General features: G+C 68.2%; 46 protein-coding genes (1 of these 46 only partly in view). 20 read left to right on the top strand and 26 right to left on the bottom strand.

Translation table 11 applies throughout. The annotated features are described in order from the left end of the window. Positions 1–35: 35 nt before the first annotated feature. From FHS98_RS04285 to FHS98_RS04305, 5 genes are all read right to left on the bottom strand, one after another. Positions 36–782, bottom strand: a complete 747-nt coding sequence (locus FHS98_RS04285) for an HvfC/BufC N-terminal domain-containing protein (protein WP_167100538.1) — start codon at positions 780–782, stop codon at positions 36–38. Next, positions 779–1,612, bottom strand: coding sequence for an MNIO family bufferin maturase (gene bufB / locus FHS98_RS04290; RefSeq protein ID WP_167100541.1), 834 nt, complete (start codon positions 1,610–1,612; stop codon positions 779–781). The genes FHS98_RS04285 and bufB overlap by 4 nt, the downstream gene beginning before the upstream one ends. A 50-nt stretch (positions 1,613–1,662) precedes the next feature. After that, the gene (bufA2, locus tag FHS98_RS04295) at positions 1,663–1,929 is read right to left on the bottom strand and encodes a BufA2 family periplasmic bufferin-type metallophore (RefSeq protein ID WP_167100545.1); all 267 of its coding nucleotides are present in this window, start codon (positions 1,927–1,929) and stop codon (positions 1,663–1,665) included. 72 nt (positions 1,930–2,001) lie between these two features. Further along, a complete protein-coding gene (locus tag FHS98_RS04300) occupies positions 2,002–2,643 on the bottom strand; it encodes a DUF1109 domain-containing protein (RefSeq protein ID WP_167100549.1) in 642 nt (213 codons plus the stop codon). After that, entirely contained in the window at positions 2,640–3,182 is a 543-nt protein-coding gene (locus FHS98_RS04305) for a sigma-70 family RNA polymerase sigma factor (protein ID WP_167100552.1), read from the bottom strand. The genes FHS98_RS04300 and FHS98_RS04305 overlap by 4 nt, the downstream gene beginning before the upstream one ends. Before the next feature lie 214 nt (positions 3,183–3,396). Between FHS98_RS04305 and FHS98_RS04310 the strand changes: the two genes are divergently transcribed. Further along, positions 3,397–3,669: a BufA1 family periplasmic bufferin-type metallophore gene (locus tag FHS98_RS04310; RefSeq protein ID WP_167100555.1), complete on the top strand. Its 273-nt coding sequence runs from the start codon at positions 3,397–3,399 to the stop codon at positions 3,667–3,669. A 72-nt stretch (positions 3,670–3,741) separates the two neighbouring features. After that, complete coding sequence (locus FHS98_RS04315) at positions 3,742–4,197, top strand: DoxX family protein (RefSeq protein WP_167100559.1); 456 nt, start codon at positions 3,742–3,744, stop codon at positions 4,195–4,197. Between the two features lie 51 nt (positions 4,198–4,248). Here FHS98_RS04315 and FHS98_RS04320 read toward each other — a convergent pair whose 3' ends face one another. Continuing rightward, a complete protein-coding gene (locus FHS98_RS04320) occupies positions 4,249–5,154 on the bottom strand; it encodes a YeeE/YedE thiosulfate transporter family protein (protein WP_208402013.1) in 906 nt (301 codons plus the stop codon). A gap of 203 nt (positions 5,155–5,357) precedes the next feature. Here FHS98_RS04320 and FHS98_RS04325 point away from each other — a divergent pair, with 203 nt between their 5' ends. The 3 genes from FHS98_RS04325 (at position 5,358) to FHS98_RS04335 (ending at position 8,298) form a co-directional block, all read left to right on the top strand. Continuing rightward, positions 5,358–6,671: a M20/M25/M40 family metallo-hydrolase gene (locus FHS98_RS04325; protein ID WP_167100569.1), complete on the top strand. Its 1,314-nt coding sequence runs from the start codon at positions 5,358–5,360 to the stop codon at positions 6,669–6,671. Beyond that, on the top strand, positions 6,668–7,687 hold the full coding sequence (locus tag FHS98_RS04330; RefSeq protein WP_167100573.1) for an acetamidase/formamidase family protein: 1,020 nt from the start codon (positions 6,668–6,670) through the stop codon (positions 7,685–7,687). Before FHS98_RS04325 ends, FHS98_RS04330 begins: the two co-directional genes overlap by 4 nt. 71 nt (positions 7,688–7,758) lie before the next feature. Further along, positions 7,759–8,298 (top strand): hypothetical protein, encoded by a 540-nt coding sequence (locus tag FHS98_RS04335; RefSeq protein ID WP_167100577.1) that lies wholly within the window; start codon positions 7,759–7,761, stop codon positions 8,296–8,298. Here the strand turns inward: FHS98_RS04335 and FHS98_RS04340 are convergent. The 5 genes from FHS98_RS04340 to FHS98_RS04360 all read right to left on the bottom strand — a co-directional run bounded on the left by FHS98_RS04340 (position 8,266) and on the right by FHS98_RS04360 (position 11,741). Further along, positions 8,266–8,925, bottom strand: coding sequence for a glutathione S-transferase family protein (locus FHS98_RS04340; RefSeq protein WP_167100580.1), 660 nt, complete (start codon positions 8,923–8,925; stop codon positions 8,266–8,268). The two genes, FHS98_RS04335 and FHS98_RS04340, sit on opposite strands and share 33 nt — an antisense overlap. 2 nt (positions 8,926–8,927) lie before the next feature. After that, entirely contained in the window at positions 8,928–9,590 is a 663-nt protein-coding gene (locus FHS98_RS04345; protein ID WP_167100583.1) for a dihydrofolate reductase family protein, read from the bottom strand. After that, entirely contained in the window at positions 9,583–10,080 is a 498-nt protein-coding gene (locus FHS98_RS04350; RefSeq protein WP_208402015.1) for a VOC family protein, read from the bottom strand. The genes FHS98_RS04345 and FHS98_RS04350 overlap by 8 nt, the downstream gene beginning before the upstream one ends. A gap of 252 nt (positions 10,081–10,332) precedes the next feature. Then, a complete protein-coding gene (locus tag FHS98_RS04355; RefSeq protein WP_243847859.1) occupies positions 10,333–10,851 on the bottom strand; it encodes a DoxX family protein in 519 nt (172 codons plus the stop codon). A 122-nt stretch (positions 10,852–10,973) separates the two neighbouring features. Further along, a complete protein-coding gene (locus FHS98_RS04360; RefSeq protein WP_167100586.1) occupies positions 10,974–11,741 on the bottom strand; it encodes a ThuA domain-containing protein in 768 nt (255 codons plus the stop codon). Positions 11,742–12,062: 321 nt separating this feature from the next. On the opposite strand from FHS98_RS04360, the gene FHS98_RS04365 reads away from it, so the two are divergent. Both FHS98_RS04365 and FHS98_RS04370 read left to right on the top strand, forming a co-directional pair. Next, positions 12,063–14,906 carry a TonB-dependent receptor plug domain-containing protein gene (locus FHS98_RS04365; RefSeq protein WP_167100589.1) on the top strand — a complete coding sequence of 948 codons (2,844 nt, stop codon included), beginning with the start codon at positions 12,063–12,065 and terminating at the stop codon, positions 14,904–14,906. A 77-nt stretch (positions 14,907–14,983) separates the two neighbouring features. Then, entirely contained in the window at positions 14,984–16,657 is a 1,674-nt protein-coding gene (locus FHS98_RS04370) for a tetratricopeptide repeat-containing sulfotransferase family protein (protein ID WP_167100592.1), read from the top strand. On the opposite strand, the gene FHS98_RS04375 is transcribed toward FHS98_RS04370, so the two are convergent. The 5 genes from FHS98_RS04375 to FHS98_RS04395 form a co-directional block, all read right to left on the bottom strand. Beyond that, complete coding sequence (locus tag FHS98_RS04375; protein WP_167100595.1) at positions 16,654–17,781, bottom strand: acyltransferase family protein; 1,128 nt, start codon at positions 17,779–17,781, stop codon at positions 16,654–16,656. The genes FHS98_RS04370 and FHS98_RS04375 overlap by 4 nt on opposite strands. Beyond that, positions 17,778–19,490 carry an N-acetylglucosamine-specific PTS transporter subunit IIBC gene (gene nagE, locus FHS98_RS04380; RefSeq protein ID WP_167100598.1) on the bottom strand — a complete coding sequence of 571 codons (1,713 nt, stop codon included), beginning with the start codon at positions 19,488–19,490 and terminating at the stop codon, positions 17,778–17,780. The genes FHS98_RS04375 and nagE overlap by 4 nt, the downstream gene beginning before the upstream one ends. Further along, positions 19,487–21,946 (bottom strand): phosphoenolpyruvate--protein phosphotransferase, encoded by a 2,460-nt coding sequence (gene ptsP / locus FHS98_RS04385; RefSeq protein WP_167100601.1) that lies wholly within the window; start codon positions 21,944–21,946, stop codon positions 19,487–19,489. Before ptsP ends, nagE begins: the two co-directional genes overlap by 4 nt. Then, positions 21,943–24,168 (bottom strand): family 20 glycosylhydrolase, encoded by a 2,226-nt coding sequence (locus FHS98_RS04390; protein ID WP_243847860.1) that lies wholly within the window; start codon positions 24,166–24,168, stop codon positions 21,943–21,945. The genes ptsP and FHS98_RS04390 overlap by 4 nt, the downstream gene beginning before the upstream one ends. A gap of 65 nt (positions 24,169–24,233) precedes the next feature. Then, positions 24,234–26,924 carry a TonB-dependent receptor gene (locus FHS98_RS04395; RefSeq protein ID WP_243847861.1) on the bottom strand — a complete coding sequence of 897 codons (2,691 nt, stop codon included), beginning with the start codon at positions 26,922–26,924 and terminating at the stop codon, positions 24,234–24,236. Between the two features lie 296 nt (positions 26,925–27,220). Here FHS98_RS04395 and FHS98_RS04400 point away from each other — a divergent pair, with 296 nt between their 5' ends. From FHS98_RS04400 to FHS98_RS04420, 5 genes are all read left to right on the top strand, one after another. Continuing rightward, a complete protein-coding gene (locus FHS98_RS04400) occupies positions 27,221–27,952 on the top strand; it encodes a GntR family transcriptional regulator (protein WP_167100607.1) in 732 nt (243 codons plus the stop codon). A 30-nt stretch (positions 27,953–27,982) separates the two neighbouring features. Beyond that, positions 27,983–29,032, top strand: coding sequence for an SIS domain-containing protein (locus tag FHS98_RS04405; protein ID WP_167100610.1), 1,050 nt, complete (start codon positions 27,983–27,985; stop codon positions 29,030–29,032). Beyond that, positions 29,032–30,165: an N-acetylglucosamine-6-phosphate deacetylase gene (gene nagA / locus FHS98_RS04410; protein WP_167100613.1), complete on the top strand. Its 1,134-nt coding sequence runs from the start codon at positions 29,032–29,034 to the stop codon at positions 30,163–30,165. The genes FHS98_RS04405 and nagA overlap by 1 nt, the downstream gene beginning before the upstream one ends. Before the next feature lie 23 nt (positions 30,166–30,188). Continuing rightward, entirely contained in the window at positions 30,189–31,184 is a 996-nt protein-coding gene (locus FHS98_RS04415) for a cupin-like domain-containing protein (protein WP_167100616.1), read from the top strand. 62 nt (positions 31,185–31,246) lie between these two features. Further along, complete coding sequence (locus FHS98_RS04420) at positions 31,247–32,434, top strand: alpha/beta fold hydrolase (RefSeq protein ID WP_167100619.1); 1,188 nt, start codon at positions 31,247–31,249, stop codon at positions 32,432–32,434. Positions 32,435–32,454: 20 nt separating this feature from the next. Here the strand turns inward: FHS98_RS04420 and FHS98_RS04425 are convergent, their stop codons facing one another. Then, positions 32,455–32,676, bottom strand: a complete 222-nt coding sequence (locus FHS98_RS04425; protein WP_019832326.1) for a response regulator transcription factor — start codon at positions 32,674–32,676, stop codon at positions 32,455–32,457. Between the two features lie 504 nt (positions 32,677–33,180). Here FHS98_RS04425 and FHS98_RS04430 point away from each other — a divergent pair. Together FHS98_RS04430 and FHS98_RS04435 are read left to right on the top strand one after the other, a co-directional pair. Beyond that, positions 33,181–33,429 carry a response regulator transcription factor gene (locus FHS98_RS04430; RefSeq protein WP_167100622.1) on the top strand — a complete coding sequence of 83 codons (249 nt, stop codon included), beginning with the start codon at positions 33,181–33,183 and terminating at the stop codon, positions 33,427–33,429. Positions 33,430–33,441: 12 nt separating this feature from the next. Further along, on the top strand, positions 33,442–34,992 hold the full coding sequence (locus FHS98_RS04435) for an undecaprenyl-phosphate glucose phosphotransferase (protein ID WP_167100625.1): 1,551 nt from the start codon (positions 33,442–33,444) through the stop codon (positions 34,990–34,992). 4 nt (positions 34,993–34,996) lie between these two features. Here FHS98_RS04435 and FHS98_RS04440 read toward each other — a convergent pair whose 3' ends face one another. The 7 genes from FHS98_RS04440 to FHS98_RS04470 form a co-directional block, all read right to left on the bottom strand. After that, positions 34,997–35,974, bottom strand: a complete 978-nt coding sequence (locus FHS98_RS04440) for a glycosyltransferase family 2 protein (protein WP_167100628.1) — start codon at positions 35,972–35,974, stop codon at positions 34,997–34,999. Next, a complete protein-coding gene (locus FHS98_RS04445) occupies positions 35,971–41,124 on the bottom strand; it encodes a type I polyketide synthase (RefSeq protein WP_167100632.1) in 5,154 nt (1,717 codons plus the stop codon). Before FHS98_RS04445 ends, FHS98_RS04440 begins: the two co-directional genes overlap by 4 nt. A 4-nt stretch (positions 41,125–41,128) precedes the next feature. Continuing rightward, entirely contained in the window at positions 41,129–44,626 is a 3,498-nt protein-coding gene (locus tag FHS98_RS04450) for an amino acid adenylation domain-containing protein (protein WP_167101703.1), read from the bottom strand. Then, positions 44,626–44,886 (bottom strand): hypothetical protein, encoded by a 261-nt coding sequence (locus FHS98_RS04455; protein WP_167100635.1) that lies wholly within the window; start codon positions 44,884–44,886, stop codon positions 44,626–44,628. Before FHS98_RS04455 ends, FHS98_RS04450 begins: the two co-directional genes overlap by 1 nt. An 81-nt stretch (positions 44,887–44,967) precedes the next feature. Further along, positions 44,968–45,903, bottom strand: coding sequence for a glycosyltransferase family 2 protein (locus FHS98_RS04460; protein ID WP_167100638.1), 936 nt, complete (start codon positions 45,901–45,903; stop codon positions 44,968–44,970). Continuing rightward, positions 45,903–47,069, bottom strand: a complete 1,167-nt coding sequence (locus FHS98_RS04465) for a glycosyltransferase family 2 protein (RefSeq protein ID WP_167100641.1) — start codon at positions 47,067–47,069, stop codon at positions 45,903–45,905. The genes FHS98_RS04460 and FHS98_RS04465 overlap by 1 nt, the downstream gene beginning before the upstream one ends. Beyond that, entirely contained in the window at positions 47,066–48,367 is a 1,302-nt protein-coding gene (locus FHS98_RS04470) for a glycosyltransferase family 4 protein (RefSeq protein WP_208402016.1), read from the bottom strand. Before FHS98_RS04470 ends, FHS98_RS04465 begins: the two co-directional genes overlap by 4 nt. A gap of 181 nt (positions 48,368–48,548) precedes the next feature. Between FHS98_RS04470 and FHS98_RS04475 the strand changes: the two genes are divergently transcribed. From FHS98_RS04475 to FHS98_RS04485, 3 genes are read left to right on the top strand one after another with little or no spacing between them, the layout of a single operon-like run. Continuing rightward, on the top strand, positions 48,549–49,892 hold the full coding sequence (locus tag FHS98_RS04475) for a glycosyltransferase family 4 protein (protein ID WP_167100644.1): 1,344 nt from the start codon (positions 48,549–48,551) through the stop codon (positions 49,890–49,892). Positions 49,893–49,905: 13 nt separating this feature from the next. Continuing rightward, positions 49,906–51,030 carry a glycosyltransferase gene (locus tag FHS98_RS04480; protein ID WP_167100647.1) on the top strand — a complete coding sequence of 375 codons (1,125 nt, stop codon included), beginning with the start codon at positions 49,906–49,908 and terminating at the stop codon, positions 51,028–51,030. Positions 51,031–51,062: 32 nt separating this feature from the next. Further along, the gene (locus FHS98_RS04485) at positions 51,063–52,463 is read left to right on the top strand and encodes an oligosaccharide flippase family protein (RefSeq protein WP_167100650.1); all 1,401 of its coding nucleotides are present in this window, start codon (positions 51,063–51,065) and stop codon (positions 52,461–52,463) included. Between the two features lie 3 nt (positions 52,464–52,466). Here the strand turns inward: FHS98_RS04485 and FHS98_RS04490 are convergent, their stop codons facing one another. After that, positions 52,467–53,987 carry an O-antigen ligase family protein gene (locus FHS98_RS04490; RefSeq protein WP_167100653.1) on the bottom strand — a complete coding sequence of 507 codons (1,521 nt, stop codon included), beginning with the start codon at positions 53,985–53,987 and terminating at the stop codon, positions 52,467–52,469. Positions 53,988–54,209: 222 nt separating this feature from the next. Between FHS98_RS04490 and FHS98_RS04495 the strand changes: the two genes are divergently transcribed. Then, positions 54,210–55,985, top strand: coding sequence for a cellulose-binding protein (locus FHS98_RS04495; protein WP_167100656.1), 1,776 nt, complete (start codon positions 54,210–54,212; stop codon positions 55,983–55,985). Here FHS98_RS04495 and FHS98_RS04500 read toward each other — a convergent pair. Continuing rightward, entirely contained in the window at positions 55,951–56,724 is a 774-nt protein-coding gene (locus FHS98_RS04500; RefSeq protein WP_167100659.1) for a WecB/TagA/CpsF family glycosyltransferase, read from the bottom strand. The genes FHS98_RS04495 and FHS98_RS04500 overlap by 35 nt on opposite strands. 222 nt (positions 56,725–56,946) lie before the next feature. On the opposite strand from FHS98_RS04500, the gene FHS98_RS04505 reads away from it, so the two are divergent. Together FHS98_RS04505 and FHS98_RS04510 are read left to right on the top strand one after the other, a co-directional pair. After that, a complete protein-coding gene (locus FHS98_RS04505) occupies positions 56,947–57,645 on the top strand; it encodes a polysaccharide biosynthesis/export family protein (protein ID WP_167100662.1) in 699 nt (232 codons plus the stop codon). A 15-nt stretch (positions 57,646–57,660) separates the two neighbouring features. Next, positions 57,661–57,671, top strand: partial view of a hypothetical protein gene (locus tag FHS98_RS04510; RefSeq protein WP_167100665.1) — the start only. It continues 1,162 nt past the right edge of the window; 11 of the gene's 1,173 nt are visible here — the first part of the coding sequence; the start codon lies at positions 57,661–57,663; its stop codon lies off the right edge, out of view.

The following is a 57,671-nucleotide window of genomic DNA, read 5'->3' on the forward strand; positions in this document are numbered from 1 at the left end:
GCCCCAACGCTACTGCAACCGGCCCTCGCCCCCTGTCACGAAATGGAGGCGATCAGCCCGTCGGCCAGCCATTGCCCGAGGAAAGCACCCGCCAGAGCCGGCCCCTGCTCCTCGCCGAAGCGCGCGACAAGATCGACACACAGCGCGCCAAAGTTCCGCCCCTCCATCATAAGGGCCAGCGCCTCGGCCTCGGCGGCCTCGAGCGTGCGGAAGGACGGCGCGAACCCGTTGCGCCAGACCATGATCGATGCGGGCTCAGATAGGAAACTGGCGGCCGGTGGCTGATTCCCGCCAGATATGGCCGACCAGATCGCACCGGCATTGGTCGTCACCGGAAAGGATGTGAGGGTCGGCACGAGGTGCAGCACGGCCTCGTCCCAGTCGATCCCGTCGAGGCTCGCGGGGTCGAACGGCGCAGCATCCGGCCCGATAAAGGCCAGCCCCAGCGCGCGCTCCAGCCGACCCAGCTCGCCTATCTCCGGGTCTTCCGGGTGGAGCCGGTCCAGCGTCTCCGGGAAATCGAGCGCGTAAGCGTCGAGCGTCCAGCTATGCGGCGGCAGGCGATCGATATGCTGGGCAGCCGCAGCCTCGAAGGCGGCATCGCCGATCCACGCCCGCACCACCTCGAAGCTCTCCGAGAGGCACGCCATCAACTGCCCGCGATAATTGTTGAGATAGACGGCGAGACCAGCCTCCGCCGGCGCTCCGAAGCGCGCCGCCGTGCCGGCGTCCTCCGTCGTCAGCCAGCCCCGGAAGTCGCGCTGGAGGGCCAGCAGGCTCATGCCGCCGCCCTCCGCAGGCCGGCACCGGCGATGCCGCGCGCGACATCCAGTTCGGCGAGCAGATCGGCCAGCGGCGGAATATCGTCATCCCGCTCGATCATCGTGGCGACCGGCCCCAGCCGATCGAGCGCCGCCGCATAAAGCGACCAGACCGGATGCGGCACCGGCTTGTCATGCGTGTCGATCAGCAGCGTTTCGCCCTGGCTGTGCCCCGCAAGATGGATCTGCCGCACCCGCGCGGCGGGGATGCCATCCAGATAGGCGATCGGATCGAAGCCATGGTTGCTGGCGCTGACGAAGATATTGTTCACGTCGAGCAGCAGCCCGCAGCCGGTCCGGGCGCACAGTGCGTCGAGGAACTCCCACTCGCTCATCTCGCCGGCGAAGGCGATGTAGCTCGACGGGTTCTCGATCAGCATGGCGCGGCCGAGTACCTCCTGCGCATGGGCGACATTGGCGCACACCGTGTCCAGCGCCTCGCCGGTATAGGGCAGCGGCAGCAGGTCATGCGAGTTGAAGCCCTCGATCCGCGACCAGCTCAGATGATCGGAGACGAACAGCGGATCGATCGCATCGGCGAGCGCACGCAAACGCCGGAGATAGTCCGCATCCAGCCCGTCCGCCGAGCCGATCGACATGGAGACGCCATGGAGCGCCACCGGATGCCGCTCCCGCACATGGCCCAGCACGTCGAGCGGGCGGCCGCCCTCGACCATGAAATTCTCGGAGATCACCTCGACGAAATCGACGGGCACCGCCGCGTCTCCATCAAGGAAATCCCCATAATGCGGCTTGCGCAGGCCGAGGCCGAACTGGTGCCGGTCGAACATGCCGGGCCTCCTTGAAGAGGGGCCGGCCGCACCGGGCCGACCCCATGGGATCACTTGGCCGGCGGGGTCAGGCTGCCGCCGTCGACGGCGCAGGCCTTGGCGGTCTCGGCCTTGAAGCCCTGCCCCTTGCAGTCGTTCAGGCCCTTGCAGTCATGGTTGCCCGACTTGCAGTCCGACTGGCCCTTGCAGGCGTTGACGCCGTAGCAGTGGACAAGCTTCGCGCCTTTGGCGAGCGCCGGGCTGGAGATGCTCGCGCCCGACAGCGCGATAAGCGCGGCAGCGGCGGCGAAGCTGACGGCGGTCTTCGAAGGGGTCATCTTGGTCTCTCCCGAAAGGATGTGCCGGAATGGCTCCCCTCCTACGCAGCCCCTTCGAGCCCGGTTACAGCCTCACCAGCGCATCAGCTTCGGGCCGATCAGCGCACCGACGGCCGCCGCCAGCACGATGCCGAGGCTGTACCAGGTGAGCACGAAGATGGCCGACACCTCCGGGCAGTGAAGGCAGTAGATCGTCGCCGCCCATGCGCCCGCCGCGAGGCCGGCCGCCGCGCCCGCCGCACGCAGCCGCGTCGGCGCCATCCGCCGGAACGACCAGAGCAGGCCCACGAAGATCGGCATCGCCAGCGTCAGCACCAGCCACGGGCACACCTTCCAGCTTCCGCCCAGCCACATGGCCAGCCAGTCGCGCGAGGGCGTGTCCACCAGCTCCCCGATGCCGATGCCGGCGAGCAGCAGCACCGGCACCGCCAGCAGCCAGAGCCAGCGCAGCGACACCGGCGTCGGCCGCGCGAGGCGCGAGACGGCGAAGATCGCGCCCACGCCCAGCGAGAGGGTGTAGGTCCACTTCATCCAGAAGGAGAAGCCGTGCATCGCCACGCGCAGATCCGGCCGGATGCCGAGGATGGCGGTGACGAGGATCATGGTGATGATCCCGCCGCCGACCATGCCGATGGCCAGCCGCCGCGCCAGCACACGGTGCGACACGCGAGGCACGTCCCGGCTCAGCGTCTGGATCAGATCGTCGGTGTTCATCGCCGATCCTCCCCGCGCAGGCGGGCGGCGAGCGTCTTCAGTCCGCGATGCACCGAAACCTTCACATCGGACTCGCCGATGCCGGCGCGCACCGCCGCCTCCGAGACGCTGAGCCCGTCGATATGCGTGTGGCGGATCGCCCGCGCCTGCTTGGGCGAGAGCGTCGAGAGCAGGGCATCCACATCCATCCGCGCCGAGGTCGCCTCCTCGAAGCCTTCGGCGACGAGGATCGCCTCGACATCCTCGATGGGCACGACCACCTTCCGGCGGCGATAATGATCGATCAGGCGATAGCGCGCGATCGCGTAGAGCCAGGCCGTGAAGGGGCGATCCCGGTCATAGCTTTCGCGCTTGGTGTGAACCGAGATCAATGTTTCCTGCACCAGATCCTCGACATCATCCTCGGCACCGCGCAACCGGCGCCGATAAAATCCGCGCAGCATCGGAACGAGCGTGCGCAACAGACAGGCATGGCCCGCGGCATCGCCGTCGAGCCCTGCCAACATCCATGCCTTGAGCTGTTCCTCGCTGGCCTGCATTCGCCCTCCGGGAAAGGGCTACGCGCGATGCGGGCGGGCGGTTACACCCTCCCGCCAAACTTTTCCTCGGCCGGCCCATGTAACCGACCTTCGGGTGGCCGCGTAACCTCAGCCGTGACCCGGAACCCCCACGCCTCCCCGTGGTCACCGCGTGGCGGCCGGCCGTTCCCCCACAGGCCGCCGCCGCGCGAGAGGCATTCGACTGAGGAACGCCATGACCAAGACCCACGCGGCTCTCGCCGCCACCCTCGCGCTCAGCTTCGCGGCGGGCGCGGCCCATGCCGCCGACGCCGGCAAGGCTCCGATGGAGAAATGCTTCGGCGTGGCGCTCGCCGGCAAGAACGACTGCAAGGCCGGCGCCGGCACCACCTGTGCGGGCACTTCCAAGGTCAACTATCAGGGCAATGCGTGGAAGCTGGTGAAGGCCGGCACCTGCACCAGCATCAAGACGCCCAAGGGCCTCGGCTCGCTCACCCCCAGGGCTTGAGCCACGCGCACCCGCCGTCGCCCCTGCCCGGCGGCGGCGGGACAGCCCCGCCCTTTCGAAGAAGGAACCGCCATGCTCTCGCCGATCCGCGCCTATCGACTTGCCGGCCACCTCGCCGGGCGCCTGCTGCCGCAAGACCTGCTGCTGCTCGTCGCCCGCTTCGGCATCGCGGCGGTCTTCTTCCAGTCCGGGCGGACCAAGGTGGAGGGGCTCATCACCATCACCGATTCCACCTACGAACTGTTCCGCACCGATTATGCGCTGCCCTTCATGGACCCGATCGTCGCCGCCCATGTCGCGGCCTATTCCGAGCATCTCTTCCCGATCCTGCTGGTGCTCGGCCTGTTCACCCGGCCCGCGGCACTCGCCCTGTTCGGGATGACGAGCGTGATCGAGATCTTCGTCTATCCCGATGCCTGGCCGACGCATCTGAGCTGGGCCGGGCTGCTGCTGCCGCTGATCGCGCTGGGCGGCGGACGATGGTCGCTCGACCGGCTGACGGGACTGGAGCCCCGCGTCACGCAGTGACGGGAATGGCCGCGATCCGCCGATGACGTTTAGGCGCGTTAGGGGGTAACCTCAGGCGCGCGTGAGCCGGATCAAGGCGTAAAGCGTGATGCACATGCTGGCGAACGCCAGCCAGGCATATGCGTGCAACAAGGGCATTCCCATCAGGATCAGGCGGGTATTGCCGCCTGGAATGAGCGTGGCACCGGCCCCCATGATCGTCCCGCCAGCAAGGCAGCGCGCAATTCTCTTCCGGTCGGGCAGAACGAAGCCCAGTCGGTTGGCGGTCCACCCGCCTATGATCGCACCACTCAGCAGGGCGAGATTGAGCGCGAGCTTGAGCTTCAGGTCATGCCAGGAACCACGAGCGAGATCGCCCAGGAAGCTGGTGTAGCTCCACGAGCCGGCGGTCACCAATGCCACCAGGAAGGCGATCCCGATCACGGTCGTCGCGAGGTGCGGTGACCAGACGTGCCGAAGCGCTACCCGGCCGCCCCGCCGCATCCGCCAGCCATGCGTGAAGACCCGCGCCGCCAGCAGTGCCAGAACGAAGATCGCCAACCACACGGGTGTCCCGAGCAGAAGCGAAGCCTGTGTCAGTTGGCCTGGCGCGGGCAAATCATGCGTCGACCATGCGCCGAGATAGAAGCCCACGAGCGTCGCAAGATAGGCCCAATCCCCCGAACCGATGCGAGCGATCGTACCGAGCGAGCAGGCCCTGTTCAAAAACGCGCCGATCCCGAACAGCACCCCTCCGGCGATCGTCGCGCTGCTCGCGGCATAGCCCGGCGACACCGAGGGAGAGTACCCCAGAACCGACAGCAGCAACAATCCGCCCGCGACCCAGATGGACGCTTCCATCATCGCGGCCATCTGCCCGAAGCGACCTTCGGCGACGATCTCGTTCATCGCCGCAACGGTGCAGGTGCCGCCACGCTGATTGGCGAAACCGATGGCGGCCACCGCCAGAAGAGCCACGAGCCAGGACGTGCCCACCATAATCCATGTCGCCCCAATGATTGCGCCGCTCGATTCCTATGGATTTCGGGGGCCGGGGCAAGGCGATGACGTCAGGCTACTGATAAACCGCCGGACGCCGGCACGGGCCTTGGACAAAGGCCCCTTCCCAATCCCGGAGCAACGGGGTTGCGGATACGCCCCGCGTGCAACACACAGGCGTAATGAAACAGCCGCTCCTCGCCCTGCTCGCCGTCGCCGCCGCGCCTGCTCCCGCAACGGACCCCGCTGCGCTCCATGCCACGATCGCCAAGCTGGTGAGCTTCGGCACGCGCCATACGCTCTCCACGACGACGGACCCGGCGCGAGGCATCGGCGCGGCCCGCCGCTGGGTCGCGGGACGGTTCGCGGAGATCGGCCATGGCTGCGGCGACTGCCTCGCGGTCGAGACCATCGGCACCACCACCTCCGGCCCGCGCGCGCCCAATGGCGTTCGCGTGGAGGACGTCATCGCGGTCCAGAAGGGCAACGGCGATCCGGGGCGCGTCATCATCGTGCAGGGGCATATCGACAGCCGTGTCAACGACGTGATGGACGCCACCACCGATGCGCCCGGCGCCAATGACGACGCCTCCGGCGTGGCGCTGGTGATGGAGGCTGCCCGCCTGCTCTCCCGCGAGAAATTCCCCGCGACGATCGTCTACGCCGCGCTTTCGGGCGAGGAACAAGGCCTCTGGGGCGGCAAGCTGCTGGCGGACACCGCGAAGGCGCGCGGCTGGAAGGTCGCGGCGGTGCTCAATAACGATATCGTCGGCAACACCCACGGCATCGGCGGCGAGCATGTCGACGATCGGGTCCGCGTGTTCAGCGAGGGCATCGAGACGGCGGCGGACGCCGCGGGCGTGAAGCAACAGCGGGCGATCGGCGGCGAGGATGATTCCCCCTCCCGCGCGCTGGCGAAGGCGATCGTGCGCGTCGCCAAGGCTGACAAGAGCATCGGCCTCGACGTGATCGCGGTGCGCCGCCCCGATCGCTTCCAGCGCGGCGGCGATCATATCCCCTTCCTGCAGGCCGGCTATCCGGCGGTGCGCTTCAGCGAGGCGACCGAGGATTATGACCGCCAGCACCAGACGATCCGCACCGAGAACGGGCGCCGCTATGGCGACACGATCGAGTTCGTCGACTTCCCCTATCTCGCACGCGTGACGGCGCTCAACGTCGCGGTCATCCGCGAACTGGCGAGCGCGCCGGCGGCGCCCGCCGGGGTGTCGATCGCGGGCGCGCTCAGCGACGATACCCATGTCGCCTGGCAACCTGTGCCCGGCGCCGCCGGCTATCGGGTCCGCTGGCGGCGCGCGGACGGCTTCGTCTGGACCGACCAGCGCGACGTGCCGGCCTCCGCCACCTCGCTCGACCTCGCCCACGTCAACATCGACGATCATTTCTTCGGCGTGTCGGCGCTTGGCGCGACAGGCGCGGAGAGCCTCGTCACCTTCGCCGGCGTGCCGCCGCGCCCGGCTCCGGGGAGCAGCAAATGAAGCAGGCCCTGCTGGCAACGATCCTCGCCCTCGCGCCGATGCCCGCGATCGCCGCGCGCTATGAGCTTGCGGCAACGCCGCAAACGGTCGCCTGGGGGCATTATGACGCCACCTCGAAGCCGGTGCTCACCGTCAAGTCGGGCGACACGGTGACGGTCCACACGCTGCTCACCAACAGCCCGGCCGGCCTCGCCAAGGCCGGCGTGGCGGAGGCCGATATCGAGCCGGCGCTCAAGGCCGTGTTCGACGGCGTGCCGCAATCCGCGCGCGGGCCGGGCGGCCATATCCTCACCGGCCCGATCGCGATCGAGGGCGCGGAGATCGGCGATACGCTGGAAGTCCGCATCCTCAAGATCGATCTGGCGATCCCTTATGCCTACAATGCCTTCCGCTACGGCGCGGGCTTCCTGACCGACGATTTCCCCTATGCGCGGATGAAGATCATCCCGCTCGACCGGCAGGCGATGATGGCCCGGTTCGGGCCGGGCATCGACATACCGCTCCACCCCTTCTTCGGCAGCATGGGCGTGGCCCCGCCCGCCTCCTTCGGCCGCTACGACAGCGCGCCGCCGACGATCAACGGCGGCAACATGGACGACAAGGCGCTCGTCGCCGGAACCACCCTGTTCCTGCCGGTCCATGCGCCGGGCGCGCTGTTCCAGGTCGGCGACGGCCATGCCGGCCAGGGCAATGGCGAGGTCGACATCACCGCGCTCGAAACCTCGCTGACCGGCACCTTCCAGTTCATCCTGCACAAGGGGGAGAAATCCCCCTATCCGCGCGCCGAAACGCCGACCCATTATATCGCGATGGGCTTCGACGACGATCTCAGCAACGCCACCCGCAAGGCGCTGCGGAACATGATCGACTTCCTCGTCACCACCAAGGGCATGACGCGCGACGACGCCTATATGCTCATCAGCGTGGCGGGCGATGTCGAGATCACCGAACTGGTCGACCATAACAAGGGCGTGCATGTGACGCTTGCGAAGGATCTTTTCACGCGCCGCCAGTGATATCGGGCGATCAGCGCATTGCGCCGGATGAAGCGGCATCGGTTTTTGGTCATCGACGAGGAGGGGCTGACATGAATCCGATATCCGAAGCCGGGCTGTCCGTGCCCGGACGCGGCTCGCTCCCCGGCGCGATCGTGGAAGCCACGATCGCGGCCGGCACGCTGGACATCCTTTCGGCCTTCGGTTTCGCGGGTCTGGCCGGCGTGGGTCCGGCCGCCGTCCTGCATTTCGTCGCGAGCGGCCCCTTCGGCGACAAGGCGCTCCAGGGTGGCGGCTGGGCGTTTGCGGGGATCGTCGTCCACTATGCGATCATGGCGTGCATGGTGACCGCCTATGCGCTGTGCGCGCGGCGGGTGCCTGCGCTCGTCCGTCATCCGGTGCGCGCGGGGCTCGGCTACGGCGTCCTGCTGTGGATCGTGATGTATTGGATCGTGAGGCCGCTGCGCTGGCCGGACATGCCGCTTCCGCACACGGCTTATGGCATCGGCAACGCGCTGTTCTCGCACTGCATTCTCGTTGGCCTGCCGATCGCGCTCATCGTCTCGCGCGCGTTGCGCGGCGGCGTGGCCGCCTCGCCTTCAGTCGCGATCGGGCGCGCCGAGCGGGAATAGCGGGCGGTAGGGCCTCGCCTCGTCGACGCAGCGCCTGATGCCCGGCCGCGCCAGCAGCCGCGCGCGATAGGCGGCAATCGCCGGGAATCGATCCCCGATCGGATGCACCCAGTCGGCGTAGAACAGCGACGGTCCGGCGGCGCAATCGGCCAGCGAGAAGGCACCGCCCGCCGCCCAATCGCGCGTCGCCATATGGCGATCACACCATGCATAGGCCGTATCGAGCATCGCCCTCGCCCGGTCGACGCCATAGGCGTCGCGCTGATCGTCGGGACGCAGCGCATCGCCGACGATCGTCTGCATCGGCGTCATCACATAATTGTCGAACAGGCGGTCCAGCATCCGCACCTCGATAGCCGCGATGCGATCGTCGGGCACGAGGCGCACCGCGCCGGGATGGGCCACGTCGAGATATTCGATGATCGCGGTCGCCTCGGCGATAGCGCGATCGCCATCCACCAGCACCGGGAATTTGCCCACGGGCGACAGCGCCGAGAACGCCGCGCCATTTCCCGGATGATCGGGGCCGAGCGTGCGGAAGGCGAACGGCGTGTCATTCTCGTAGAGCGCGATCAGCGCCTTCCAGGTGTAGGACGAGAAGGGATGGCCGAAAAGCTCCAGCGACATCCTCAGCCCTCCATCTTCATACGCTGTTGCCGCGCCTTCTCGCGCTCGCCCGGCTCGATCGTCAGGAAGCTGCCGGTGCGGACCGCGCCATCGGGCTCGTAATGCGCGATGATCGTCCCCTTGGGCGAGACGCTGTGCCGGACGAGCCTGAGCGAACGGGGTGGCGTGCCGGCGCCGAACAACCGCTTGCCGCTGCCCAGCACCAGCGGATAGGTCAGCGTCGTCAGCCGGTCCAGCAGGCCGGCCTCCAGCAGCGCGGGATAGAGCGTGCTGCTGCCCTGTATGATGAGATCGGGGCCGTCGCCCTGCCTGAGCTCGGCGATCGCATCGATGCTGGCGAGCCGGTGGCTGTTCTCCCAGTCGAGCGGGTCTTGTCCGCGCGTCAGCACATATTTGCCGGCGCGGTTGAAGGCGTCGGCGATGGGCGCCTCCTCGCCGGAGACATAGGGCCAATAGGCGGCGAAGATCTCGTAGGTCTTGCGGCCGAGCAGCAGGTCATAGGCGCCGCCGAACAGCTCGCCGATCCACGCGCCGGTCGCTTCGTCGTCGAGCGGCCACAGCCACCCGCCAAGTTCGAAACCGCCGGTCCAGTCCTCCGAAGGCCCGCCGGGCGCCTGCATCACGCCGTCGAGCGACTGGAATACGCTGCCGACGATCCTACGCATCGGCCGCCTCGCCCCGGCGCGCGGCCTCGATCGTGGCGATATCGATCTTGCGCATGGTCATCATCGCCTCCATCGCCCGCCTGGCGGCGGCGCGATCGGGATCGGTGGTCGCTTCGAGCAGCACGCGCGGGGTGATCTGCCAGGAAAAGCCCCAGCGATCCTTGCACCAGCCGCATGCGCTCTCCGTGCCGCCATGGCCGATGATCGCATTCCAATAGCGGTCGGTCTCTTCCTGATCCTCGGTCAGCACCATGAAGCTGACGGCTTCGTTGGGCTTGAAACGCGGCCCGCCATTGAGCCCCACGAACGGGCGGCCGAGCACGGTGAAATCGACCGTCAGCTCCATGCCCCGTTCGCCGCCGGGAAAGTCGGTGGCGGCGGCATGGGCGGCGCCCACATGGCTGTCGGGAAAGACGCTCGCATAGAATTCGGCCGCCCGGCGCGCCTCACCATGATCGAACCACAGGCACGCGATCATCCTGTCCATCATGCCTCTCCCTGCTGGCTGCGCCATCGAGCCCATGATCGAACGACCGATGCGATGGAGTCCACCCACCAAGTATCGCGCGATCCGCCCATCCCGGACGATAGCCGCGGAAACGCTCTTCGCGTGCATGAAGTTCAAAATGGAAGGTTGCCCAACGGCTTCGGCGCGGAACCTCAGCGATAGAGCGCGGCGATCGCCTCCGGGGCTCCGGCATCGAGATCCTTCAGGTGCTTCAACCGCTGCATATCGTGCATGTCATCCTCCATTGTTGACCCGAACAGGCATTGGGCGAGCCCGGTCGATCTTCCGGCGGATAAGCCCGTCAATCGAGAACGGCCCGGCCCCGCCCAGGACGAGCGCCGCAAGGCCGCCGAGGTAAAGCAGGTCGCATTCATAACCCGGCTGGCCGAATTGCGCTCCAGCCGGGCCGAAGGATTGCAGTTTGATCGAACTGAAGCCGTTGGGGAGATGGACGGTGAAGATCGCGACCAGCAGAACGATGGCCATCGGAATGCTGGCCAGCGCAACGAGTCCGCCCAGCAGCACCGCCAGGCCACCGAAAATCTCGATCAGCACCGTGGCCCACGCCAGCACGGACGGCAGGGGCATACCCATGGCCTGGAGGATATGCGCGAACATCTCCACCCCGCGCCCGAGCTTCGCGAAACCATGCTCCATGAAGCCGTAGCCGACGATCAGGCGCAGCGGGATCGGCGCCCAGCGTGCGAAGTGGTTTCTTCCGAAGCCCTGCAATCCCTGCATCACCACCGACATTCTTCGCCCTCATATTCTCCACTCCGACCATACGCAGGGCATGTGGCTGTGGTTACAGGCGAGGCTGCGCGACCGAGGCCATCGATCGCGCACGGCCCGTTCGCCTGCCGGGGGCAGGTCGATCAGCGCGCCTGCCCCAGACCGGTCGCGGTCCAGTAGATTCCGCCCAACAGGTGGGTCAGATATTGCGGATCGCGATAGGCATCGCCTTCATGGCCGAGCGTGGTGACGAACACCCGGCCCTTCTCATAATGATGATACCAGGCGACGGGATGATCCTTGCCCATCGCCTTCGCCACCTGGCCCGGCCAGATTTTCGTCGGATCATAGCTGGTTTCGTCGACGTCCAGCACGGGGTGGATCTGGACGTCATGAGGATTGGTGGTCGGATAGAACTCGTCGCTCCAGATCCAGCGTTCGGGGAGCCCGTAGGTGGCGGGGAACCCCTTGTCCGCCACGGTCACCACCCCGGTCTGCAACATCGGATGGGCGCCGACCGCGCGACCGACGAGCTTTTCGTACCAGACCCAATTGTTCGCCGGGATGATCGCAGCGCGATGCACGACGATCGCATTGCCGCCGGCGCGCATATAGTCCTCGAATTTCCGGCGCTGGGCGGAGTTCAACTCCTCAGCGGGCGTGTTCAGGAACATCACCACCGCATATTGCCGCAAGTCGCCGTCAAATGCCTCCACCTTGCTGGTAAAGGTTACTCCGAAGGAATGCTGTCGGGCCATCTTTTCGAGACTATCCCGAGCAATGGGAATATATTCGTAATGATATTTGCTCGGCACCGCCAGGACCAGCATCTTGAATTGATCCTCGGCCCAACTCTTCGTGGAAACCGTCAGCGCGACAATGGCGGCCAGAACCCGGACAGCGCGTTTCATGAGCATCTCCTCTTCCGAACCGCGCCGCATATGCCAATTTGTGCGACAAAATGAACAGCACATATCCGCCATGCCGCCACAAATGAGGCGACAAGGCGATGCCGCGGCGGGAGGCTGGCGGCGTAAAGACTGCGGGAACTGCTGTCCTGCCGGGTCTTACATTCCCGATTGCAACACATCGCAATGAAATTGCAGCTTGGATACAAACGCCGTTGCAATCTCAACAAGGCTTGCTCACCCTCTCCGCGACGGGGGCGACGACGGGGACAGAGCACCTGATCCGCGCGGCAAAAGCCCCTGCAAGACAAGGGGTGTTTTCTCATGAAACAGGCGTATTTCCTTGGTCACACCGGTTTCGCTGCGCTGAGTCTCGCGCTCGCGGCCGGCCCCGCCCTCGCACAGACGGGCACGCCCGACGCACCGCTGAGCGTGGCGCAAACCGGCACCGACGCTGAATCCTCGAGCGAGATCATCGTCACCGGCTCGCGCATCCGGCACAGCCCGCTGGACCAGCCCTCCCCCGTCACCTTCGTCGACCAGAAAGACATCGCGCGCACCGGCCTGAGTTCGATCGCTGACGTGCTGCAACGCCTGCCGGGGTCCGCCGGCGGCCTCAACACGAAGAGCAACAATTCAGGCAATCTCGGCAATCCGCCGGACGGCGGCGGCGTCGGCGCGGGCGCGTCGGAGATCAATCTGCGCTATCTCGGCTCCAAGCGCACGCTGGTGCTGGTGGACTCGATGCGCTTCGTCAACGGATCGTCGGCGTCGGGCATCCCGGCCTCGGTCGACCTCAACGCCATCCCGCAGGCCGCGATCGAGCGCGTCGAAGTGCTGAACGACGGCGCGTCAGCGATCTACGGTTCGGACGCGATCGGCGGCGTGGTGAACATCATCACCAAGACCAAGCAGGACGGCCTCGAAGCCAGCGCGCAGCATGGCGTCTTCAAGGAAGGTGACGGCTTCACCCAGAATTACGACATCAGCTATGGCTTCGGCATCAAGAGCACCGGCACCGAGATCATCGTCGGCGGCAGCTATGTCAGCCAGAAGCCGGTGTTCGCCGGCGATCGCACCTTCTCGGAATTCCCGGACCCGTTCCTGACCGAATGCAATTCGGGTTGCAGCTCGGCGACGCCGAACGGCCGCTTTCTGGTTCTGGGGCAGAACCTGACGGTCAAGGCTCCGATCACCGGCATCCCCACGCTGGCCGACTATCGCGATTTCACGACGCCGGATCGCTATAATTTCCAGCCGACCAACTATCTGCTGACGCCCTACAAGCGTTATTCGGCCTTCGCGAATGTCGAGCAGCCGCTCGGCGACGACATCAAGTTCAGCGGCAAATTCTTCTTCAACCGCCGCCAGTCCGCCAACCAGGCGGCGCCGCTGCCGCTGTTCATCGGCCCGGATTCGGGCAACGGCAACCTGCTCGACAACATCACGATCGACGGCAGCAACCCGTATAACCCGTTCGGCACGCTAAGCGCCGCGCCGGGGGCGAGCAACTACAGCTTCGTCGCCCGCCGTCTCGTCGAGGGTGGCCCGCGCCATTACGCGCAGACCGTCGACAGCTATTACGGCACCGCGACGCTGAGCGGAAAGTTCCAGTTCCTGTCGCACGACTGGTTCTGGGATGTGAACGGCATCTACGGCACCAGCCGCGCCCAGCAGTCGGTCAGCGGCAACGTCAACGCGGCGAAGGTGCAGCAGGCGCTCGGCCCGATCGCGGACTGCACCGATCCGTGCGTGCCGCTCAACGTGTTTGGCGGCGCCGGCACGATCACGCCGGAAATGTACAACTTCATCGCCTTCACCCAGCATGATCGCTCGATGCAGCGCCTCTGGGACGGCACGGTCAACCTCACCGGCTCGCTGTTCGATCTGCCGGCGGGGCCGGTCGGCATCGCGCTCGGTTACGAGCATCGCGACCAGAAGGGCTCCTTCACGCCAGACCCGATCATCCAGGCGGGGCTCGGCGCCGACATCCCCGCCGCGGCCAGCGCCGGGCATATCAAGGCCGACGAAGTCTACGGCGAGTTGTCGGTCCCCGTCCTCAAGGACAAGCCCTTCTTCGAGATGCTGAACGCCTCGTTCGCGGCGCGCTATTCGAACTATTCGAGCAGCGGCTCCAAGGCGACGGTGAAGGCGGGCGCGGACTGGAAGCCGGTGCATGACCTGCTGCTGCGCGGCACCTATGCGCAGGGCTTCCGCGCGCCTTCGATCGCGGAATCCTTCGGATCGCCCTCGCGCTTCGACGATCCGGCGACCGATCCCTGCAACGGCGTGCAGACCGGCGTGTCGCCCGCCAACCTGGTGGCCAACTGCTCGGCCAACGGCGTCACGCCGAACGGCAATTACGGCCAGAACAACGAGCAGTTGCCGGTCTACACCAGCGGAAACCCCGCCCTGAAGCCGGAAACCTCGCGAAGCTGGGTGGGCGGCGCCGTCTATTCGGCGTCCTGGGCCAGCGCGTGGGCGCGGACGCTCACGCTGGAGGCGAGCTATTACCATATCAAGGTGAAGAACGCGATCGGCGCGGTCGACACGACCTCGCTGCTGGAAGCCTGCGAGGTCAATGGCGATCCGCTGAGCTGCTCGAAGATCCACCGCAGCGCCACCGGGCAGATCATCCGCATCGACGGCATCCTCCAGAACCTGTCCAGCCTGAAGACCGACGGGCTCGACATCAACTTCAACTATCGCTCGCCGGAAACCGGCTATGGCAGCTTCGGTTTCAACTGGCAGAACACCTTCACCTTCAGCTTCGATCAGATCCAGCCGACCACGGACGGCAATGTCCGCATCAAGCGCGTCGGCACGGAATCGGGCAGCCAGGCCTATCCGCGCTTCAAGTCGACCGCGACGACCGACTGGACGCTGGGCAGCTTCACCGCTTCGCTGACCGGGCGCTATCTGAGCGGCGTGACCGAGAGCGGCGGCTCCAACCCCGGCCACACGCTCGGCCGGCGTCTCTATGGCGACCTGCTGCTGAGCTGGGACACCAGGCTGGCGCATGACGCCGTCACCTTCTCGGTGGGCGTCAACAACATCGCCGGCACCGCGCCGCCGGCCTGCTATAGCTGCCAGCTCAGCAACTATGATCCGGCCGTATATGATCTGCCGGGCCAGTTCTTCTACGCCCGCGTCGGCCTGAAGCTCTGACCCCGAGGGCCAGCCGCCGGCTTCGGTCGGCGGCTGGTTCTTTTCCGACGGCCCGCTATCGTGCGGCCATGGTTGCGATGAAGATCCAACAGGCCCGTGAGGCGATGCGCGCGGGCCGCCTCGATACCGCCGTCGCGACGGCGCGCGACGTGCTTTCCGCCGAGCCCGCCTCCGTCGACGCCCTCGAAATCCTCTCCCTCGCCGCCCGGCAGAAGGGGGACACGGCGGCCGCCGAGCGCGAGCTGCGCCGGATCATCACGATCGCGCCGGATGCCGGCTGGGCGCGCGACGATCTCGCCCGGCTGCTGCTCGACACGGGACGCGCGGCCGAGGCGGAAGCCGAAGTCCGAGAGACGGTGGCGGTGTCGCCCGCGAACGCCGATGCCCATACGATGCTCGGCGCCTTCCTGTCCGGGCGGGAAGCGCTGGTCGAGGGCGCGTGGCATCTGCGCCGCGCCATCGCGCTCGCCGGGCGGCATCCGCACTTGCTGCTCAACCTCGCGCGCAACCTGATGCGGCAGGGCGCGCTGGAGGAGGCCTCCGCCCTCGCCGCCGAAACCTCCCGCGCCCAGCCAGGCCTGCTCGCAGCGGCCGTGCTGACCGTCGAGATCGCCGAGCAGGCCGGCGACCTCGATGCCGCCCACCGCGCGATCGAGCAAGCCGCCCGCCTCGCCGCGCGCGAAGGACGAGACGTGCTGCTGCTCCGCGCGACTTTGCTCTCCCGCGACACGCGCTGGGCAGAGGCGCTGACCCTGCTCGACCGACAGCCCGCGATGAGCGGCGCCGCGCTCCTGCTGCGTGGTCGCCTGCGCGACCGGGCAGGCCGTTACGAGGAGGCCTGGAGCGACTTCATCAACGGAAAGGCCGCGCTCTCTGCCGCCACCGGCCGCCGCTATGATGTGCATGGCGTGGAGGCGCACTTCGCCCGGCTGGCGGCGATGCGCCTCCCTGAAACACGACAGGTCGGACGGCGCGACGGGCCGCAACCGCTCTTCATCCTCGGGATGCCACGCTCGGGTACGACGATGACCGAACAGCTCCTCACCAGCCATTCCCGGATCGCGGCTGGCGGCGAGTTGCCCTTCACCGCCGAGCTACGCGATTTCGCCGGCCGGATGCTGGGCGACGGCCAGCCCTTTCCCCATGGCCTTCACAAGCTCGCTGCGGCGGACCATCGCCATATCCCCGCCCTGCTCCGCGACTTCTACCTTGCCCGCGCGGATGTTTACGGCCTGACGCAGCACGGCCCCGCCTTCTTCACCGACAAGATGCCGCTCAACGAAATCTATCTGCCGCTGCTCCACCTCGCCTTCCCGGAAGCGCCGATGGTCGCGGTGCGCCGGCACCCGCTCGACATCCTCGTCTCGGTGATGGCGCACGACATGACGCACGGCTTCGATTGCGGTTATCGGCTGGAGGATGCCGCGCATCAGTTCGCCGCCGCATTCGCACTGACCGGGGGCTATCGCGAGGGGCTCGGCCTGTCGCCCCACATCTTCGCCTATGAGCGTTTCGTCGCCGATCAGGCGGGCGAGACGGAGCGGTTGATGGCCCATGTCGGCCTGCCCGTGGAGCCCGCGCAGGCGCGCTTCCACGAGAGCCGCCGCCACGCCCCCACGCCCAGCTATGCGCAGGTCCGCGAGCCGCTGCACGATCGCTCGATCGGGCGGTGGAAGAATTATCGGGCGCAGCTCGGGCCGATCCTCCCCATCGTCGAAACGGCGATGGAGGCTGGCGGATACGACGCCTAGATCTTCAGATACCAGCCGCGCCGGTCCATCGACGCGATCGGCCACCAGACCAGCGCCGTGAAGAGCAGCACCGGCGCCAGCGCGGCGATCTGCGTGCCCGTCACCGGCGCGAGCTGGCGGAAGGGCCATTGCAGCGCATCCGACAGCAGGATGATCGACGCGACCTCGTGCAGCGCATAGGCCGCGATGGCGTTGCGCCCGAAGCTGCCGAGCAGCCCTCCCTTCCCTTCCGGCGCATCCCGCCGATCGCGGAAACGATGGAACCCCGCCAGCAGCAGCAGCGCGATGCCGGCGGTCAGCAGCACGAAGCTGCTCGTCCAGAGATTCTTGGCGATCGGGAACACCAGCCCCCAGACGAGCCCGCCCGCGATCATCGCCAGGGCCGCCAGCGCCATCCGCTTCGATGCCTCGCCCGGCGGCAAGGCCCGCCTCAGATAATCGCCCACCAGCGTGCCGATCAGCGCCTCCGCGATGGTCGGGATCGTGCTGAGCAGGCCTTCCGGGTCATAGCCGTCCGGCCCCTTGACGAAGCGCAGCGTGCCGAGCGCCGCACGGTCCACCCAGGAGGCGAAATTATGCCCCTGCACCCAGATGTCGGTCGGCAGCCCGTCCGGCGAGGGGATCAGGCAGAGCGGCCAGTAAAGCAGCAACAATGCCGCCGCGATCCCCGCACGCACCCGTGGCGTCGTGATCGGATAGAGCAGCGCCGTCACCGCATAGACGATGCCGATCCGCTGCAACACGCCAGGCAGGCGCGGATGATATTTGGCGCTCGTGTAGAGCCAGAACATGTTGGACAGGAACAACCCGAGCAGGATCAGCCGCCCGGCGCGCAGCAGCACGCGCCTCGTCTCCGGCGCCGTTCCGCGCGACGAGATCGCCACCGAGACGCCCACCATCAGGATGAAGGCCGGGAAGATGCTGTCCGCGATGGTGAACCCCGCCCAGTCGGCATGGAGCAGCAGCGGGAAGACCGGCCCGTCGTGCTTCTGCACGCCCGCCGTCGAGTTGACGATAATCATGCCCAGCACGGTCAGCCCGCGCAGCAGATCGAGCGAGACCAGCCGCCGTCCGGCGCGATCGTGCGGATGGCGCGGGCCGGTGGCGGTGGGCGCATCGCTCATGCCGCCAGCCCCCGGCCGATCGATTCCGCACCGTCGAGCAGCAGATGGAGCGCGCCGTCCGCCGTCCGCGCCACGCCGCGCAGCCCGAGCCGCCGGAGTGCCGGCTCGTCGATCCGCGCGGGTTCGGCGAGGCGCAGCATCAGGCGGCTGGGATTGGCCGCGACGTCGAGGATGTTCGCCCGTCCGCCGAGCGCGTCCAGCCATGGCGCGGCGTCGACTGTCGGGCCTGCCCGCACGGGAACCTGCACCTCGACCGGAGCGACTTTCGCCAGCCCGCCCGCCGCGCCGCGCATCTCATCGGCCACCATGTCGGCGATCGGACCAAGCACCACCTGCAATGCCTGCGCCGAAGGGCGGACGAAGCCCTTGGCGCCGAGCGCCCTCAACCGTGCCTCGTTCGCCCCCGCCTGATCGCGGACCACCAGCCGCAGCCGCGTGGTGCAGGCGTCGATCGAGACGAGATTGCCCGCCCCGCCCAGCGCCTCCACAAAGGCCGCGCCGCGCTCGACGGGCTGCCCCGCGTCCACCGCCGGGGCTCCTTCCTCCTCGCGGCCAGGCGTGGGGATGTCGAAGCGCGCGATGGCCCAGCGGAACGCGCCATAATAGAGCGCGAAATAGGCAAGGCCGATCGGCACCAGCAGCAGCGGGCGCGTCGCCTTGGGGAAGTTCAGCGCATAATCGAGCAGCCCGGCCGAGAAGGTGAAGCCCAGCTTCACGCCCAACAGATCCATCACCACCATCGCGAGGCCGGTCAGAAGCATATGCAGGCCGTAGAGCGCGGGCGCCAGGAACATGAAGCTGAACTCGATCGGCTCGGTCACGCCGGTCAGGAAGGCGGTCAGCGCCATCGAGAGCAGCAGGCCGCCCACCGCCTTGCGCCGCTCGGGCAGCGCCGCGCGATACATGGCGAGGCAGGCGGCGGGCAGGCCGAACATCATCACCGGGAAGAAGCCCGACATGAAGGCCCCCGCCGTCGGATCGCCCGCGAAGAAGCGGTTGAGATCGCCGGTGCTCCCATGGAAATCGCCGACGATGAACCAGGCGACATTGTTCAGGATGTGATGCAGCCCGGTGACGATCAGCAGACGGTTGAGAACACCATAGAGGAACAGCCCGAACACGCCCGAATGGATGACCCCGGCGCTCAGCGTGTCCATGCCGCCCGCGATCGTCGCATAGGCGAAACCGATCACGGCGGCGAGTACCAGCCCCGCCAGCCCGCACACGATCGGCACGAAACGCCGCCCGCCGAAGAACGAGAGATAATCCGGCAGGCGGATGCCCGACCATCGGTTATACGCGCCCCCCGCGATGACGCCGGAGAGGATGCCGATCGGCACGGAGAGCTTGGCGACGGCCTTGGTGCGGAAGGCCTCTGTGGCGAGCGCCAGCGCATCGGCGGGCAGGCCCGCGCCCGTCTCCGGCGGCACCGTCAGCAGCGTCGCGGCGCCCCGGCTGGCGACGAGGAAACAGACGATCCCGGCGAGCCCCGCCGCGCCATTGCCGTCCCGCGCGAAGCCCACCGCGATGCCGACCGCGAAGAGCAGGCCGAGATTGTCGAACACCGCCGCCCCCGCCGCCGCGACGAAGGGGATATTGAACAGGTCCGGCTGGCCAAGGCGGAGCAGCAGGCCCGCGATCGGCAGCACGGCGATCGGCAGCATCAGCGCACGGCCGAGCACCTGGAGCGACTGGACCGAAACCTTCATGCCCCCATCTCCTCCACGAACCGCCGGGCGAGCGCCCGCACCGCTTCCGCTCCGTCCGCCGCCATCGCCTCACGGGCGAGATCGCGGGCGGTGGCGCGGCTGGTCCGCCGCACACGCTCCTTCGTCTCGGCGAGGGCCGAGGGGGGCACGGAGAGTTCCGTGACGCCGAGCCCGATCAGGATCGGCACGGCCAGCGGATCGGCCGCCATGCCGCCGCACACGCCCGTCCAGCGATCACGCTTGCGACCTCCCTCCACCGTGGCCGCGATCAGGCGGAGGACAGCGGGATGCAACGCGTCGAGCTGCGACGCCACCGCCGGATTGCCGCGATCCATCGCCAGCGCATATTGGCTGAGATCGTTGCTGCCGATCGAGAAGAAGTCCGCCTCCACCGCCAGCGCATCGGCCAGCATGGCGGCGGCGGGCGTCTCGACCATGATGCCGAGCGACGGCGGCCGCTCCGCGATCCCCGCCAGCATCGCCCTTACGCGGCGCACCTCGCCGGGCTCGACCACCATCGGCAGCATGATGCGGACATCGCCCTTCACGCGGGCGAGCGCGCGGAGCTGCGTCTCCATCAGCGCCGGCCTCGCGAGCCCGAGGCGCAGGCCCCGCAAGCCGAGCGCCGGGTTCTCCTCTGCCGGCATGGGGAGATAGGGCGCCGGCTTGTCCGCCCCGATATCGAGCGTGCGAACGATCAGGGGCTTGCCGTCGAGAGCGTCGGCGATCGCCTGATAGGTGGCGTGCTGTTCCTCCTCATCCGGCGGCGAGGGCCGATCGAGGAAGAGAAATTCGGTGCGCAGCAGGCCGCACCCCTCGGCACCCGCCTTTGCCGCGGCGTGCGCCTCGTCCAGCGAGCCGAGATTGGCGACGACCTCGATACGGACATCATCGCGCGTGATGGCGAAATCGTGCGCCCGCGTCTCCGCCTCGGCGCGGAATGTCGCGTGGCGGGCGGCATCGTCGCGCATCCGGGCGAGATGCTCGGGCGGGGGATCGATGGAGAGCGTCGCCGCGCCCGTGTCGAGCAGCAGCGTCGTGCCATCCTCGATCCGCATGACGTCGTGCCCCAGCGCGGCCAGCATCGGAAGGCCGAGGCCGGCGGCGATGATCGCGACATGGGAGGTCGGCCCGCCGCCGGCGGTGGCGATGCCGGCAAGCTTGCTGCCTGCCAGCGCCATGAGCTGCGAGGGCAGCAATTCCTCCGCGACGAGGATCGCGCCGGCCGGCGCCTCGATCATCGCGGGGGCGCCATGAAGGACGCCGAGGACGCGGCCCTCCAGATCGCGCAGGTCGTCGATCCGCTCGGCGAAGCGCCGGTCGCCCGTGCCTTCCAGCAGCGCGATGAAGCCGCCGACGGCCTCACGCCATGCGAAGCCCGCGCTCCGCCCGGAGGCGATGTCGCGCTCCGCCGCCGCGAGCAACTCGGGATCGGCGAGGAAGGCCTGATGCGCCGCCGCGATCGCCGCCGCCGCCCCCTCCTGCGCCTCGGGCTCCGCTCGCAGCGACTGGAGCGCTTCGGCCAGAGCCCTGCGCTCCTGCTCGACGCCCTGCCCGCGCTCGGCCACGTCGAAGCGCTGCCGCACCAGTTTCCACGCCGGGCCGCTCGCCAGCCCCGGCGCCGCCGCGACACCGCGCAACTGGTCGGGGAGCGCCGCCTCGACCATCTTCTCCTCAACCAGCGCGGCAATGACGAGCCCTTCGCCCATGCCGCTCTCGATCAGCGCGGCAACGGCCTCCGCAGCCTGTTCCGCCTCCGCACCGGTCGCGCGCACCTGCAACCGCGCCCCGTGCGGCAAGGCGAGTGCCAGCATCGCCACGGGGCTCAGCGCCGAGGCCACCCGCCCCTTGTCCGCCACGATCTCCACCACGGCATCGAAACCCCGCGCGCAATCGGCGATCCGCGCGGCAGGCCGTGCGTGCAGCCCGTGGCGCAGCGACAGGATCAGCGTGCGCTCCACAGCCGGCCCGGCCGACCCTGCGGTCCGGCTCTCGCCCTCGCGTGGCGTGAGATCGAACAACGCTTCGCCGGTCACGATCATCCGGCCGACAGCAGGCACGGCCAACGCAAACGCCTCGCCATTGGTGAGGATGATCGGCGTGACGAGGCTCTTCGCCCGTCGTCCGACCGCGTCCAGATCGAAGCCGATCAGCGGATCGCCCACTGTCACCCGATCCCCTTCGGACACATGCGCCGTGAAGCCCTCGCCGCCGAGCGCCACCGTCTCCAGCCCGACATGGATGAGCAGCACCGCTCCCTCATCGCTCTCCAGCGTAACGGCATGGCGCGCGGGGTGGAGCGTCGCGATCCGACCCGACACCGGCGCGCGCACCAGCCCCTCCACCGGATCGATCGCGACGCCGTCGCCCAGCATCCGCTCGGCGAACACCGGGTCCGGCACGGCGTCCAGACCGGTCAGCCAGCCAGCCAGCGGGCTCGCGACCGCGAGGGTCATCGGTTCAGCGTCAATCGGTCGAGCAGCCACAGCGGGTCCGGTGCTTTCTGGGTGAAGGTCATGCAGAGATCGTGCGTGCCCTTGACGGGCATCGCAAGCGGGCCGGAGAGTGTCGTCACGCCATCCGAACGGGTGGCGGGCGCGAGCGGGATGCTGGCGATGCGCGGGCCGTCGCAACTATCCTGCCGCACTTCCAGTTCGCCGTCGGGCGTCTCGGGCTTGCGGAACTTCACCGAAGCGATGTCCGCCCCAAGCTGATAGTTGAACGGCACGCTCCCCACCTCGGCGTTGAGCGACCGCACGCCATCGAGCGGGGCTTTCGGCCAGATCCAGCACGTCTGCATCGCGTCGCCCCAAAGGATGCGCCGCACGCCGTCGGTCGCGCCGTCGTCCTCGATGCGGTCCGGCAGCTTGTTGGAGCACAGGTTCATCGCCGTCGCGGCGCGCGTAAAGGGGCTGGCGGCGTCGAAGCTCCAGCGCTGCGCGGTGCCGAGCGGCGTTCCGTCGAGGAAGGCCTGCGCCGCGATCCGGTTGGTGCCCGTGAAGGCGATCGGCCCGGCGTAGAGCGGTGACTTCGCGGTCGGCGCACTGCCATCTGTCGTGACGCGAACCTCGCCCATCGTGGCCGGCTGGACGAGCGTGATCGCGCCACCGTCAAGCTTCGCCTCCACGTCGAGCGGCGTCCGGTCATAGGCCCAGCCGAGCCTCTGCCAGCGCGCCAGCTCCGGCTGGAGCCGCCTTATGAAGCCGGCCCAGTCGCGTGTACCCGCAGGCGACCAGCCCAGCTCCGCCAGCACGGCGGCGCGCGGCCAGATCATCCGATCGGCGAAATCCGTGGTGCGGACCCGCTCGGTCCACAGATTGACCTGAACGCCCAGGATATGCCGCCGCTCTTCCGCGCTCAGCGCGGCCGGTGCGGTGTCGAAATCATAGAGCCGCTTCCAGCTCACGATCTCGCCGCGACCGGGCGGCTCGTCGGGGGAATCGCTCTGCCGGTTGTCGAGATAGAACACCGGCGCGGGCGCGAGCACCGTGTCATGCCCGAGACGCGCCGCCTTGAGCGCGCCATCCATGCCGCGCCACGACATCACCGTGGCATCCGCGGGCACGCTGCCTTCGAGGATTTCGTCCCAGCCGATCAGACGGCGACCGTGCTTTTCCAGATAGTCGCCCAGCCGGCCGGTGAACCAGCCTTGCAGCGCCTCCTCGTCCTTGAGGCCGAGCGTCTTGATGCGGGCCTGCGCGCGCGGATCGGACTTCCACTGGCCCTTGGGCGCCTCGTCGCCGCCGACATGGATGTAGGTGCCGGGGAACAGCGCCATCACCTCGTCGAGCACATTGTCGATGAAGGTGAAGGTCGAATCCTCGGTGTTGAGCAGATTGGGCAGGATGCCCCAGTCCGAACTGGGCACCTTGGGCGGATTGGGGGTCGAGCCCAGCTCGGGATAGGCCGCCACCATCGCCGTCGCATGGCCCGGCATATCGATCTCGGGGACGATCGTGATGTGCCGCGCCGCCGCATAGGCGACGATCCGGCGAATTTCGTCCTTGGTGTAGAAGCCGCCGTAACGTACCGGCTGCCCGGTCTTGGGATCACGCCCCGCCGCGCCGACGGGAGTACGCCATGCGCCGATCTGCGTGAGGCGCGGATAGCGGTCGATCTCGATGCGCCAGCCCTCGTCGTCGGTCAGGTGCCAATGGAAGACATTGAGCTTCTCCGCCGCCATCCGGTCGAGCAGTTGCTCGACATAGGGCACCGGCTGGAAGTGGCGGGCGCTGTCCAGCATCACGCCGCGCCAGGCGAAGGCCGGCTGGTCCTCGATGCGGACGGCGGCGATGCGGCCACCCTTCGCAGAAGCGACAAGCTGCCACAGGGTTTCAGCGCCGTAGAAGAGTCCGGCGTCCCCGCTCGCCCGGATGGTGATGGCCTTAGGCGTCACCTCCAGCCGATAGGCCTCCTCGCCCGCCACGGAGGCATCGCGGATGAAACGCACCCCGCCCGACGGGCCGGCGCGGAACTTCTCCCCGTGTCCCTTCGCGACAAGATCGAGGAAGCGCTCCCGCGCCGCCACCGTCCCTTTGTCGGCGGGATCGGCGGAAAGGATGAGCCCCTCGCCCGCAAGCGCGAAGCTCCCCTCGCCCGCCACCACGGAGGCCGGCATCGGCAGAAGCGGTGGCGTGGAGGCCGCCGCTGCGGCCCCCGTTGCAACCAGTGGAGCCAAGGCAACGGCAAGACGCCAAGCCACTCGCATTCAATCCTCCCAGCCGTTCGTCGGCCGATCCTGCCTCAGAAGTTCAGCCGCGCGCCAGCATAGAAGGTGCGGCCGTTATCGTAATAGGCACGCGGCACCGCCTTATCCCCGACGAAATAATAGAGCTTCGAGTTGGTGATGTTCTGCGCGTCGAAGCTCAGGTCGACCTGCTTGGTGACGTGGATCAGCACCGATCCGTCGAGCTGGCCGAAATCGTCCTGCCACATCGGGGTCGAGCGATCGATGCCCGAGCGGAACTTGGAGCGGAAGCTGTAGGCGAGCCGCGCCGAAACCCACTTGTCCTCGAAATAGCCGGTGACGTTGTAGGTGTGCTTCGAGTTGCCGTCGATCACGCGGCTGAAGCCGTCGGAGGCGACGACCGCGCTCTTCTTCTTCTTCGCGTCCGAATAGGTGTAGTTGGCGATGATGCCGAAGCCCCAGGCGATCGGCTGCTGCCAGTTCACCTCGACACCCTTGTTGGTGCCGCCGCCGCCGTTCACCGGCGCGGTGACGAGGAAGTTCGCGCCGTCGGGGTGCTGCTGCGTCTTGTAGAACTGGGTCGTGGTCTGGCTGGTGATGTAGCTCTTGATGTCGAGATCGAAGAGACCGACCGAGAACAGCGCCTGCGGGGCGTAATACCATTCCGCCGCGAGGTTGAACTGCCAGGCGCGATAGGGCTTCAGGTGCGGATTGCCGCCCGCCGTGCCGGTAAGGCCCAGATCGTCGAGGCTGAAGGCGCCGGCGAGCTGCGCATAGCCCGGCCGCGACATCACCTTGGCGGCGGCGCCGCGCACCAGCAGCTTCTCGTTGATGTTGTAGGTGAGGTTGGCGCTCGGCAGCACGTCCCAATATTTGCTGCCGTCGCGCACCGTGCCGTAGTCGCCGAAGATCGAATGGACGTCGAGCGTCTCGGCGTTCGGCGAATATTGCGTCGTGGCGAGATCCGTGTGGACCGCGCGCACGCCGATATTGCCGCGCCAGTCACGATCGTTGCCGACCTTGGCCATCGCGTAGACGGCGGCGTCCCTCTCCTTCACCGAGAAGCTCTGCGGCGGATAGAAGCCGAACACACGGCCGCCATTCTGCGAGAGAAGCTCCAGCACCTTGTCGCGATTGGCGAGCGCATAAGGCGGCGCGCCGGCGATGCCATCCGAATAGTCGCCCGGCGTCATGTCACCGTCGTAGACCGAGCCGAGGCCGATGGTCTGCGTGCCCGAGAAGAGCCCGTTGCCGGCCCACTGATAGGCATCATAGATGAGCGAGCGCTTGTGATCGGTGTAGCGCCCGCCGACCTTGATCGACTTCAGCCAGCCATTGTCGATGGCATATTCGGCATCGGCCTTGGCGTAGAACTCCCTGTCGGGGGAGACGATCTTGCCGCCCCAGCTCCAGTTGTAGAAATTGTCGAGATAGGCGGCCGAGCTGTTGTCGGCCGGCAGATCCGGGAAGCTCAGATTGGCGTGCTTGCCGTCGAAGGCATAGCTCATGCCCGTGCGCCAGTAGGTCTCCCACGCCTCGGTGTCGGAGGTGGCGCCCTTGCCCTTGGTGTAGCCGATCTCGCCGTCCAGCGTCAGCGCGTCGGTCGGCCGCCACTTGGCGTCGAAATTGGCGACCCAGGTGGAACTGTAGGCCGTGCGGAAGATGTCGTCCTGCACCTTGCCGTAGACCGGTGCGCCGTTGGTGGCGGTGTTCGCCCAGGTGGCGCCGGTCAGCACATTCTGGCCGCCGATATTCTTAATCGTATAGCCGGTGAGCGCGTTGCCCTCGTCCTTGCTGATATCGTCGAGGCCGGCGCTGGAATTCTGGCCAAGCAGGCGCGACGTCCACGCCATCGAGTTCACATTGGTATTATTGGCGTCCATCCGGGTGTAGAGGCCGGTAGCGGTCAGTTCCAGATTGTCGGTCGGCTTCCACTGCACGGCGATGTCGCCGCCCTTGCGGACGCGCTGCTGCGTGAAATAGGCGTTGCCGATCAGCGTCGGCGCCAGCACCGTCTGGCCGGTGTCCGCGAAATTATCGACGGTCTGGTAGCCGAGGAATTCCTGGCCGTCGCGGCGGAAGGCGCGCTTCTCGTAGAAGCCCGAGACGAGGACGCCGAACGTCTCGTCCTTGTTCTTCCAGCTCGCCACGCCCGAGAATTGCGGCTCCCACTTGGCCGCGAGATCGTTATAGGCGCCCTGCCCGGAGAGATGGACCGAACCCGCCGGCAGATCGAGCGGCATACGGCTGTGGACGTTGATCGTGCCGCCAATGGCGCCTTCGGGGATGTCCGCCTCGGCGCTCTTGTAGACTTCGAGCTGACCCACGATTTCCGACGGGAACATCGAGAAGTTGAAGCTGCGGCCGCCATTCTGCTGATCGAGCACGAACCAGTCGCCGGTGGCGACGCTATGTCCGTCGAGCAGCGTGAGGTTGAGGTTGGGATCGGTGCCGCGGATCGAGACGGACTGGTTCTCGCCGAAGCCGCCGGCATTGGCCGAGCCCGTCACCACGTTCACGCCGGTGAGGCGGCCGAGCGAGTCGGCGACGTTCTTGTCCGGGAATTTGCCGATGTCCTGCGCGGTGATGACTTCGGACACCATGTCCGACTTCTTCTTCTGGATCAGCGAGGCCTCGATCGACGCGCGCAGGCCGGTGACGACGATCTCTTCGCCGCCGGGCGTCGCGGCATCCGCCGCAGGAGCGACGGCGACGCCATCCGCATTGTCCGCAGCGGCAGCCGGCATGGCTGTTGCGAGCGCGAGCAAGCTCGCCGATACCGTCCAAAGAGCTTTGGTTCCCCTGACCATGTCCGTTTCCCCTTCATGCCGGCGGAGACAAGGCCAATTTACGACCACGTCCCTACCGCGCCGCCCTGGCTCGTGTCAGAATTTGCTTCGATCACGAGCGTTCGATGTAATAAGGAGACCATCGTCACGAGATTGCAATACCAAAAATGATTCCAATTCCAATTTTTTGTAATTTCGGTATTGTATTGGTATCTAACGTAATGCATGAAAACAGGACTAGGCGGGAGCAAGGCATGTTCGTGGAGCGGGTGGGAATGCTGAAGGGGGGCGACAGCGCGCCGCTCTATCTCCAGCTTCAGCGCGTGCTGCGCGACGCGATCGAGCGGCAGGTGCTCCAGCCCGACGAGGCGCTGCCCCCCGAACGCGATCTGGCCGATGCCTATGGCGTCTCCCGCGTCACGGTGCGCAAGGCGCTGGACGGGCTGGTCGATGCGCGGCTCCTCACCCGGCGTCAGGGCGCGGGCACTTTCGTCGCCACTCGCGTGGAGAAGAATTTCGCCACCATCTCCTCCTTCACCGAGGACATGGAGAGCAGAGGCCGCCGCCCGTCGAGCGAGTGGCTGAGCCGCTCCGAAGGCGTGGTGAGCCCGGAAGAGGCGATGGCGCTTGGGCTCAGCCCCGGCAGCGCGGTCTATCGCTTCTCGCGCATCCGCTTCGCAGACGATGTGTCGATGGCGCTCGAATATACGACGGTGCCGGCCACCTCGCTGCCCTCGCCCGATGCGGTGGGCACCTCGCTTTATGCCGCGCTGGGGACGGCGCGGCCGGTGCGCGTGCTGCAACGGCTGCGCGCCGTGCTGTTCACCGCCGAGCAGGCCGCTCTCCTGCATATCCCGGAAAGCTCCGCCGGGCTGCTGATCGAACGGCGGGGCTTTGCGGGCGACGGCCGCACCGTGGAATTCACACGATCCTACTATCGGGGCGATTCCTATGACTTCGTGGCCGAACTCCAGGCCGCGCCCTAAGTGAACGCCTCTGACCACCGGAGTATCGAGTTGTCCGAACCCCTCGCGGCGCGCGCCGAAGCGACATTGATGCATCAGGAAGCAGGCGAGGCCGGCGCCGTCGTCCGGCGCCAGATCGAGCGCAACCGGCCTGCGATGAAGGCGCTCGGCGAGCGGCTGCGCGCGGACAAGCCCTCCGCGGTGGCCACGCTGGCGCGCGGAAGCTCGGATAATGCCGCCACCTTCGGCCGATACCTGATCGAGACCCATGCCGGCGTGCTGACAGGTTCCTCCTCGCCGTCGGTCGCCTCGGTCTATGACGCGGCGCCGGCGATGCAGGGCGCGGTGATGATCGCGCTCTCGCAATCCGGCCGCAGCCCCGATCTGGTCGCCGCCGCCGAGGCCGCCAAGGCGCGGGGCGCGCTTCTGATCGCGCTGGTCAACGACGAAGCTTCGCCGCTGGCGACTGCGGCCGACGTCTTCCTGCCGCTCTGCGCCGGGCCGGAGAGGAGCGTCGCCGCCACCAAGTCCTTCATCGCCTCCCTCTCGGCGCTGCTCCACCTCGTCGCGGAGTGGACCGGCGATCCGGCGCTGATGGCCGCGCTGGAGGCGCTTCCCGATGCGCTCGACGAGGCGTGGGCGCTCGACTGGTCGGCGGCGCTGCCGGTGCTGAGGGAGGCCGCCAGCTTCTATGTCGTGGGGCGCGGGCACGGCTTCGGCATCGCGCAGGAAGCGGCGCTCAAGATCAAGGAAACCTGCGGCCTCCATGCCGAGGCGTTCAGCGCCGCCGAAGTCCGCCACGGACCGATGGCGCTGGTGGAGCATGGCTTTCCGGTGCTGCTGCTCGGCCAGCAGGACGAGTCGCTGGAGAGCGTCGCCGCGCTCGCGACCGAGTTCAGCACACGCGACGCCGCATTGCTGACCGCCGGGCTGCCGGAAGGGGCGCCGGGTCTTGCCCTCCCCGCGCTCGACGCCGATCCGCTGATCCAGCCGATCCTGCTGGTGGAAAGTTTCTACCGCTTCGCCAATCTCCTCGCGATCGCGCGGGGGCGTGACCCGGATCGACCGCCGCATCTCGCCAAGGTGACCGAAACGCTGTGATGGAGATCGCCCTTGTCAACGCCCGCGTGCTGCTGCCCCAGGGCCTGCGCGACGATCTCGTCGTCACGATCGCGGACGGGCGCATCCGCTCCGTTTCGTCCGAGCCGCCGGAGGGCGCCACGATCGTCGACTGCGGCGGCGACATGCTGCTGCCGGGCTTCATCGACACGCAGGTGAACGGCGGCGGCGGCGTGCTGTTCAACGATGCGCCGACCGTCGAGACCATCGCCACCATGGCCGCCGCCCATCGGCGCTACGGCACGACGGGGATGCTGCCGACGCTCATCAGCGACGATCTTTCGGTGGTCGAGGCCGGCATCGCCGCCGTGGACGCCGCGATCGAGCAGGGCGTGCCGGGCGTGCTCGGCATCCATATCGAGGGGCCGTTCCTGAGCTACGCGCGGCGCGGCATCCACGACGCCGGTCGCCTGCGCAGGATCGACCGCGAGGCGATCCGGTTGCTCGGCTCGGCCAGGCATGGCCGCACGCTGGTGACGCTGGCGCCCGAATGCGTCGAGCCGGGCGATGTCGCGGCGCTGGTGGATGCCGGCGTGGTCGTCGCGGCGGGGCATAGCGAGGCGGACTATGACACCGTCCGTCGCGCCATCGGCGAGGGGTTGAGCGGCTTCACCCATCTCTTCAACGCGATGTCGCCTCTCGTGAACCGCGCACCGGGCATGACCGGCGCGGCGCTGGAGGACGATGGCGTCACCGCCGGGTTGATCGTCGACGGGCATCATGTCCACCCGGCCGTCATCCGCATCGCGCTCAAGGCCAAGGGACATGAACGGCTGATGCTCGTCACCGATGCGATGGCGCTGACCGGCACCGAGGAGGATCATTTCATCCTGCAAGGCCGCCATATCCAGCGTGACGGCGACCGCCTAGTGGATGCCGCAGGCACGCTGGCGGGCTCGACGCTCACCATGAACGCGGCGGTGCGCAACATGATCGCGCAGACCGGCGTGGACCTGCGCCGCGCGGTGGCGATGGCGTCCTCCACGCCGGCAGCCTTCCTCGGCCTGTCGGATCGGACCGGCACGATCGCGCCCGGCTTGTCGGCGGACCTCGTGCTGGTCGACAAGGACTGGCAGGTGAAGCGGAGCTGGATCGCGGGCCGGGATTCGGCCTGACGAAGACCGCCACAGGAGACGCCATGCGCCCGATACGCGAGATCGACGGCATCGACCGGGAGCGCTTTCAGGATGAGATCCTGCCCTCCGCACGACCGGCGGTGCTGCGCGGGATCGCGGCGGACTGGCCGGCGGTGCGCGCCGCGAACGAAGCAGGCGGCGTCCCGGCCTATATCGAGCGGCTCGGCAGCGGCGCGCCCTGTGAGATGATCGTCGGCGCGCCGGAATTCGGCGGCCGCATCTTCTACAACGCCGACATGAGCGGCCTCAATTTCTCGCGCGAGGCGGGCACGCTGGGAACGCTCCTCGCCCGGCTGGCGGCCGTCGCGAACGAGAAGACGCCACCGGCGCTGGCCGTGCAGTCGCTCGCATCGCGCGACGCCCTGCCCGCCTTCGCGGCGGAGAACCGGCTCGACCTCCTCGATCCGACTGTCACGCCACGCCTCTGGATCGGCAACCGCATCGTCGTCGCCACCCATCACGACTTGATGGAGAATATCGCGGTGGTAGTCGCCGGACGGCGGCGCTTCACCCTCTTCCCACCGGAGCAGGCGCCCAATCTCTATATCGGCCCGTTCGAGTTCACGCCCAACGGCGCGCCCGTCAGCCTCGCCGATCCCGAGGCGCCGGACCTCGGCCGCTTTCCCCGTTTCGCCGCCGCGCTGGAGCAGGCGGAGAGCGCCGAACTCGGCCCCGGCGATGCGATCTTCATCCCCTATATGTGGTGGCATCATGTGCGCTCGCTAGATGCCTTCAGCATGTTGGCGAATTATTGGTGGGAGGCGACGCCCAAGGCCCAGCCCGGCCTCGCGCCCATCGACGCGCTGGTCCATGCGAGCCTCGCCCTCGGAGACCTGCCCGCAAGCCAGCGCGAGGCATGGCGCGCGCTGTTCGACCATGTCGTGTTCGACCGCGCGCAGGCGCATATCCCGGCCGAGCGGCGCGGCATTCGGGGTGCGCTTTCCGAGGCCGCCAAGGCGCGGCTCCGCAAGCAGATCGGCGCGCTGATGCTGCAATGAATTGCGCCCGCCCCGCGTTCCGGCGATAGGAGCCGCGAGGTCCAGAGCCGGGAGACGCATCGGTGAGCACGCGCAGCTTCGATTTCGACAGCGCTTCGGGCTATCGCCTGTCGGGCAGGCTGGAGGCGCCAGAGACGACGCCGGCCGGATGGGCGATCTTCGCCCACTGCTTCACCTGCGGGAAGGATAATATCGCCGCCACGCGGATCACCCGCGCGCTTGCCCAGAAGGGCATCGGCGTGCTGCGGTTCGACTTCGCCGGCCTCGGCGCCAGCGGCGGACAGTTCGCGGATTTCGCCGCCGACGTTCGCGATCTCATCACGGCGGCGGAGGCGATGGCCGCCGAAGGCAAGGCCCCCTCCCTCCTGATCGGCCACAGCATGGGGGGCGCCGCAGTGCTCGCCGCCGCGGGAGAGCTTCCCGCCGTGAAGGCCGTCGCCACCATCGGCGCGCCGGGGCATCTCCGCCATGTGCTGCACCAGTTCGACCCCGAGCAGATCGAGAAGATCGAGCGCGAGCAGCAGGCCGACGTCCATCTCGCCGGGCGCCCCTTTTCCGTGGGCCTCGGCTTTCTGGAGCAGTTGCGCCAGTTCGATCTGCCGGGCTGCATCGCCGAACTGGGCCGTCCGCTGCTCGTCCTCCACTCACCGCGCGACGAGACGGTGGGCATCGAGAATGCGCAGCAGATCTTCGGCGCCGCCAAGCATCCCAAGAGCTTCATCTCGCTCGACGATGCCGACCATCTGCTGACCCGGCGGAGCGACGCGGATTTCGCGGCGGGTGTCATCGCCGCCTGGGCGGCGCGCTACCTCCCGCCGATCCACGCCGACGCCCCGCTCGAAGCGATCGTCTCGGGCGCGGATGCGCGGACCACGGGCGAAGGCAAGTTCCAGCTTTCCGTTCGCGTCGGCCCGCTCACCATCATCGCCGACGAGCCGGAGAGCCTCGGCGGCATGGGCAGCGGCCCCAGCCCTTATGATCTGCTGAGCGCCGGCCTCGCCGCCTGCACGTCGATGACCGTGAAGCTGGTCGCCGACAATAAGGGCTTCCCGCTGGAGCATGTCCGCACGCGCGTCGAGCATGAGAAGGTCGAGGGCGCGACACCGCCGGACCTGTTCACCCGCACCATTTCGTTCGAGGGCCATCTCGACGCCGAGCAGCAGGCGAAGCTGCTCGACATCGCCAACCGCTGCCCCGTCCACAAGACGCTCTCGGGCGGATCGCGCGTCGAGACGAAATACGCGCCCTGAAGCGCGCCGTCCTCCGCCTCCTAAGGCAGGATGCCGTTGGAAAGGGCGAAGGCGATCATGTGGGATCGGTTCTTGGTGCGCGTCTTCAGGCGGATATGATCGATGTGGCGATCGACCGTTCTCGGCGCGATCTCGAGCATTCTCCCGATCTCCTTCGCCGAAAGCCCGCTCGACACGAGTCGAAGCACCTCGGTCTCCCGTGGCGTGAGCCAGTCGTTCGTAAAATCATGCTCGTCGGGCATCGGCCCCTCCGTCCAGACAGGACCATCGGGCTAAAGCTTCGCTACAAGAATGACGCGACACGCCCCCTGCCCAATCGATCGCGCTCGATCGGGCCGGAAAACTCTCCCTATCATGCCGATTATCCTCGGCCAATCGACCATATGCTTTCCCCCGTTGCATTTTCGGGACAGTTTTCACCGGATGTCGGGAGGTTTTACACTCGCGACCCGCACCGCGACTCCCCCCTCCCGGCCGCTCGAAATGCCCGTTGGGACTACCCCCTCCAAGCCAAGCCAAAATGGCACAGGTGCCAGAAGGAGGGGCTTCCCTTTCGCATCCGCGTCGTGCTTAGCTTGTCTCGTCAGTAGGGCACCCTTCTCTGTTGAAGCGCTGAAATTTCGCGCCGCCAGAAGGATTTACCTGTGCTCCATGGTAGCTGTCGTGCGTAGCGCCGGGGCGCATCCCTTGCCGGGATGATGTTTTGCAGCAGTTTCGGGAACGAATCGTTCCCATGGGGGCAAACGATGCACAGCACTGATTTTCATCTCACCAGTCGCGAACTGGCGGTCGTCCATCTTGTCGCTCGGGGGCTGTCCGCGGTGGAGGTCGCCAAGGAATTGCAGATCGCGCGCTGCACGGTCGAACGGCATGTCGAGAATGTCCGCCTGAAGACGCGCACCCGCAATCGCGTCCACATGATCGCCTATGTCATCAAGCAGGGGATGCTCTGGCACAACGAGACGGAGCGGACGCCCGAACTCGTGGCCCATTGAGAGTGCCCGGCGATGGACTCGCCGTCTGCCGCACCCGATGTGCTGGACCGACCGGAAGGGGACGATATCCCGCGATCGGATCGGGCCGGGCACACGCCCGCCATCGAGCTGGCGCCGCGGATCCAGGCCGGTTTCCTCTCGCGTCACCGGACACGGTTGCCGCTCATGCTGGCGTCCTTCGTCACGCGGGTGCTGGATGGGCTGGCGATCATCCTGGCCGGCTGGGCGCTGATCCACTGGCGGCTTGACGCACAGATCGCGGATCATGCGCGCGAGGCGTTCCGCATGTCCGTCTTCGGCGCCGCCTTCTTCGTCGTGCTCGGCGAGATCAGCGGCGCCTATCAGCATGACGCCATCCTGTGCCGGCGGCGCTGCTGGTCGCCTTTGCTGAGCGCCGCCACCGCCACGACACTCTTCCTGCTCGCCTTCGATCTGGCGACCGGCCCCGGAACCGGGGATCATCGCCGCGCGATCCTGATCGGCTGCGGGCTGGGCGCGGCGGCGATCGTCTGCGCGCGCCTCGCCTTGCTGTCAGTGCTGGCGCATCTGCGCCGGGCGGGCATCTTCAACAAGCGCACCGCCATTTTCGGCACGGGCAAGCAGGCGGTCGACCTCGCCCGCTATGTCATGAGCCATGACATGCTGGCCGTCTCGCTCATCGGCTTCTTCGACGACCGGACACAGTTGCGCGCCGCGCAGGAGGCGCTGCCCCTCGCCCATCTCGGCGGAATGCCCGAACTGATGCGCTCGATCCGCGCCGGCCTGATCGACAAGGTCATCATCGCCATGCCGTGGGCCGCCGAGTCCCGCCTCCAGTCGATCATGGAGGCGTTGGGGACCACGCCGGTCGAAATCCGCCTCGCGCCCGAATGGGCCGGTTATGCCTGGGGCCGGCGGCCGATGATCCTGCTCGGCGGGCTGCCCGTGCTGACGCTGCTGGAAACGCCGCTGTCCGGCTGGAAGCTGTTCGTGAAGGCGGTGGAGGACCGGCTGCTGTCGCTGATCGCGGTGATCCTGTTGTCGCCGGTGCTGCTGGCGGCGGCGATCGCGATCAAGCTCGACTCGCCCGGCCCCGTCCTCTTCCGGCAGATGCGGGAGGGCTATAACTGCCAGCCTTTCCCGATCCTCAAATTCCGCACCATGTATGCCGATCGGTGCCACCAGAGCGGCGACATGGTGCAGACCACGCGCCGCGATCCGCGGGTGACGCGGGTGGGCGCCTTCCTGCGCCGGACGAGCATCGATGAGTTGCCGCAGCTCTTCAACGTGCTGTCGGGCGCGATGTCGCTGGTCGGCCCGCGCCCGCACGCCGCCTCCACCCGCGCCGGCGGCAAGCTCTTCGCGGAGATTCGCGCTTCCTACGCCACGCGCCACAATGTGAAGCCGGGGCTGACCGGCTGGGCGCAGGTCTGCGGCTGGCGTGGCGAGACGACGTCGGAGGAGATGCTGATCCAGCGCCTCCGGCACGATCTCTATTATGTCGAGCATTGCTCGCTGCTGTTCGATCTCTACATCCTGGCGCGGACGGTGGTGATCGTGCTGTTCCAGCGCTCCGCCTATTGAGCCGTCAGGCTCGGAACAGCGCCGAGTTGCGCAGGAAATCGCCCAGCATCCGGGGCGGATCGGGATTGCGGCGGAGCATCGCCAGCCGCCGCACCTGCCACAGCATATGCATCCCCGCCCAACCGAGATCGGCGGCGATGGCATAGGCGCGTCCATGGTTCTTCAGGAAATAGCGGCGGCGCGACTCGAACCAGTAGCGCGGAATGCGCTTCGGCTCGGTCGTCGCGGCGGTCACGCCCGTGCTCTGGCCGGAGATATGCAACACCACCGCCTGCGGGACGTACCAGCATTCCCAGCCGGCCCGTCGCGCCTGAAGGCAGAAGTCGGTTTCCTCATAATAGAGGAAATAGCCCTCATCCATCAGCCCGGCATCGTCGAACACCGCGCGGCGGATGACCATGCTGGCGCCGGATACCCAGTCCACCCGCGCCGTCTCCTGCCCCATGGTGCGGCCGATCGCGTGCGACGACAGGAGCCGCGAGACGAGGCCCAATCGCGCGCCGCGCTCCGTCTCGCCAAGGATGGTCGGGAAGCGGAAAGCATAAGGCCATGGCGTGCCGTCCGCCGACTGGAGCGCGCTGCCGGCGATCCCGGCCCTCGGGCGATCGCGCATGAAGGCGGCAAGCGTCCGCGCCGCGCCGGGGCGGATGACGGTATCCGGGTTCACCAGCCAGACGAGATCCGGCGGATTGCGGCCCGCCAGCGCGCGCCGGATCGCATGGTTGTTGCCGCTGGCGAAACCGCCGTTGACCGGCGAGGCGAGCAGTTCCGCCCAGCCGCCCCACCCCTCCATTCGGATCGCCGAATCGATCAGCGGAACCGAGTCGTCACCCGAGTCATTGTCGACCACCACCACTTGCAGGCCCGGCATCTCGCGCACTTCGTTTTCCAGACTGGCGAGGCATTCGACCACGAGCGGCCCCGTCCGATAGTTCACGATGATGGCGAGCATCGTCGGGAGCGGCGGATCGGTCTGGATCATCGCAGCATCTCCGCCGGGACGAGCGAGGGCCGGATGGCCTGCGCGGCCGAGCGTCCCGTGCCCGCCCCCGCGCCATCGCCCGGCGCCCAGCGCGCCAGACTGTCGTCGAGCCGCTGCTGGAGAAGCAGGGCCAGCGTCTCGACATGCGGCTCCTGAAGCAGGCTGACATGGCCGCCGGGAACCGGGACCAGCTCCACCTCGTCCGCCACGCGCTTGCCCCAGCCGAGGATGCAATCGGTGTAGATTTCGGCGAAGGGAATGTCCTCCGGCGTGCCATCGCCGCTGGTCGCCCGGAACAGCGCGACGTCGCCACCCGCGAACAGGCCCCGCGGCCGATGCGCCTCATGCGCCAGCTCGTAAAGTTGCACGAAGGGCAGGCCGGGCGCGCCCGCCCCAGCGCCGCGCATGTCGTCGACGATCTGGAGGCGTTGGCGCCGCTCCAGCCGCGAACGCACCTGCCAGATGCAATAGTTGCAGATCTTGCGGAGCAGCGCCGGAATCACGCTCGGCCCGCCCGCATTCGAGAGCAGCGCCCTCACCCGCTCCAGCCGTGATCGCGTGGCATAGAGACGACGCCTGCCGGCATCGACGTCCGCCGCATCCATGATGCCGACGAACGCCACCGTCTCGCCCTTGTCCTGAAGCCGGCGCGCCATCTCCAGCGCGAGGGTGCCGCCGGCGCACAGCCCCGCGAGCAGATAAGGCCCATGCGGGCGCAGCGTCTGGATGCGCCCGACATAATCGGCGGCCATCTCGTCGACGCGGGTGTGCGCGAAGCCTCCATCCGGCCGCCGCCTCGGTTCGATGCCATAGACGGCGTGGCCGGCGTGCAGCCGCAGCGCGAGGCCGCGATAGAGCAGAGTCTCACCCAGGCCGTCATGCACGAGGAAAAGCGGCGGGCGTTCGCCACCCGGCCGGATGGTGACGAGCCCGGCGGCCGCGGGGGCGGCAACGGCCTCGCTCGCCACCGGCGCGCTGTTCGGATCGAGGATCGCCGCGAGCCGCTGGACGGTCGGGTTCTCGAACAGGGTGGACAGCGGCAGCGTGCGGCCGGTCCGTTCACGCAGACGGCTGACGAATTGCACCGCCGGCAGCGACTGCCCACCCAGATCGAAGAAGCTGTCCGTGCGCAACACGGGTTCGACGCCGAGCATCTCGGTCCACAGGCTGGCGATCAGGCGCTCCGCCTCGGTGGCGGGCAAGGCGGCGGCGCTTCCGGCCGGCAGCTCCCGTGCGATCCGCGCGGATGGCCGGTGCGACGCCTTCATCCGCGGCCTCTGCGCTGCGAGCGGCCGGGGCGAGACGATCACATGCGCGGCATCCGGCCCGCTCAGGATTCTGTCCAGCGCGCGAAATCTTTCCTTCGGCGACATCCCGGCCGAGGCGTCCTCCCAAGGGTTCCAGCCGATCGAGACGACACGCGTCCGCTCATCGGCGCGGCGCGCCTGCGCATAAGCGTCGTGAAAGGCGGCAACGGCAGCTTGACCGGCCTGCTCCGCAATCGTGCCGATCGGGGAGAAGAGGACGAGGAAACCGGGCTGCGCGGCCCCGAGCGCCTCTTCCAGCACCGGCAGCATCAGGGCAGCGTGCGCCGCCTCCGCGTCGACCAGACCCGCCGCGTGGAAGATGCCATCGATCGCCCCGAAGCGCGCCCGCACCTGCCGGATCGCGCGGCGCATGGCGCCTGCGTCGGTCATGTCGGCCGCCATGGCCAGCACTTCGCCGCCGGCCTGCTCGATCGCCAGCAGATCGCGGAGGCGACCGCCGCGCGGATCGTCCGGCGCCAGGCGAGCCAACTCCGACTCCCAGCTTTCACGCGGCGGAACGGCGGAGCGCTCGATCAGCGCCAGCCGCGCGTGCTGCGTCTCGGCAAGATGGCGGGCCAGCGCGAGGCCCGCCCCTTCCAGCCCGCCGGTCATCAGATAGACACCGCGCGACCGAAGGCGGCTCTTTCCCGTTCCGCGAGGCGTGGGCTGGAAGCCTTGCGTCCAGCGTTCCCCCGCACGATAGGCGATCGCCTCCGCGTCGTCCGGCGAGGCCAGTTCCGCGATCAGCGCATCCGCGATGCGGGATCGGCCCGTATCGCTCCATTGCTGGACGGCCAGATCGACGCTGCGCACATGGAGATGCGGATATTCCCGCCGGATGGCACGACACGGCCCCAGAGCCGTCGCCTTGGCCGGCGACAGCACGGCTTCGTCGCAGACGCGCTGGATGCCGTCCGACACCAGAGCGATCTGCACGGGCGCCGCGAACTCATGGGCGGCAAGCGCCTGCGTCAGGAAACGCAGGCTGTCGAAGCCCCGCTTCTGGATCTGCTCGCCATCGGATGCGCGCCAGCCTCGCCAGAAGCCGGTCGTCAGCCAGAGATGATAGATCTGGCCGGGCAGCCGTCCCCTCGCCGCCAGCGCCTTCAGCAGCGCGGCATAATCGCCCGGTCTGCGCGGATCGATGATGAAGCGGTCCACCGCCTCCTGCCGATAGCGGCGGCCGGGACGCACCAGGATCGCCGCGCGCCCCGCCGCGCGCAGATGCCGGGCGATGGCGGCGCCGATGCCCAGCCCATCCTCGAAGATCAGCGCCGCCGCCGTGCCGACCTGTGCCATGGGAAGCGCCGTGCGCCGCCAGTGCGGCTCATGGAACCAGTCGGCCATGTCGGCGCGCTTGTCCGCCGTTTCATCCTCGGTCGGCTCCGGCTGAGCGGGGGGCTCGATCCAATGGCGCTGCCGTTCGAACCGATAGGTCGGCAACGGCAGGCGGAGACGCTTTTCGTCGATCCAGTAGCGGCCCCAGTTGACGTCCACTCCCAGCGCCCAGAGCTGCCCGAGCGCGTTGAGCAGGAAAGCCGTGTCGGCGGCGGGCTCCTCCGGCTGGCGGAGCGAATGCAAGGTGGCGATGCCATCCGCTACGCGACCCGGCCCCACCTCCAGCAGCACCCGATCGGGCGCCTCCCGCAGCCGGGCCAGCCCCTCGTCGAAACGCGTCGCCTCCTCCAGATGGCGAGCCCAATAATCGGCGCTCATCGCCTCGGCGGGCGTGATCCAGTTGCCGGTGAGGCTCGATACGAAGGGCAAGGCCGGCGCCTGCATCGGCACGGTGCGCAGCATGGATCGGAACTCGTCCGACGTGGCGGATGCATCCTCGGACAGGCGTCCGCGCATATGGATGATGCGCAGGGCATCCTCGATGCCGAACACCCCGGCCAGATGCGCCGCCGCATATTCGCCCGCATCCTGACCGATCATGCCGGCCGGCCGCGCTCCCCACGACATCAGCAACCGCCCCAGCGCCACCTGCACCGTCAGCAACGCCGGCAGCGCGACACTCGGCCGTTCCAGCATGTCGCGGGCGAAATCCAGCCCGTCAGACGGGGGCAGCAGGACCGGACGGAGATCGATGCCGGCGATGCGCTTCACCCGATCGATGCAATCGTTGATCGTCGACCGGAACAGCGGCTCGCTGCGATAGAGGCCCGCCCCCATCGCGACATAGGGGCTGCCTGCCCCCGCGAACAAAAGCGCCACCGTTGGGTCCGCCATCGCATCCGCAGTGAACGCTCCGGGCGACGCCGGGTCGGCCAGCGCTGCCGCCGCCTCGGCCGGGTTCTCGGCCACCACCACCCGCCGCCGACCCAGCGCCTGCCTCCCCACGCTCATCGTATAGGCGACATCCGCCAGATTGAGGCCGGGATGTGCCGCGAGATGATCGGCGAGTGCCGCCGTATTGGCGTCGAGCGCCTCCGCCGAGCGCGCCGAGAGGACGAGCAACTGATGCGGCCGGCTCGGGTCGCCGGGCACGCGGCGGGGCGCTTCCTCCAGTATCGCGTGCGCATTGGTGCCTCCCACGCCGAGCGCGTTGACGCCCGCACGAAGCGGCTGCGCGCCCAGACGCGCCCATGGCCTGAGCGTATCGCCGACCACGAACGGGCTCTCCGCCAGCCCGGATGCGGGATCGGCTTCGGTGAAGTTCAGCGACGGCGGCAACTGCGCATGATGGAGCGACAGCGCCACCTTGATGAGGCTGGCGACTCCGGCCGCCGTATCGGCATGGCCGATGTTCGCCTTCACCGATCCGAGGCCGCAATAGCCGATCTCTGCGCTGTCCTTGCGGAAAGCCTGCGTCAGCGCGGCGATCTCGATGGAATCGCCCACCGGCGTGCCCGTGCCGTGTGCCTCGACATAGCCGACCGTCCCGGCATCCACGTCGGCGATGCTCAGCGCCTCGGTGATGGCATGGGCCTGCCCGTCGATGCTGGGAGCGTGATAGCTGACCTTCCCGGCGCCGTCGTTGTTGATCGCGGTGCCCCGGATCACGGCGTAGATATGATCGCCGCTCTCCATCGCGTCGCGTAGCCTGCGCAGGACGATGATCCCGGCCCCGCTGCCGATCACCGTGCCCTTCGATGCCGCATCGAACGGCCGGCAATCTCCGTCGGGCGAGAGGATGCCGCCCTCCTCGACCATATAGCCCTGCCGGTGCGGAACACCGATCGAGACCCCGCCCGCCAGCGCCATGTCGCATTCGTTGCTGAGCAGGCTCTGGATCGCCATGTGCGTCGCCACCAGCGAGGTGGAGCAGGCGGTCTGGATGTTGATGCTCGGCCCCCGGAGGTTCAGCAGATAGGAGACGCGGGTCGTCAGGAAATCCTTGTCGTTGCCGGCGTGCTGGAGCTGGAACGGACCGACTTCGCGCCGCAACGCTGGATCGCCGAGCAGATTGGCCGTCATATAGCCATTGTGGCCCGAGCCCGCGAAGACGCCGATGGCGCCGGCGAAGCGCTCGGGCGAGTGGCCGGCATTCTCCAGCGCTTCCCACGCGCATTCGAGGAAATGGCGATGCTGGGGGTCCATCAGCGCCGCGTCGCGCGGGCCGAGGCCGAACAGAGTGGCATCGAAACATTCCATGTCGGCCAGCGGAGCACCCGCCTTCACATAGCGCGGATCGGAGAGCAGCGTGGGGTCGACGCCGGCGGCGATCAGTTCCTCGTCCGAATAGCGGATGACGGATTGCACCCCGCCGCACAGGTTCGCCCAATAATCGTCGATCGAGCTCGCACCGGCGAAGCGGCATGCCATGCCGACGATCGCCACCGCCGTATCGCCCCATGGCTCCGAAGGATCCTGGCCGAAGCCGCTGCCGAAATGCTGCATACTCTCAACTCCCCTCACCAGCCCCGATCTGGAGGTTCATCCCCCTTCTGCGCTGGAGCGCCGCGCGCCGGCTCGCGGCACGCGCCTCCCCCTGTCGGACGGCCTCATCGTCATGATCCGCTCCACCCAGATGCGCGCTCAGCGCCTCGATGGTGGGGAAGCGGAAGACATCGGTGATCGAAAGCGGCCGGGCGAAGCTGGCCCGAAGCCGCCGATGGACCTGCACGGCAAGCAGCGAATGCCCGCCGAGATCGAAGAAATTGTCGCGCTTGCCGACGCGCGGCAGCTTCAGAACGTCGCGCCAGATGGCGGCGATCTGCGCTTCCACGCCCTCGGCGGGCTCGGCGAAAGGCTCGCCCGGTGTGGTGATGAGTTCCGCGATCGGCTGCGGCAGGGCGTTGCGCGCGATCTTGCCGTTGGGCGTCTTCGGCAACGTCGCGAGCGGCACCAGATGGGCGGGCACCATGAAGTCCGGCAACCGGGCCTGAAGATGCGCCCGCAACTCCGCCGGTGACGATGCCGTGCCCGTATAATAGCCGACCAGCCGCACGTCGCCCGGCCGATCCTCGCGCGCGACGACCACCGTCTGCTCCACGCCGGGGAAGTCCGCCAGCACCGCCTCGATCTCGCCCAACTCGATGCGATAGCCCCTGATCTTCACCTGATGATCGAGCCGCCCGAGAAATTCGAGCGTCCCGTCGGCCAACCGCCGCGCGAGATCGCCGGTGCGATAGGCCCGCTCGCCCGCGTGGAAGGGATGCGCGATGAAGCGCTCTGCCGTCAGCTCCGGCCGATGCAGATAGCCGCGCACCACGCCCCGGCCGCCGATCACCAGTTCGCCGGGAATGCCCGGCGGCAAAGGCTGCTGCCGGCTGTCGAGGATATAGACCTGCTGGTTGGCGAGCGGCCGGCCGAGCGGCACGCCGGTATCGGTGCCATCCAGCTCCTGCACGGTGGACCAGATCGTCGTCTCGGTCGGCCCATACATGTTCATCACCACGCCGCCGACCAGCCCGCGCAATTCACGCGCCAGCGTCGGCGGGAAGGCTTCTCCGCCCACCATCATCCGCCTGAGCCCCGCCAGCGCGGAGCGGGCGTCCTGATCCGCCACCAGCATCTGGGCCATCGAGGGCGTGCATTGCAGATGGGTCACGCGGTGGTGCGTCATCAGCCCGGCGAGCGTCGCGTCGGAGGTCGCGATGACGATGTGGAAGCCGCGCGCCAGCGTCCAGCACAGTTCGAGGACGGAGATGTCGAAGCTCAGGCTGGTGACCGAGAGCCAGACGCCCTCAGGCTCGATCTTCGCGTCCACGCCGGCGAAGAAATTGGCGACGTTGCGATGCTCGACCATCACGCCCTTGGGCCGGCCCGTCGAACCCGAGGTGTAGATGACATAGGCCAGATGATGAGGCCGGGCGCCGCCATCCACCGGCTCGGCCGGTTGTCGCGCGATGAGCGGCGCGTCCCGATCGATGCGGATGATATGGGCGGCGGTAGCCGGCAGCCCCGGCGCGAGGTCCGACTGGCTGAGGATCACCGGCGCACCGGCATCTTCGATCATGTGGGCGATCCGGTCGGCAGGATAATCCGGGTCGAGCGGAACATAGGCGCCGCCCGCCTTGTGGATAGCAACCAGCGCCACCAGCATCTCGACCGAGCGCGCCAGATGAAGGCCGACCAGCACGTCCGGCCCCACGCCCAGGCTGATGAGATGCCGCGCCAACTGGTTCGAGCGCGCGTCCAGCTCGGCATAGCTGAGCGTCCTGCCCCGGCATGTGACGGCGGGCCGATCCGGCGTCCGCGCCGCCTGCTCCGTGAAGAGGTGGTGGATGCAGGCCCCCTCGCGCCACGCGACGGCGGTGTCGTTCCAACCTTCGATCACCGTGCCGAGCAGGGCCTCGCCCATCACCGGAAGCTCGGCGAGCGGCCGGTCCGGTGCCGCCAGCGCGGCAGCGAGCAGGGCCTCGAAACCTTGCTGCATCGCGCGGACGGACGCGCGGTCGAGCAGCGCCTCGTCATGAATCCAGCGGGTCGCGCCACCATCGCCGCGCACCGCGATGGTGAGCTCCGAGCCGGGCAGCGCCTCGGCCTCTTCCAGACGATCGACCAGCACGATCGCAACTGGCAGCGCGCTTCCCTGCCCCACCAGCTCCGGGCAACGCGCGGGCAGATCGGCGGCGTGACCAACATGGCGGTGAAGCTGGCAGATCTGCTCGGCCAGCCCCTCGCCCAATGCAGCCAGTCCCCTGCCGAAATCCAGCCGGACGGCGAGCGGCACCTGACGCGCGAACCAGTTTTCGGCGCCCTCGAACCGCGCCGCGAACACCGGATCGATGAACCCCAGGTCGAACTCGGCCTTGTCCGCGAGGCGAGCGAGATAGGCCGTCAGCGCCGCCATCACCGGCTCCGCGTCGTCCGCCATCGGCAGCGCGAGGTCGACGGACCGGAACACCCCGCCGGCGGCGCGGGCGGAGCGGTCGATCTGCGGGAGGAGATAGGGGCTCCGCGCGGCCAGACGGCGGCGCCACCAGCGCTCATGCCGGGCCGCCGCGGCATCCAGCTCGTCGATCAGACGCGCCTGCTCGTTCGCCATCATGTCCATGCGCCGTCCGGCCATGGCCGTGAGGTCTGCCGGCTGGCCGTCGAGCGTGGTGATCCGCTCGATCACAACGCCGGCCGTCCCGCTCGCCACGGTGAGACGGCCTTCCCCGACATCGACGATCGTGCCCGGCGCCACACCCGAAACCGCAGCCTCGACGCGCGCCGCGCGCACCAGATGGAGAACCCCACCCATGCCGAACTTGGGCAGGCCGAGCGGGTTGGCATGGCCGCCATGATCGAGCGCGCGGACAAGCCGGACGATCTCGTCCGCGGGCGCATACCAATCGATCGTCGCCGCGCAGGACGGGCGATCCGCGCGCCCGCGATATCGCCGTATCGCCTCCCCCTGCGGCCGGGGCGCGAGTGCGCCGTCCGCCAGCCCATCCAGCAGCACGGCGAAACTTTCGACCGCGGCGGCGAAGCATTTGGTGTTGGCGGAAAAGGCCGTGTCCGCCTCGTCCAGCTCGACATTCGCCGTGGCAAGGATATCGCCCTGATCGACCTCGCCGGACATCAGGTGCCAGGTCACCTCATGCTGCCGCTCGCCGTCGAGCAGCGCCCAGACGGGGGCGTTGACGCCGCCCCGCCCCGGCAGCGGGCCATCGTGGAAATTGATCGCCCCCCGACGCGGCAGCGCCAGCACGTCCGGCGGGAGGATCGCGAGATTGGCGACGCTGAACAGATAGTCGAACGGCGCCAGCCCCGCGTGCATCAATATGCCGGAGGCTTCCAGCACCGGCACCGAGCGCGCGGCCGCCCAATCACGGATATCCGCGTTACGGCTGACGATCGCGACGATCTCGTGGCCGCGTTCCTCCAGCATCCTCGCGCATTCGATCAGCAGCGTCTCCCCGCCGATCAGCACGCAACGCCAGCGTGACGCTTCGTCCGCCTGATCCATCACGACAGCACCACCTTGGTGGAGCGGCGGCGGGCGACATGGCTTCCGAACGCGATGGCGCAACCGAGCAGCGCGATGCCGAGCGCCTTGTCCGCATCGGTGATGGCCGGGCGCGCTTCGGTGCAACCGGGCTGGCGCGCCCGGTCGGGGGCGGATTCGCCCGGCTCGTGTTGGCCCACCGCGACGTTGGGGGCGGACGGGCAGTGCGTGGGCGCCGGCTCCTGCGCGCCGGCCGAGCCCAGGAAACAGAAGCAGGTCATGAAACAAGCCCCCGTCCAGAACCTGATGCCCATCATCGATCTCCAGTAAATTGCAGCGAAACCCGGATTCCGACGCGCATTTCATTTATATTCTATGATTTGATGCCTTCTCATCCAGTAATCTAACTGTCCTTGAAGATGAGGAATTTTCCCCATCATCACGAATGTCGCGTACAAAGCGCCTCGATGTCGCCGCGTCTTCCACCAGAGCAGCGGCCATAACGGCCAGCCGAGCGGCGATGCCCAGAAGATATTGCTGAGGACTTCGCGCAACGTTCGCGGTTCGCTCCATCCGCGCAGCACCAGCGCCTCGGCGGTGGCGTAGCCGCTGCGGCGATTGCGCTGCCACCATTGGGCGATGCGGGTCATGCCCGCGTCGTGGATGGTCATCTCGTAGGGCAGGCGGTGGATCGTCCAGCCCGTGGCGCGCATCCGGTGGCAGAGATCGGGCTCCTCGCCCGCGATCAGCCGCGCGGTGAAGCCCCCCACCTCGCGGAACGCCTCCACGCGCATCAGCGCGTCGCCACCGCATGTCGCCGCGATGCCGACGGGCGTATCCCATTCGAGATCGCAGAGCCGGTTATAAGGGCTGTTGTCGGGATGCCGCTCCCGCCGGCGCCCGCACACCGCCGCCGCCTTCGGCAGGCGTTGCAGCTCGCCCAGCCCCAGCGCCAGCCAGTTGCGCCTGAGCTCGCAATCGCCGTCGACGAACTGCACGAAAGCGAGGTCCGGGCAGATCTCGGCCAGCCGCGCGAAGCCTGCGTTGCGGGCACGGGCGGCGGTGAAGCCCCCGCACGGCTCCAGCTCCACCACCTCGATCCCCCGCTCCCGCGCCATAGTGACGCTGTCATCGCTGGAGCCGGAATCGACATAGACGATCGTGGCGACATCCCGCGCCACGCTGTCGAGGCAGCGTTCCAGCCTCGTGCCTTCGTTCCGCCCGATCACCACCGCGCCCACCGTCCGCCGATAATCGGCCTCGGCCATCAGCGGCACGATCGTCGAGGGCACCGGCATCACGCTCTCCCCGTGCGGACCCAGTCACGCTGGCGATGCGTGACGAAACGGGCGTAGATCGGCAGTTTCCAGAGGAGATAGCGCGGCAGGTGCAGCAGACTGGCCGCAGGAAGCAGCGCCCGCCCCCACGCGCGCCACACGGCGAAGAGCGTCACCGCCAGCACCAGCCCCGCGCTCCCCAGCAAGGCGAGCGGGCCGGCCGCGCCTGTCAGCATCGCCCACGGGAGCAGCAGTCCCCCGGCGATCCCCGAACCCGCGAGAAGCAGCATCAGCGGCGGCACCGCGATATCGGCAGCGAGCGCGAGCAGGCCCGGCCGCCCCGAAAGCCCCCGCGCGATCAGGCGCGGGGCATAGCGGCCGAACGTAGCGAGCGCGCCATGCTCCCAGCGGGTGCGCTGGCCACGGGTCGCCGCCTGCGTGCTGGCCGGGCTGAGGAAGACGGCCCGATCCTCGAACCCCACCGGCTGTCCGGCAATGGCAAGGTCCAGACCGAGCTTCAGATCCTCGACCAGCGATGCCGTCTCCAGCGGCGCGGCGTCGAACATCGCCCAGGGGAAGGCCATGCCCGTCCCCTGCAACAGCGCGGGTCCGCCGAGGCGCTCCAGCCCCCGCTGGCGGACGCTGTTCTTGATAAGGAAGGCGAAGGTCGAGATGCGGACCAGCGGCGTAGCGTCCCGCGCGGCGCGCAGCAGATAGCGGCCCTGCACCGCCGCCGCCCGGCGCTCGGCCGAGGAAGCCAGCGCCGGCAGCGCACCGGGTTCGGGCACGCAGTCCGCGTCCAGCACGATGATGGTAGTCGGCGGGCTAAGGCGCAGCAGTTCGCGCCCGCAGGCGAGCGCATAGGCCTTGCCGCGCCGGCCGGCGTCGAAACGCTCGATCAGTTCCGCGCCCGCCCCACGCGCGACGGCGGCGGTGGCGTCCGCGCAATTGTCCGCGACCACCAGCACCCGGTCGCACGGGCGGAGCTGGGCGCGGACGGCGGCGATCACGGGGGTGATGCCGGGGGCTTCGTCATGCGCGGGAATCAGCACGGCATAGGGGCTGGCCTCCGGTGACACCTCCACGAGGCTCTTCCCGGCGCGCAGGCCCGCCAGGCATTCGGCCGCCAGCACCAGCATCGGGAAGGACGCGCCGATCGACAGCAGCCAGGGCAGCGCCGCGATCATGCCAGCGACCTCAGCAGCGCGGCGAGGCCGGCGGCGTTCTTGTGGACGTCATGGTCGCGCAGCACGCGGGCGCGGCCTTCCGCCCCCATGGCGGCGAGTGTCTGGCGGTCCGTCGCAAGCGCGGCGCGCATCGCTTCGGCCAGCGCGGCCGCCGAACCTGCCGGGATCAGCCAACCGGCCCGATCGTCGACCAGCTCGGGGATGCCCGCCACCGCCGTCGCGATCGCGGGGCGGCCGAGCGCCAGCGCCTCCATCAGCACGACGGGCAGCCCTTCCGCGAAGCTCGGCAGCACGAAGGCGCGCGCGGCGCGGATCTCGTCGACGATGGCGTCTCGCCCTTGCCAGCCGAGCAGGTGGATATGATCCTCAAGGCCGGCCGCGCGGATCTGCGCCTCGATCTCCGGGCGCATCTCGCCGTCGCCGATGATGCGGAGCGTGAATTGCTGATCGCGCGCCACCATTGCCGCGGCTTCGATCAGCAACGGAATGCCCTTCTGCGCGCTCAGCCGGGCCACGCAGACGAACCTGCGCGAAGCCAGCCCGGCGCCGTCATCCTCCCCCATATCGCGCAGGAAATGGTCCGCCGTCCCGCAGCGGACGACGTTGATCCGCCCCCAATCCCGAGGCGCCGACCAGCGCAGGAGCTGCCCCCGGCCATAATGGCTCACCGCCGCCACGAAGCGCGCGCCGGCGATCTTGGCACCCAGATCGAGAGACCTGGGCGCATCGAATTCCTCCGGCCCATGCACCGTCATGCTGTAGCCGACCCGCCCGAGCAGGCTCGCCAGCCGCGCGACGGCGGCCGGATTGGTGCCGAAATGGACATGGACGTGGCGGATGCCCTCCGCCTCAAGCCGCGCCGACAGACGGCAGGCCTCGGCGAGATAGGCCATGGCCCGGATCGGCCCGACCGGGATCGAGAAGGCCTCCCGCGCGGCGACGGCAAAACGGCGCGGCGAGCGGAGCGCCCGCGCCGCCAGCGCGCCCAGCAGGCGCCAGGGCCGGCCATCGAGCAGCACCTCGGTACGGCGTTGCTCGTCGACATCGAGCGGATCGACCGGCACCTCAGGCGACGGCCGGACGCTGAACCGCAGCACCGAGACGCCCTGCTGTTCGAGCGCCAGTATCTCGTCGCGGATGAAACTGTGGCTGATCTTGGGATAGGCGTTGGTGAGATAGGCGATGCGGACCGGCACCGGCGTCTCCCCCACCGGTCGGAGCCGGGGCGACGTGCGCGGGGCCGCCATGCCGGGGCGCTGCGCCGGGGGAACAGAGTGGGTTTCGGCCGTCGTCGCCATGGCCGGGATGCTGGCCCGATATGCGCGCGGCCGGAATACGGCCTTCCGCGTGGGGCGCACGCCATAGTCCATACGCCCTCCTGAAAAATCAGCACAGGATGCGTCGAACAGGATGCGTCGGATGGGCGCCCCCGCCCCGCCTGCTAGGTTTCCGCCGAAACGATCACGCCGGAGGGCAGCCATGCGCGACAAGGGACAGGACGGCGCGGCGCCGATGTGCATCCTGCTGGTGGCGGAGAACATCTCGCGCCGGCTGAGCGGCGAGACCGTCGTTCCCTATCATTATTTCCGGCAGTTCCTGGAGGCGGGGCACGACGTGCGCGTGCTCTGCCATGCCCGCGTGCGCGACGATCTCAGCCGCGATCTGCCGGCCGACATGTTCGCGCGCATCCGCTTCGTGGAGGACAGCGGCCTCCAGCGCCTGCTGTTCCGGCTGGGCCGGCATCTGCCCTATCGGGTGCAGGATCTCGCCATCAACCAGCTCATCACCTTCGTCACCCAGTGGCGGATGCGCGGCATCGCCCGCGCGATGATCGCCCAGCACGGCATCGACGTGGTGTTCCAGCCCGCGCCGATCGCGGCCAAGGCGGTCAGCTTCATGACGGGGCTCGGCCGGCCGGTGGTGATCGGGCCGATGAACGGCGGCATGGAGCTTCCCCCGGCCTTCCGCCACATGGATCGGCCCGTCGCGCGCTGGCTCGTCTCTGCGGCGCGGCGGGGTTCCGCGCTGCTGCACCGGCTCGCGCCCGGCAAGCTCAGGGCCAGCACGCTTCTCGTCTCCAACGAACGCACCCGTGCCTCGCTGCCGCCCGGCGTTCGCGGGCGGATCGTGCAGGAGGCGGAGAGCGGCGTCGATTTCACCCACCTCCCCTGGCGGCCCGAGCATCCCAAGAGCCGGTCGGACCTCGTCTCCTTCGTCTTTTGCAGCCGGTTCGTGGACTGGAAGGGCATCACCTATCTGGTCCGCGCCTTCGCTCCGCTGGCGCGGGAGGGCAGTGCCCGGCTCGATCTGATCGGCGATGGCGAGCTGTTCGACGACATCCGCGACCAGATTCGCCGCGAGGGGCTGGAAAGGCAGATCATCCTCCACGGACGCGTCTCGGTAGAAAGCTATGCTGCGCTACTCGACAAGAGCGACGTGTTCGTCACGCCCTCCCTTCGCGAATGCGGCGGCCTTGCGATGATGGAGGCGATGGCGGTCGGTCTGCCGATCATCGGCGTCGATTGGGGCGGCGCCGCGCAATATACCAGCCGCACCTGCGCGATGCTCGTCGATCCCTCCTCCGAGGAGGCGCTCGTCGAGGGGCTCACCGACGCGATGCGGACCCTCGCCCATTCCGCCGAGCTGCGCACCCGCATGGGCCTCGCCGCGCGCCGTCATCTCGAACGGAACGGCATGGGATGGGATGCCAAGGCCGCCCGCATCCTCGCCATCCTGCGCGACGCGATCGAGGCGCCGCACGCCGGCAAAGCCACCGTCCGCCCGGCGGCCCCGAAGCTCCGGCCCCACCCCGCTTCCTTCTGAGAGGACGCCCCCGATGACTGACGATCACGTCGATATCGTCTTCTACACACGCCAGTTGCACAATGGCGGTGTCGACCGCGTGGTCTTCAATCTCGCCGAGGAATTCATCCAGCGCGGCATGACCGTCTCGATCGTGGTGGACCTCGACAATATCTATTCGCCCTTCCGCGCCCTGCTCCCCAAGGGCGTGCGATACGAGGTGCTGAACGCGCGCGGGCCGCTCCCCCGGCTGCTCAAGCTGCGCGCCTATCTGCGCCGCGTCCGGCCGCGTGCCGTGCAGTGCGCGAGCTTCGGCTTTCCCAATCTCTATGCGGTGGTGGTGCGCTGGATATCGGGCATCCGCTTCCACCTGATGCTGACCGAGCATTGCTTCCCGACGGTGGACCGCGCCGCGCCCAAGCCGTGGCAGTCGCGTTACTGGTTCTTTCCGCTCGCCCACCTCCTCTATCCGTTCGCGGACACGCGGGTCGCCGTTTCGCGGGGGACGGCCAACGATCTGGCGCGGGTGATCGATATCGAGCCGGGCAGCATCGACTGCATCTACAACCCCATCGTCAACGATACGCTGATCGAGCAGGCGCGGCAGCAGGTCGACCATCCCTGGTTCACCAATCCCGAGCTGCCGATCATCATCGCCGTCGGCCGGATGGAGCCGCAGAAGAATTTCTCGTTGCTGATCCGGGCCTTCGCGAAGGTCCGCCTGTCGGTGCCCTGCCGGCTGGTCATCCTCGGCGACGGATCGGAACGGGAGATGCTCGGCGCGCTCACCACGTCGCTGGGGCTCGATGGCGAAGTCTCGATGCCGGGCTTCCTACCCAATCCCCATGCCTATGTGGCGCGGGCCACGCTGCTGGCGATGTCGTCGGATTTCGAAAGCCTCTCCAACGTGGTGATCGAGGCGATGGCGGTGGGCACTCCGGTGATCGCGACGGATTGCCCCTCCGGCCCTTCCGAGGCGCTCGACAACGGGCGCTGCGGAACGCTGGTGCCGGTGGGCGATGTCGAGCGGCTGACCGCGGCGATCCTCGCCGTGTTGCGCGAACGGCCGCAACCCGTCGCCCGCGCATGGCTGGACCAGTTCACCACCCGCTATTCCGCCGACCGCTATCTGGCGCTCATGATGCCGGCGACGGCATGACCGGGGCCGCGCCCCGTCGGGGAGCATAGGGCATGGCAACGGCCCTTCCCGTCCCGATCTGGCGTCGCGCGCTCGGCAGCGGGATCGGCCTCATCGCCATGACCATGTTCGCATCCAACGGGATGCGGATCGTCAGCACCATCGTCCTCACGCGTATCCTCGCGCCGTCCGATTATGGCGTGGTGGGCGTCACCTCGGCGATCCTGATGGTGATGTTCATGATCTCGGACTTCGGCTTCGGGGTCTATATCGTCCAGCACCCGCAGGGCGACGATCCCCGCCGGCTGGATGCGATCTGGACGATCCGGCTGTTCCGCTCGATCCTGCTCTTCGTCGCGCTGCTGGCGCTGTCGCAGCCGATCGCGATGCTGCTCGAAAAGCCCGAGATGGGCATCATCATCGCCTCCACCTCCTTCCAGTTCCTGCTCGACGGCGGCTCCTCGCTCGCCTCCTATACCGCGGTGCGCGAGCAGAAGCTGGGCCGGCTCAGCACGCTCGACGTCATCGCCTCCATCGCGCAGACGCTGTTCGGCATCATCCTCGCGATCCTGCTGCGCAATTTCTGGGCGATCCTGATCGCCAACCTGCTCGGCGGGCTGCTGCGCGCGGTGCTGAGCTACGCGATGTTCGAGGGATCGCGCCGCCGCTTCTTCTACGACCGGGTGGAGGCCGCCGCGCTGTGGCGCTTCGGCAAGACGGTCGCGAGCGCGCACACGCTCCAGATCATGCTGTCGAACGTGGACAAGTTTGTGCTCTCCCGGCTGTTTCCGCTCGGCACCTTCGGCCTCTATTCGCTCGCCTCGAACCTCGCGGGCGCGCCATCGATGTTCACCTCGCTCTACCCCAACCGCGTGCTGCTGCCGACCTACGCCGCCACCGCGCGCGAGCGGCCGGAGCAGCTCGCCGACGAATATTACCGGACCCGCCGACTGACGATGATCGGCTATCTGCTCGCCATGGGCGGCTTCGTCGGCATGGCGCCCGCCATCGTGCATCTGCTCTACGACACGCGCTACAGCGAAGCGGCGATCTTCCTGCGCATCCTGGCCCTCGCCCCCGCGGTCGCGCTCAACAATTATGCCGCGCGCGAGGTGCTGATCGTGGTGGGGCGGGTGAAGACGCTTTTCTACGCCAACATCGTCCGCATGATCTGGCTCGCCGTAGCCGGCAGCACCGGCTTCGCGATGTTCGGGCCGATGGGGCTGATCGTCACCGTCGGCCTGATCGAGGTGCCGGTGATGTTCTATTGCTGGTTCGCGCTCGCCCAGAGCCGCCTGTTCCGGCTGAACGAGGAGCTGCTGATGCTGGCCGCGCTGGGCGCGGGCATCGGGCTGGGGCTGCTCTGCAACAACCTCTATTTCGCCTTCGCAGCCCACCTGCGCCAGATGCTCCTCGCCGCGATGCCCCATATCGGCCATCACCCGCTGCATTGAGGCTCAGGCGGCGACCGGCGCGCCCCCGAAACGCACCGCCGGCCGGCGCGGGCTGCGGGCCGGGGTGCGGCTCAGAACGCCCGCCGCGAGCGCCAGCAGCACGACATAGCTGATCTCGTTGCGGCCGTAGCTCGTCGTCGTCAGGCTCGCGACGAGGCCGAGCAGCCCCGCGAAGCAGGCCCCCCCGGCGGCCCGGCTCTCGACCGGCAGGCGGGGGCTCCGCACGAACAGGCTGACGAGGATGCATGGCAGGATCGCGTAATAGATCAGCCCGCCGAACAGCCCGCCGCGCATGAAGATCGTCAGCGGCTGATTGACCAGATCGACGATCCCCTCCCCCTGCCTGAGGAAGAAGAGCGCGCTGTAGATCTGGTCCATGTCCATGCCGGTCAGCCAGTGCGCGCGGAACAGCGCCAGCCCCGCCGTCAGAAGCTGGGAGCGGTAGCCGACCGTGCCGCTCGCATCCCCGCCCGCGCCGATCGACGCCGCGACCTGCGGGCTGATGTGCGACAGCGCGAAGATCATGGCCACCACCACCGGCCCCAGCACCGCGAGGCCCAGCAGATGCGTCCACCGCCGCTCGTAGAGGAAGCAGGCGATCAGGCCGACGCCGATCATGATGTAGCCGACGCGCGCGAAGGTGAAGACGATCCCCACCAGCAGCATGGCGACAAGCCCGAAGAAGGCGATCCGCGAGCCCACCTGCCGCCGGAGCGCCACCAGCATTGTCAGTTGCAGGCCGAGGAACAGCGACAGCCCGGTGGACTCCGGCCAGGTTGCCCGCCCGCGGAGCAGGCCGTTGCGTTCCTTGGCATAGCCCGAGATCATCTCGGGGTCGGCGTGGAGGAAGGCCGGCATCCGGTAATAGAGCAGCCAGTGGCGCAGCGCCTCGAACGCCGCGACAGCGGAGAGGATGCACCCGGCGACGATGCAGGCGAGCATGATCCGGTTGGGCGGCTCGCTGCGATAGCAGGCGCGGCTGATCGCGAAATAGGGGATGCCGAGGTTGAGCGGCACGATCACGCAGGCCCTGAGCCCGTATGTGAGCTGGTGCCCCCGCGCATCCATGAAGATCTGCATCGCCAGCATCGCGACAAAGGCGATGTCCCACATCGCCAGCCCCGGACTGCGCAGCCGCACGCCTGAAAGCAGCATCGACAGGATGAAGCCGATCGACAGCAGGTTGACGAAGGTGAACTGGAGGATGGTGAGGCCCGAGATGGCGACCGTGTAGGTCAGCATCGGCATCAGCGGCAGGCAGAACATGAAGAGGTTGGCACGCAGCGTCAGCGCCCGCCGGTCCGCCAGCACCAGCCCGCGCATCGTCAGCGCCGGCGCGCAGAGGATCAGGCCGGCCGTGAACAGCGCGAAGATCGCGTAATAATAACCGAAGAAACCGACCGCCGGCAGCGTCACCGCCGCGAAGAACTGGTGCGGGCCGATCACGCGCCGGATATCGCCCGGCAGCATCCGCACCCCGCACAGCACGGCGAGGCTGATGAGAAGAAGATAGGCATATTCCATCCGCCATCCCCCGATCGGCCGGGACGGCCCCTGCCCGCGCCGATGACGCCGGGAAGCTAGCCGCCCCTCGCGGATGAGACAAATCATCACCGCAATAAAATGCCGCGTCTCATCCTGTCATCGACCTGGGGACCGGCCTATAGTCCTCAGCGGGATCAGTGTCGCATTTTGGGCGGGTTCGGGTTCTTCTGCCCGTTTTCGGATATTCCGTGAGGAGCGGACATGGGGAAGCGTCCATCCGTCAGCCCGCGCATCGTCTTCGGCCTGTCGCTCATCGCGCTGGCGGGCGGCGTCGCCGCCCTGAGCTTCGCCGGCAAGGCCCCGGCATGGGATCGGCTGCCCGTCCATCACGGCACCGCCCCGCAGCCCCCCGCCATCCGGCCGCTCGCCATGCCGATCGGCACCAATCTGGACGCGCTCTCCTACTGGAGCCCGGCGCTCCCTCTGCTCGATCTCATGAAGTCCGCCGGGCCGTGGGTGCCGCACAGCGACACGACCTACGATACGGGCGATCCCATCCAGCTCGATCCGCAGGGCTGGGTCGAGCGCTTGCCCGATCCCGCCGGCGGCGCGCGCGCCACATCGGTGCTGGTCAACATCCTCCACGACAATCCGGCGGCGCAGGGGCACACGCGCTATGCCGTGCTCTATGACGGCAAGGGCACGATCGACGCCACCTTCGGCGCGAGGGTCGTGGACCGGTCGGCGGGCAGGATCGATGTGGAGACGGGGGACGACGGCGGCCTGGCGCTCGTCCTCACCGAGATCGATCCGGCGGATCATCTCCGCAACATCCGCGTCATCCGTGCGGACCTGTTGCCGCTCTACCGTTCCGGGCAGAGCTTCGATCCCGCCTATCTGGAGCGGATCGGCGGCTTTCCGGCGCTGCGCTTCATGGACTGGATGAGCACCAACACCCTCTATGACAAAGCGGGCCATGCGCTCACGGGCGACACGGCGATCGCGAACGCGCCGCTCCTCGACTGGCGGGACCGGCCGCGTCCCGAGGATCGGAGCTGGGGCGAGGCTGGCCATGGCGTGCCGGTGGAACTACTGGTCGAGATCGCCAACCGCACCGGCGCCGAGCCCTGGTTCACCATGCCGATCAACGCCAGCGACGATTATGTCCGCGGCTTCGCCACCTATGTGCGCGATCATCTCCGGCCCGGACTGAAGATGCATGTCGAGCTGTCCAACGAGGTGTGGAACTGGAGCTTCCCGCAGGCCCATTATGCCGAGGCGCGCGCCCATGCGCTGTTCGGGCCGGACGCCAAATGGCTCGAATGGTACGGGATGCGCGCGGCGCAGGTCGGCGCGATCTGGAAGACGGCGTTCGGCGAACCGCCGACGCGCGCCGCGAAGCCCGGTCGCGTCGCGATGGTCTTCGGCACCCAGTTCGCGTGGAAGGGGCTGGAGGCCTATGGCCTCGACACCGATCGCTGGCGCGACGCGCAGGGCCATATGCTCCACCCGGCCGACTATTTCGACGAATATGCCGTCGCCGGCTATTACGACGGCATCATGAACACCGACGAGGCCTATGACACGGTGCGCGGCTGGTGGCGGGATGCGGACGGCGGCTATGGCCGCGCGGTAGCGGCGCTCAAGGCCCGCATCGCGCAGGTGAACGCTCCGACCTACCTCTATCATGGCGAACAGGCGCGCCGGCACGGGCTCCGTCTCGTCACCTATGAGGCCGGCTATGGCGAGTTCACGTCGCCCTCCCATCGCGACGATCAGGCCTACACCGATTTTCTCGCGAAGCTTCAGCGGCGGCCGGAATTCCGCGCGCTGGAAACGCAGAACTACCGCGCTTTCCAGACGGCGGGCGGCGCGTTGTTCATGAACTACGGCATCATCGGCACGCCGTCCAAATGGGGAAACTGGTCCGCGCTGGAATCGGTGCGGCAAACATCCTCGCCCCGCTATGACGCGATGCGGGCATGGAATGCGGCCGAGGCGATCAAGGGAGGCTCCGAACGCGCCGCCAGGCGGTGAACAGCCCGAAGATCGCCGGCCCGTCCACCAGATAGCGCCGCCACAGCCGACGCGGGCTGGAGAGCAGGCGGAACAGCCATTCCATGCCCATCGCCTGCATCAGGCGCGGCGCGCGCGTCTGGCGGCCGACGAGGAAGTCCAGGCTCGCCCCGATGCACAGCCCGGTGCCCACCGCCCTGCCGGACAGCTCGACCTGCCGGGCGACGATCTCCTGCTGCGGCGATCCGACCGCGAGGAAGCTGTAGCGCGCCCGCGCCCCGATCAGGAACTCCGCCGCCCGCGCCACCTCGGCGGGATCGCGGACGAAACCCATCGGCGGGTCATAATGGACGATATCGGTGAGGCCATAAGCGGCACGCAGCGCCTCCACGATCGAGGTGCCGCCGCCGAGGATGGCGATCCGGTCCCCCAGCGCGATCGCGTGGCGCACCAGTTGCCGGGTGAGGTCGCTCCCCGGCACCACCGGCAGGCCGAGCCCCGCCCACCGCGCCAGCGCTTTGAGGACGCGACTGTCGCAGAGCGTCAGCCAGGCGCCACGATAGGCCGGCCACAGATCCGAGCGGCGATGATGCAGCCGCACGACATGATCGACATTGGGCGTCACGACATAAGCGAAGGGCGCATCGGCCGAGCGGGCGGCGATCATCGCCACCGCCTGCGCCTCGTCGAGGCGATCGAAGCGGAGGTCGAGGAACTCGGCGCTGGCCGAGCCGTCGCTCCCTTCTCCTGTCGTCGTCATCGTCGCCCTCTCCCAGCCGCAACCGGCGCATGGTAGCGATCCCGCCGCGCGGGCTCTCTCCGCCCGATTCCGTGGCGAGCCTGCCCCGGTGGAAAACCACCATGGCTGCCCGATGGGGATACTGCTTTTGCAGTACGCAAGAGGCGCAGCGTGAATGGCCGAGTGCCCGGCCGCCGCCGTCCGCCATAGAGTCCTCCGATCGAATTGGGGGGAGTTGCGGTGATGTCCCTGAGGCAGTTCAAAGAGCATCGTGCGGCCGGCCCGCGCATCCGGCGGCGATCGGCATGGCGGCGCGGCGCGGCGCTTTCCGCCGCTGCCCTGCTCCTTTGCGGCACGGCGCCGGCGTGGAGCCAGCCGGTCGCGACGCTCGCCGCGGCGGCCTCCATCGCGGACCCGGTCACCAGCGCCCATCCCGGCTACCGGATCAACGCCGGTGACGATCTCGACATCAGCGTGTGGGGCGAGGAGAAGATGACGCGCACCACCCGCGTCCTTCCCGACGGCACGATCAGCGTCCCGCTCGCCGGCACCATCACCGCCGCGGCGAAGACGGTCGAGGAAGTGTCCGAGGAAATTCGCCAACGCATCGCGCCCAACTACCGCACCTCGCCTCCCGAGGTGACGGTGGCCGTGCGCGATGCGACCGGGATGCGCTTCTACGTCGTCGGCAAGGTCCGCACGCCGGGGAGCTTCTCCACCGGTCGCGCCGTCGACACGCTTCAGGCGCTCAGCATGGCCGGCGGCCTCGCCGACTTCGCCGACGTCAAGAATGCGGTCATCCTGCGCCACACGCCCAACGGGCAGGTGGTCGAACCGGTGGAGCTCGCCACCGTCCTCAAGGGCCATCGCCGCCTGAAGCCGGGCGAGCTGGCCGAGCCCCTCCCGATGCTCCGCAGCGGCGATGTCCTGGTCATTCCCTGAGGCCAGGAGGGCGCCATGCCCCGCCC

The sequence above is a fragment of the Sphingomonas oligoaromativorans genome, assembly GCF_011762195.1.
GTDB lineage: Bacteria > Pseudomonadota > Alphaproteobacteria > Sphingomonadales > Sphingomonadaceae > Solisphingomonas > Solisphingomonas oligoaromativorans.

What these genes read in the sequence shown, in the direction of transcription:
- bufB (WP_167100541.1), bottom strand. Translation starts at nt 1,612, where the DNA reads ATGTTCGACCGGCACCAGTTCGGCCTCGGCCTGCGCAAGCCGCATTAT.
- FHS98_RS04505 (WP_167100662.1), top strand. Translation starts at nt 56,947, where the DNA reads ATGTCCCTGAGGCAGTTCAAAGAGCATCGTGCGGCCGGCCCGCGCATC.
- FHS98_RS04350 (WP_208402015.1), bottom strand. Translation starts at nt 10,080, where the DNA reads ATGATGGACAGGATGATCGCGTGCCTGTGGTTCGATCATGGTGAGGCG.
- FHS98_RS04470 (WP_208402016.1), bottom strand. Translation starts at nt 48,367, where the DNA reads ATGGCGACGACGGCCGAAACCCACTCTGTTCCCCCGGCGCAGCGCCCC.
- FHS98_RS04335 (WP_167100577.1), top strand. Translation starts at nt 7,759, where the DNA reads ATGAATCCGATATCCGAAGCCGGGCTGTCCGTGCCCGGACGCGGCTCG.
- FHS98_RS04490 (WP_167100653.1), bottom strand. Translation starts at nt 53,987, where the DNA reads ATGGAATATGCCTATCTTCTTCTCATCAGCCTCGCCGTGCTGTGCGGG.
- FHS98_RS04315 (WP_167100559.1), top strand. Translation starts at nt 3,742, where the DNA reads ATGCTCTCGCCGATCCGCGCCTATCGACTTGCCGGCCACCTCGCCGGG.
- FHS98_RS04480 (WP_167100647.1), top strand. Translation starts at nt 49,906, where the DNA reads ATGACTGACGATCACGTCGATATCGTCTTCTACACACGCCAGTTGCAC.
- FHS98_RS04485 (WP_167100650.1), top strand. Translation starts at nt 51,063, where the DNA reads ATGGCAACGGCCCTTCCCGTCCCGATCTGGCGTCGCGCGCTCGGCAGC.
- FHS98_RS04330 (WP_167100573.1), top strand. Translation starts at nt 6,668, where the DNA reads ATGAAGCAGGCCCTGCTGGCAACGATCCTCGCCCTCGCGCCGATGCCC.
- FHS98_RS04455 (WP_167100635.1), bottom strand. Translation starts at nt 44,886, where the DNA reads ATGACCTGCTTCTGTTTCCTGGGCTCGGCCGGCGCGCAGGAGCCGGCG.
- FHS98_RS04375 (WP_167100595.1), bottom strand. Translation starts at nt 17,781, where the DNA reads ATGAGCGATGCGCCCACCGCCACCGGCCCGCGCCATCCGCACGATCGC.
- FHS98_RS04495 (WP_167100656.1), top strand. Translation starts at nt 54,210, where the DNA reads ATGGGGAAGCGTCCATCCGTCAGCCCGCGCATCGTCTTCGGCCTGTCG.
- FHS98_RS04310 (WP_167100555.1), top strand. Translation starts at nt 3,397, where the DNA reads ATGACCAAGACCCACGCGGCTCTCGCCGCCACCCTCGCGCTCAGCTTC.
- FHS98_RS04450 (WP_167101703.1), bottom strand. Translation starts at nt 44,626, where the DNA reads ATGGATCAGGCGGACGAAGCGTCACGCTGGCGTTGCGTGCTGATCGGC.
- FHS98_RS04345 (WP_167100583.1), bottom strand. Translation starts at nt 9,590, where the DNA reads ATGCGTAGGATCGTCGGCAGCGTATTCCAGTCGCTCGACGGCGTGATG.
- FHS98_RS04360 (WP_167100586.1), bottom strand. Translation starts at nt 11,741, where the DNA reads ATGAAACGCGCTGTCCGGGTTCTGGCCGCCATTGTCGCGCTGACGGTT.
- FHS98_RS04395 (WP_243847861.1), bottom strand. Translation starts at nt 26,924, where the DNA reads ATGCCGGCTGCCGCTGCGGACAATGCGGATGGCGTCGCCGTCGCTCCT.
- FHS98_RS04365 (WP_167100589.1), top strand. Translation starts at nt 12,063, where the DNA reads ATGAAACAGGCGTATTTCCTTGGTCACACCGGTTTCGCTGCGCTGAGT.
- FHS98_RS04445 (WP_167100632.1), bottom strand. Translation starts at nt 41,124, where the DNA reads ATGCAGCATTTCGGCAGCGGCTTCGGCCAGGATCCTTCGGAGCCATGG.
- FHS98_RS04425 (WP_019832326.1), bottom strand. Translation starts at nt 32,676, where the DNA reads ATGCCCGACGAGCATGATTTTACGAACGACTGGCTCACGCCACGGGAG.
- FHS98_RS04475 (WP_167100644.1), top strand. Translation starts at nt 48,549, where the DNA reads ATGCGCGACAAGGGACAGGACGGCGCGGCGCCGATGTGCATCCTGCTG.
- FHS98_RS04435 (WP_167100625.1), top strand. Translation starts at nt 33,442, where the DNA reads ATGGACTCGCCGTCTGCCGCACCCGATGTGCTGGACCGACCGGAAGGG.
- nagA (WP_167100613.1), top strand. Translation starts at nt 29,032, where the DNA reads ATGGAGATCGCCCTTGTCAACGCCCGCGTGCTGCTGCCCCAGGGCCTG.
- bufA2 (WP_167100545.1), bottom strand. Translation starts at nt 1,929, where the DNA reads ATGACCCCTTCGAAGACCGCCGTCAGCTTCGCCGCCGCTGCCGCGCTT.
- FHS98_RS04430 (WP_167100622.1), top strand. Translation starts at nt 33,181, where the DNA reads ATGCACAGCACTGATTTTCATCTCACCAGTCGCGAACTGGCGGTCGTC.
- ptsP (WP_167100601.1), bottom strand. Translation starts at nt 21,946, where the DNA reads ATGACCCTCGCGGTCGCGAGCCCGCTGGCTGGCTGGCTGACCGGTCTG.
- FHS98_RS04305 (WP_167100552.1), bottom strand. Translation starts at nt 3,182, where the DNA reads ATGCAGGCCAGCGAGGAACAGCTCAAGGCATGGATGTTGGCAGGGCTC.
- FHS98_RS04370 (WP_167100592.1), top strand. Translation starts at nt 14,984, where the DNA reads ATGAAGATCCAACAGGCCCGTGAGGCGATGCGCGCGGGCCGCCTCGAT.
- FHS98_RS04355 (WP_243847859.1), bottom strand. Translation starts at nt 10,851, where the DNA reads ATGTCGGTGGTGATGCAGGGATTGCAGGGCTTCGGAAGAAACCACTTC.
- FHS98_RS04460 (WP_167100638.1), bottom strand. Translation starts at nt 45,903, where the DNA reads ATGCCGGTGCCCTCGACGATCGTGCCGCTGATGGCCGAGGCCGATTAT.
- FHS98_RS04340 (WP_167100580.1), bottom strand. Translation starts at nt 8,925, where the DNA reads ATGTCGCTGGAGCTTTTCGGCCATCCCTTCTCGTCCTACACCTGGAAG.
- FHS98_RS04400 (WP_167100607.1), top strand. Translation starts at nt 27,221, where the DNA reads ATGTTCGTGGAGCGGGTGGGAATGCTGAAGGGGGGCGACAGCGCGCCG.
- FHS98_RS04500 (WP_167100659.1), bottom strand. Translation starts at nt 56,724, where the DNA reads ATGACGACGACAGGAGAAGGGAGCGACGGCTCGGCCAGCGCCGAGTTC.
- FHS98_RS04285 (WP_167100538.1), bottom strand. Translation starts at nt 782, where the DNA reads ATGAGCCTGCTGGCCCTCCAGCGCGACTTCCGGGGCTGGCTGACGACG.
- FHS98_RS04415 (WP_167100616.1), top strand. Translation starts at nt 30,189, where the DNA reads ATGCGCCCGATACGCGAGATCGACGGCATCGACCGGGAGCGCTTTCAG.
- FHS98_RS04440 (WP_167100628.1), bottom strand. Translation starts at nt 35,974, where the DNA reads ATGATCCAGACCGATCCGCCGCTCCCGACGATGCTCGCCATCATCGTG.
- nagE (WP_167100598.1), bottom strand. Translation starts at nt 19,490, where the DNA reads ATGAAGGTTTCGGTCCAGTCGCTCCAGGTGCTCGGCCGTGCGCTGATG.
- FHS98_RS04300 (WP_167100549.1), bottom strand. Translation starts at nt 2,643, where the DNA reads ATGAACACCGACGATCTGATCCAGACGCTGAGCCGGGACGTGCCTCGC.
- FHS98_RS04465 (WP_167100641.1), bottom strand. Translation starts at nt 47,069, where the DNA reads ATGATCGCGGCGCTGCCCTGGCTGCTGTCGATCGGCGCGTCCTTCCCG.
- FHS98_RS04325 (WP_167100569.1), top strand. Translation starts at nt 5,358, where the DNA reads ATGAAACAGCCGCTCCTCGCCCTGCTCGCCGTCGCCGCCGCGCCTGCT.